This is a genomic window from Burkholderia sp. 4NA327C6, assembly GCF_005502655.1.
Classification (GTDB): domain Bacteria; phylum Pseudomonadota; class Gammaproteobacteria; order Burkholderiales; family Burkholderiaceae; genus Burkholderia; species Burkholderia contaminans.
Genome location: NZ_SCNZ01000006.1, coordinates 113,605 through 163,860, shown reverse-complemented (window position 1 = coordinate 163,860; position 50,256 = coordinate 113,605). Strand labels below are relative to the sequence as shown.

Sequence of the window (50,256 nt, the reverse complement as noted above, 5' to 3'; positions counted from 1 at the left end):
CGGAAAAGTACGTCGGCATTCCCGCCGGCCGCCGCACGTACGACGTCATGTCCGGCACCCTCAACGGCTACGACGACGAGATCCGGCGACGCGCCGACCTTTGCATGATGGTGCGGCGATGAAAGTCACGATCGACGACAACGTGACGCTGCTGCCGGTCAAGCAGCGGCCGAATCTCGGCGACGAGCGCGTCTTCACGACCGTGCCCATCACGCCCTGCTGGCACAAGCGCTACATCATCGACGACAAAGCCGCCGAAGTGACGTGCGCTGACTGCAAGGAAAAGCTCAACCCGATGTGGGTGCTCAAGCAGCTCAGCCAGGCCGAGCACCGCTACCACGAGCTGCACGCGCGGTACCACGACGAACTGAAGCGGCTGGGCGAGCGCTCGCGCACGAAGTGCCAGCACTGCGGCGAAATGACGAGGATTAGCAAATCATGAAAGAGCGCCCGATCCTGTTCAGCGGCGCGATGGTGCGCGCCATCCTCGAAGGCAGCAAGACGCAGACGCGGCGCATCGTGAAGCCTACCGGCGCGCATCACATCTTCCAGTTTCGCGGCAGGGAGGAAGCGCGCGGCACTGACGAACCGACCGGCGAATGGGCGTGGTGCCGCGCCGAACGCGTGATCAGCGAACATATCCGCTGCCCTTACGGCAAACCCGGCGATCGCCTGTGGGTGCGCGAGGCATTCCGCCTCACCAGTGATTTCGACGGAGATAGTCCGACACGCGTTGGCGAGCGTTGCCTGGACGCCGGATACCGGGCGCCATGGGCGCCGGTGCGCTATGAAGTCGACGGCGCGGAACGGGACTGGCGATGGGTTGGCACTCCGCCGGGACACGAGGTAACAGCCGGCCGCGCTCGGGCTTCAATGCACATGCCGCGCTGGGCGTCGCGCATCACGCTCGAGATCACCGATGTGCGCGCCGAGCGCCTGCAGGCCATCAGCTGGGACGACGCGATCGCGGAAGGCATCAAGGATCCGCGGCGCGCCGCCGTCCGCATCGATCCGATCGATGGCACCGTCGCGAAGTTCCGGCAGCTGTGGGACAGCCTCAACGCCGCGCGCGGCCATGACTGGGATGCAAACCCGTGGGTATGGGTTGTCGAGTTCAGGAAGATCGAATCATGAGCCTCTACCTCACTACGCTGGAACTCGCAGAGCTGGTCGGCTGCAAACCGCGTAGCCACGCCTGCATGAAGCGCTGGCTCGAGCGGAATCACTGGCCGTTCGCCGTCAACATTGCCGGCGTGCCGCTCGTCGCGCGCGAGTACTACGACGCACGCATGAACGGAACCGCGCCGCCGGCCACCGCGCGCCGGCCGCGCGCCGCCGCGTCTGATGAACCGAATTTTGCCGCACTCACAGCATGATCGGACGACGCAAGCGGCCGGACGGGTTGCCGTTCCGGCTCTACGCCCACTACGGGAAGCACAAGGTCAGCTTCGGCTACAAGCTGCCCAATGGCCGCTGGGCGTTCCGCCTGTCGGCGCCGGCGCACAACAAGGAAGCGCTCGCCGAGATCCGCAAGCAGGCGATCGAGCGCGCGGAGGCGCTCAACGGGAATGCGATCGAACCGGGCACGGTCGAGGCGCTCGTCGCGCGGTATTTCGAATGGCAGGATGGATTGCCGCACACCGACGAGCGCCGCAAGGCCCAGTCCACCCTGGACGAGAACCGCGTCGAGTCGAAGCGCCTGGTCAAGGTCTTCGGGAAGATGGCGCCGGCCGCGATCAAGCCGAAGCACGTGTACGGATACCTCGACAAACGTGCGCAGCTCGGCGCGCCGGCGAAGGCGAACAAGGAAATCGCCCTCCTGTCCGCGATCCTCGAATACGGCCGGCGCCGCGGCGAGCTCGAAACGAACCCGTGTCGCGGCATCGAGTACAACCCGACGCGGCCGCGCCAGCGGTACGTGCGTCAGGACGAGATCGATCTGGCCGTGGAAGTCGCGCGGTCGCGCAGGAGCGTCGGTGACCAGCACCCGAGTTCTGCGTACCTCATCCTCGCGCTATGCGTGAAGGCCGCCTACCTGACCGTCAGCCGACCAACCGAGATGCGCGAGCTGCACCGCCAGAGTATCCGGCCCGAAGGCGTCGAGGTGCCGATCGGCAAACGCAAGGCCGGCGAGCAGCAGCGCGTGAAGCTCGTGCTGTGGTCGCCCGAGCTGAAGGCGGTGATCGACGAAGCGCTCGCGCTGCAGCGCACGTCGAGTGTCCATGTCTTCGGCAACACGGCCGGCCAGGTGTACACCCGCAGCGGCTGGAACACGAACTGGTCGCGGCTGATGGGCTATTGCGAGAAGGAAGCGCAGGCGCGCGGCGTGGAGTTCGAACGATTCGCGCTGCGCGACATGCGTCCGGCGGCCGTCACGGACCGGCAGGAGGAAGGTGACGACCGGATCATCGACGCGACCGGCCATGCGGATGAACGCATGGTGAGAAAGACATACGACCGCCGGCGACAAAGAAAAGTGCGCGCGACGCGCTGACGCCGGAAATAAAAAAACCCGCTCAATGGCGGGTTTTCTTTTCGGAAGATCTTCCAAAATTTGGAATCTCATCTTCCAAAACTTGTAACTCGATCGATTAATCGCGCTGCAAGTCTTTGAATTTGTTGGGGTGGCTGATGGGACTCGAACCCACGACAACAGGAATCACAATCCTGGACTCTACCAACTGAGCTACAGCCACCACTGTTACTGCTTTTTGTTCTTCGCTGCGTTTGTGTTTCAGCAGCGAAGAACAAGATTATACGAACACTTTTGAATCTTGCAAAGCTTTTTTTTCAAAAACTTCTTCGGCCTCGTTCAGATGCGCGCGCGCCTCGTCGAACACGGCCAGATCAGCACGCGCGAGCTTCTTGTTGTCGGACAGCACACGACGCCAGCCGCGTGCACCGGGCATGCCGCGATACAGTCCGAGCGCGTGTCGCACGATCGCGCCGAGGTAGGTCCCGCGCTTCAGTTCGGCCGCGCAGTATTCGATCAGCTTCGCCTCGGCCTCTTCGCGCGTCGGCACCGCTGCGGTCGATCCGTAGAAGCGCGTATCCACCTCCGCGAGCACGTACGGGTTGTGATACGCCTCACGGCCGAGCATCACGCCATCGACATGCTCGAGATGCTGCGCCACCTCGTCGAGCGTCGTAATGCCGCCGTTGATGACGATCTCGAGCGACGGAAAATCGCGCTTCAGCTGATACGCATAGTCGTACTTGAGCGGCGGGATCTCGCGATTCTCCTTCGGCGACAGCCCCTTCAGGATCGCATTGCGCGCATGCACGACGAACGTCTCGCAGCCCGCCTCGGCCACCGTGCCGACGAAGTCGCGCACGAACGCGTAGTCCTCGACCGCGTCGACACCGATCCGGTGCTTGACCGTGACCGGCACCGACACCGCATCGCGCATCGCCTTCACGCAGTCGGCGACGAGCTGCGGCTCGTTCATCAGGCACGCGCCGAACGCGCCGCGCTGAACGCGCTCGGACGGGCATCCGCAATTCAGGTTGATCTCGTCGTAGCCCCACTGCTCACCGAGCTTCGCTGCGCGCGCGAGATCGTCCCGCTCGCTGCCGCCCAACTGCAGCGCGACCGGCGATTCGTTCGGCGTGAACGCGAGATGCCGCTGGGCATCGCCGAACAGCAGCGCGCCCGTCGTGATCATCTCCGTATACAGCCACGTGTCGCGCGTCAGCGTACGGTGGAACGACCGGCAATGGCGGTCGGTCCAGTCGAGCATCGGCGCAACGCATACCGTTCTAGTATTTGATTTCATTGAGAAATTCCGAAAACTCTTTCAAAACAAGCCTCGTTAATCAAGCAACGTGAAGCCCGTTTCGGTAGCGTTTCTACCGTTCCGGTATCATTTCTCCGGCGTCGGTGCTACGATACGTGCTACACAAAACTCCTGTAGCACCGACATGGCAACCATTACCGCACGCACCCGCCGCGACGGCACCATCGGCTATACGGCACAAATCCGCATCAAAAAAGCCGGGAAGATCGTTCACACCGAATCGGAGACGTTCGACCGCAAACAAGCGGCGGTCACATGGGCGAAGATGCGCGAAGCCGAGCTTGCGAAGCCCGGAGCGCTCGACGCCCTGAAGCAGCCCGACCCGACCCTCGGCGAAGCAATCGATCAGTACATTCGCGAATCCCGGCGAGCGCTCGGGCGCACGAAAGAACAGGTGCTACGGGCGATCAAAGCAGCGCCGCTCGGCGCTTTGCGGTGCTCGGAGGTCGACAGCCCAACTATTGTATCGTTTTGCCAAGACCTGAAGGTCAAACCGCAGACGGTCGGGAACTACCTAGCGCACCTTGCCGCCGTCTTCACAGTCGCGCGCCCTGCATGGAATTACCCGCTGAATCAGCTTGCGATCGACGATGCGCGGGTCGTCGCAAAAAAACTCGGTTTGACGAGTCGGTCGGTCCGACGCGAGCGGCGTCCGTCGCTCGACGAACTGAACCGGATACTCACCCATTTTTCGAGGTCGCGCGCGAAGCACATTTACAGCGTCGACATGGTCAAGGTGACCGGCTTCGCGCTGTTTTCGACCCGACGACTCGAAGAAATCACCCGGATTACATGGAAGGACCTCGACGAGGCCGGAAGCCGGGTTATGGTCCGCGACATGAAGCACCCCGGCGAGAAAATCGGCAATGACCAATGGTGCGACCTCCCGCCCGAGGCACTGCGCATCATTCAGTCGATGCCGCGGACCGACGAGCGCATCTTCCCTTGGAGCGGCGACGCGATCGGCGCGCAGTTCACTCGCGCGATGAAATTTCTCGAAATCGACGACTTGCACTTTCACGATTTGCGGCACGAAGGCGTAAGCCGATTGTTTGAAATGGGATGGAATATCCCGCACGTCGCGGCAGTTTCAGGGCATCGCTCGTGGAACAGCCTGAAGCGGTATACGCATCTTCGGCAAACCGGAGACAAGTACGAGGGCTGGCACTGGCTCGCCATACTCGCGCCCGAAAATGCGGCGTCCGCCGCTCCCGAGCGTCATTTGCGGATCGTCGGCTAATCCGACGTTACTGGCACGAATCGACCGCCGCTTCGAGCTTGACTTCGTACCCTTGACGCTGCTTCCGGTCGGCGAGCAGCGTCGCAACCTGCGCATAGATGTCAGCGCCGAACGGCAGCGAGTCGAAGGCGAACGCGGGACGCTCGGGCTTCGTGACCTTGCACGGCACCGGGACGGGCTTGTCGACCGTCGTTACGACCGGAACAGGCTCCGGCGATTGCGGAGCCGTCACACAGCCCGCCAGCGCGGCGCACAGCGCCGCAACGAGAATCAGCTTCTTCACTTGGACCGCTCCTGTTTGATCTGCTCGTCGACGAGGCCCCGCGCCGCGACGCAGAGGTCCGCACCCGAGGGCGGCTTCGAGGCAAGCAGCGCCACCGCCTTCGCCTGATATTGCGAGGCAACGTCGTTTGCCTTGGCGAGTGCCGCCGCCGCAGCTTGCGCGCGCTGATCGGCGGCTTTCTGCAATCCGACAATCGCAGCGTTTTGCGCTTCGGCTTGCTGCGCGAGGACGCCATACGCGGCCTTCTGATCCGCGAGCGCTTGCGCGTCTTGCCCGATGGTTCGATTCAGGCTTGCGACGATCGGCGCGTAATGGTGCGACGCCAGATAGACGCCGACGCCGACGAGCGCGGCCACAACGGCGACGAGCACGAGCGCGCGCGCCACAACCGGCGCGATACGCGCGAAAGACAGTCCAAACATGGAAGCTCCTAGATGGTGAGATACGGGTTGATCGTCATCGCGAACTGACATAGCCCCGGAGCGCTCCAGAGCTTCCAACCGAAATTGACGCGGGAGGCGGAGCCGCCCCATACCTTGACGGCGTAGAACTGCCATGCGCGCGAGCCGTCGGGGTTCGTCGCTGTCGCGAAATACCAGCCGGTTTGCGGCGCTCCGGCGATCGGGAGCGGCCCAACCTTCGAGACGGTCGACGAGGGAGCCGCCGTGAAGCCGAGGACCGCGAGGTCGAAACCGTACGACGGGTTACGCCACAGCCAGAAAACGCGATTGACGTACCGCCGCCAGCCCGTTTGCTCGCCTCGGAATGGCGCATGAAGCGCCTTGAACCCGGCGTCGCCGTCGAGCGGGTTATCCGGCGTCTGAAACCACGACAGCCACCGCGGGAGCGTCGTACGCCCGATCGCGAAAGCCGGAAGAATCGGCGCGAGCAGATACGCCAACGCGACGACAAATAGATTGACGATCGCGAGTGCGATCCAGCGTACGAACATGGTTAGCTCCCGAAGTGTTTTCCGATTCCGAGGCCCGTCAACAGCGCGCCGCAGCCGAGACCGTATTGCGTGAGGTCGAAAGGCTTGCCGGTGACGGTGCAGTAGATTTGCAGCCCGAGACCGACGACGAACGCCGCTGCGGCCCACGCGTATGCGGGTTCGAGCGTGACGTTGTCTTCGCCGGTCACAAGCTGGAGAAGCTTCTTCAGCATGGCGGTCCTTAATGGATGGTCGCGCGCAGTTCGTCAGCGGAATAGACGAAGCCGGGAACACGCGGGAAGGCTTGAAAAATCCAGACGGGAAACGTCTCGGCGTGGATGCCGTGGCCTTTCTTGCGATGGAACTTGGAATGCAGGACGAGCATGTTCGCCATGCCGTCGATGAAGGTCTCGGGACGGCCCGGGTCGAATGCCTTCCAGTCGAAGCCGCGCGCCTCGGCGAGCCGCACAATCACCCACAAAAGCGACTGTTCCGCGGGAAACGTATCGCCGGTCGGCTGATCGGTTTCGAGGTCGAGGACCGGCAAGCGCGTAATCTCACCGGTCGCTACGCCCTTGACGGTCTGCCAGTCGACCGCGGACGTGAAGGCCCACTCACAAAAGACGTGATGGTATTCAACGCCTTCCGCCTGACCGCTGATCGCGCAAGGCAGTCGCGCTGCATGTCCTGCGGCTTTCGTCGCGCGGAAAACGGCGGACTCCGTACGCGGAGGATGCGCCGGGTAGAACACGTCTTCGCTGATCGTGTCCCGGTGTTCGTGTTCTTGTCCGATTTGCATAGCAGAAAATGAAAGAGCCGCCCGTAGGCGGCTCGTGACTGTTGGACGGCTCAAATGCCGAGAGCGCCCTTGGCAACGGCATAGCGCTTGTCTCGGTCCGGTTTCCCGGCCATTGCCGGGTTAATCCGCCGCGTGACTGCGTCGAAGTTGCCGCTATCCGAAAGCGCGTTGAGGCCGTGATACAGCCAGAAATAGCCCGCGGCGAGCGCAGCAGTCGTCGGGTCAGCCCGAAGCAAGTCCGGCTTCGAGACGAGGTCGACGCCGATGTCGTCGCCCGCAGCCTTGAAATTGTCCTTGAACGTCGTTTGCACGAGGCCCGAGCCGCGATACCTCCAGCCATCGCCGCTCGCGCTGTCGCCGTTTCCGTAACGGTTCGCGTACACAATCGACGCGATCTGCTTTTGCCTGTCGAGCGGAACGGCCTTCTCGCTTGCCTGTCGCCCGTACTTCTGCGCAAGTGCGAACGGCATCGCTCGCGGGAAAGTCGCCATAAGCGCCGGAATCGAGTAGTTGAACGACTCTTCGGTCTGCGACAACGACATCGACTCATGCCCGATCTGCGCGAGGAATGCCGCCATCCGTTGCGGCGTATTTATGCTGTAGCGGTCGCAAGCGGTTCGCAGCGGGACAGCGAACTTCGCGGCATTCGCCTGCGACGCACCGCATGCCGCCACCAAAAGCGAAGCGGTAACGATCATTTGTCGGCCTTGTTGTCGAGTTTGTCGCGAATGCTGTCGAGCTTTTCGAAGATCGACGAGATAGCCGCGTTGATGGCGTCGAGAGACTTCGCGAGCACTGCGGACGTTGGATACGTCTCCGCGACATGGAGCTTGTATGCAGCCAGTTCGTCGCCGTGACGCTTATCCGATGTGGAAAGCGCTTTTTCGAGGTCGTCGATTGCTTTCCCGTGCGCCTTGATCGTGTCGTCTCGCTGCGACTCAGAACGCCGCCACAGGTACGCGAAGACGCTCCCGAGCAGCGCCAACACGGCACATCCGATTTCCGCGATTGCGGTCGAATCCATCCGACTCCCCATAAGAAAAAAGCCGCCTCGCGGGCGGCTTGATTGGTCTATTGCTTGTGTCACTTCGGCGAAATGGTCGCGTTCGCGAGGCAATGCCCCTTGCCGAACAGAAGGTCGATGCAAGGCGCGACAAAATGTGCCCATTGCTCGCCCTCGATCAACGCATTGCCCGTGCGCTCTGAAATCGTCTGCGTCGGCGCACCGCCGAACAGGCTATTACCGGCCTCATCCTGCGCAATGGCGATGTTCTTCGCGCGCGCAGTCGAGCCGACAAGCGCTTCAGCGAGCATCGCGGCGAGGAGAACCGGGGCGGCGAGCACACATAGGAGCCAGATAAGCACAAGTTGAAGTCGGCTCATGACTACTCCCATACAATTGCCTGAACTGCAGCGATCGTCGTTGCAGCGTTCACTTGCGCCGCAAGCTGAGCCTTCTTTGCGATCGCCGCGAGGATGGCGGCCTTACCATCCTGACCGACCTGCTGAATCTGCGCTGCCGAATGCGGAACATAAGACCACACCCCCGAGGAGTCACAACACCAAAATGGCGTCGTCCATCCAGTTGGTAGATTTGGCATAAGCGAGGCGAGAACCGACACGGACAAGTTCTGCTGATCGGTATCCTGCGCAGGATACGTATGCACGTCGCCGAGCGCCGACGAGGAGAAACCGGCATAGATAGCGGTTTTACATGCGGCATCGAGCGCGGCAATCTGCGCCGCACGGGTATCCGCGAGCGACATCGCGGGTTCTGGAACATTGCCGCTTGCTAGCCACGCCTCGTATGCCAGATAGTCCGAGTTGTTGCTATCGAATGGGATTACAGCGCCATCAGCAACACGCAAAACCAAACTAGTTGAAACTTTACCCGTCGATCGATCGATTACTTGCTTATATTGGGCCATGGTTTTAAAGCTCAGCGCTTGCGGTGTAGTAGAAAGAAACGGCGGAACTGGCGGTCGTTGTCGTGTTTGTAATGTAGAACGACATGCCTGTAGCGCCGATCTGCTCAAGTGTCAGCCCAGTGCATCCGGCATACGTTACGCCAATAGTCGCGATAGTCGGCGATACGCGCTTCCACGCCATGAAATTGATTGCTTGCCCAAGAGTTACGCCATTGATGCCGGAAAACCCCCAAAACTTGGTCTGTACTTGACTTGCTTCGAAATACCGGAGACAAAGGGAAAGCTCCGTCGCGAACGGGCGACGCTCAAATGCAGTTTTGTTAGGACCAGATTCCATCTGCACGAAGTCGACGGTCCCTGCATTGAACTCGACGATCACGTTTTGCGTTCCATCAAGCGCGACGGTAATCGGAGAAGCCGAATACGAAGGCGCAGAAGCGCCGGAATTGTAAACTCGCGCTTGCGCCGTACCGGTCCACGAAAGCGTATAGGTTCCCGCCTCGACGTTTCCTTGCTCGATGACCTGCTGAAACGAACCAACGATCGTCACCGGCTGACCAGCCGGAGAGTACGTAAAGGTCATCGAAGAATTGGCCGTTGATGCCTTCCACCGATCGAGACCATATGCTCCGGATGCGAGAGCGGAACCACTAACGTAATTGCGCTGATTGACTTGAAACCGCGGGTTGATGATGCGGTTTTTCCCCGAGATAGCACCAATTACATAGGACGTAGTCGCCAGCTTAGCGCTATTGTCGAACTGAGGCGGCGTCGCTGCCTCCAGCACGCCCCCGGTCGACTCCAGCAGCACCCACGCGCCGTTTCCGCTATTGAGTGAGCTATTCCAAACGACCTCTACGTCGGAGTTAGCGACGATTTCACCGCCAAGCAATGCCGAATGTGCGCCGCTATAGATCGGCGAGGCAGCGAGACCGTTCGGGGAGAACGTCGACGCGCCAGTGTTAGCCGTCTTCGCCTTGAAACGCAGTTTCATACCGTCGACGACAGCCGAAATTCCCGGAGAGTAGGAAACTTGATACGTGTTTGCGGAACCCGTGTCGACGGCATATGTTGCACCGCCGCCCTGCGAGAGCGCCCTGATAGCCGTGTAAAGCTGATTGAACGACGACTTATTGAGCGTAAGCCCTGCGCCCGTAATCGCATTCATTACTTCCAGCATGAGCGAATTTAGGAACTCAGCAGGAACGACCGTCGCCGCCTGCCCGAGCGCTGCATTTCCGTCCGTGAAGTATCCGGGCGTGCCGAGCGCAGTCGAGGTCGGCTGAGTGCTGACCGCGGTTGATACGTCAATTTGATACATTCGAGACCTTTAGGAGTATTGGAAAAGCAGATAGGTATGCGCCGGGGAGACCGCCTTTAGCTCGCATTCGAGAACGGCGTTGTTCCACGTAGCGAGCGCTTCGCCTGCCGTCGATTGCCCCGTACGAAATCGAGTGACCGTGTTCAAGGGCGCATTAATGGCCCATGTGTAGAACCACTCGACGCCGCCGAGCGAATCGCCTGCTCGGCTTTGCCCGCAGCGAAACGGGGCGAAATTCCTCACGGCCACCGTGTAACCAAGGTTCAGCGCAAAGCTCTTGAAGTACGCAGCGGACTGTCCGCCGCTGTTCGCAAAGCGAGCGACGACCTGATTACGCCGCTGTTGGATCGTCGGAGACTCGCCCGCGCAAGGGTCCGGGAGACCTAGCGTCGACTCCCACTCCGGGAGCAATTCGAGCGTCGACGCGGGGAAAGAATCGACGAGCAACGCTGCGGATCGGGACGCGTTACGCGCATAGATCGCGGCAAGTCCCGCGATTGCTTGAGACTGCGTCGCGTCAGAATCGCGGGGCCAAACACGACCGCGAGGGAACAGCGCATGAAGCGCACGCGTGAAGTCGTCGGAGCTATATATAGGTGCTGCCATCGCGCCTCCGTTACGAGAAGGACACGGAACCAAGCACCGGCAGATAGCCAACCTGCGACGTAATGTTCCCCGGATACGTCGTCTGAGAGCCACCCTGCGTGCCGACTATGCTCGTAATCACGAAGCCCGCTGTATTCGGCACGGCGGCTATCGCCGACTCGATATACGAGAGGTCGATCGTGCCGCCGCGCGGGTCTCCGTAGGAGGTCAAGACCTCGGAGATAGCCGCCTGAACTGCGGCGCGCGTCGTAGTCGACGCGTTGGTTAGGCCACTGATCGTGAATGCGAGCGAGTTCGGCAACGGCGCGCACACGTACACCAAAGCAGTGACCGGCTGAAGCGGATAAATGGCATTCGCGATTGTCAGTTGATCGCCCGTCGCAACCGTGCCGCGAGGATTTCCATTCGGAAGCACGTCGCTGGATGAAATGCCGTTCGATCCTTGCGGGAACCCTTGATTCGAGACGTTCGCCTGATCCAGCATGACGTAGACGACGATCGTTCCTGCGCCGAATCCGTACGGCATGCACCACGCGCGCGTAACGCCTGAAACGGCCTTCGCCCACGTCGGGTAGTCGCCTTTCGCACCGCCTTGCGGCGACGCTTGGTATGCGGCCATGACGCGGGCATAAAAACTGTCTTCAGTCTCTTGGTCTGCCCCTCCGGTGAACGCCGTCGCGGCAGAGCCGGTCGACTGAATGCCGGGAATCGCAGTGCCAAGCGTCATTTGGACGCCCGCAGCGCAATTGCCGTTAGCCCCCGCGCTGACCGCTTGCGCCGCAACCGTCACGCTTCCGTTAGATCCGACCGTCGCCGACGCCGTCGTCGTGTATGCGACGCCGTCGCCTCGGACGATCGAGACGCCCGAATTGATGACCGTGCCCGCCGTGCCGGGGAACGCGATCGTTCCGATAGCGGACGTTGCATCCTTCTGATAGACGCCTTTCAGTGCGCCCCAAGCCGCAAGGTATTCTCCGCTCGATGTCCACGGAACCGATTGCTTCGAAATCCAGTCGAGGTAGCCGTAGTGAAGATGCGCAAGACCGGCTTGCGCATCTCCAGTGATCTTGAGATTCGAGTAGCGCAACAGCGGGTCCGATCCCTTCACCGCGGATGCGATGTCGGATGCGACCTGACTGCGCAACTCGGTTAGAGTCGGGCGAGCAAATGGCATATCAGTTGATTGCGCTCCAGGCAGAGGTATAGGCGACAGCGGTCTTCGTGCCGTCCGTCTTGTGGGCGACGACCTTGGCTCCTAACTGCGAAAGCGCGGTCCATTCGACGGCGATGTCGAACTTCGCGACGACGCCGTCGTCGATGAGCCACTGAAGCGCCTCGACGATGTAATCGTTCGCGCGCTGAAGCGTTTCGGTCGTTTGCTTCGCTCGGCTCAGCAGCCATAGCCGCGAGCCGATTTGCGTGTCCGAGTCGAGGTCGCCCCACCAACCGCGAGGGTCACTCGTACCGTCGGGAATCTCGTCGTCTGGCGCGGCCTGACGATCGGTAAAGAGACTGATTAGGATCGCCGTCTCTAGGTCGCTGCCGGACGTGAGGAGCGCGCCCGACATAGACCAATCGCCGCGGCCCGCCGTGGACTGCCAAGTCGTACTTATGTCGGCCATGTGTTGAGACGAAAAAAACCCGCGCGAGGCGGGCTGTTGATGACGAGACGAACGCGGTTATTCGGTCTGCGTTGGCGTGTTTGAGGTGACCTGACTTGAACCGGACTGAACGCCGGTAACGACGTGCTTGTGTCCGTTGTAGATGGTCCGCATTGCAGCCATCGTGTTTGCGTTCGTCGCGCTGTTGTCGATGATGTCGCCGCTCGACTTCACCATCGGCGTATCGAATTCAACTCCCCCCGGCGCGACGACCTTAAATTTCCCGGAGCAATTCCACGTCACATCAGACGCGTTATTGACCGTGACAGGCAGTCCCTTCGCCTCAACGACAATCCCGCTCGTCGAGAGATAGACTTGTTGCCCGATGAGGCTATACAGCATGCTTTCGCCAATCGCGAGTCCCTTCGGTCTGGACGCTTGGTGATTCGTGCCTGCGACGACGCCGCTTGAGCGATCGCCGCCGATGAAAAGCGCGAGTACATCAGTCCCACTCGGGGGCCGTGACGTGAGTCCAAATTCAGCAATGCGCGGCATGCCGTCGATCGTCTCAAGATCGTTGAAACGGACCTGTATAAGCTGCACGACGCCGCTATCATTTGACGCCGTCACACGCCCGCGGCCAATCGCATGCAGAACTCGACGCGCTAACCGGCTTGTAATGCTTGCAAGTTGATCGATCATTGAGTCGTTAGAGTGCTCCCGTCGACGAAGCCATATTGCAGCGCTGTCGGCTGAACGACGAATGCGTCAGGGTTCATAATCACAAGCTCGGCGCGTGTACCTTCCTCGTCGATCTTGTACGTTACCTCACTGATTAGCCAAACCTTGCGGTCGAGCTTCAGTTTCGGCAGATAGACTGAGACGAGCCTATTCGGCGTCCACAACTCGCCGCTACCGTCGCGCCAGCTATCGACCTCTACGCGCACCACGACAGAGCGACCATTTCGTCGGTTCATTTCCCATGCCGCGCGCTGCGCTGCGACATCCATGTACCCCGCGACCGCTTCGGCAATGATGTAGCGCTTGCGGTTTCGCTTGACGCCGCTATCAGTCTGCGTTGCGATCAGATTTCCACCGTCTCCGCCTTCCTGAAACGTGTTGATCGCTTGTAGGTAGGCGCGGTATGTTTGGTAGCGCTGATCGGCTGAATACTCGACACTCGCGGACTGGACGTTGACGCCTTGCTCGATCCCTGTCGCGTGCTGATCGGTCCCGGCCCGCGCGAGAATGAGGTTCCCGTCGGGGCCGTCATACGCGAGCAGGGAGCTATAGCGAGACACGCGATCGATGACCTCAAAAGCAGTCTCGCCAAGCATCAGATTGAATTGCGGGATGACACGAAGCCCCGTCTCAGCACACGACACCGCAATGCCATACGCACTCGCGAGCTTCGAGGCAACAGCGATAGCGGATGCGCCGCTGATCTGGCCGTTATCCCACTCGGCGGAGCAATCGACGAGGTCTTGGCACTTCCCGCGGCCTGTCGCCGAGATTCGGTGCGCGTCTGCGTCGAAGCTCGGGACATACTTATCGATATAGCCCGTGACGACGAGGTCTCCACCAATCGAAATCGAGCAAGGGTCCTGCGGCTGCACGACGACCTCGTCAAGCTCGCCGGGATATAGCTCGGTAAGTCCGAGTGAGAAGTCGGCGGGAAGCCGTTCGATGCCACGCGTAATGCGAACATCAGTCCAACCCGATATAGCGGCTCCGCCGACGGTAAGCAATACGTCGTCGCTCATGTCATTCCCGGTTACGAAGAAAGCGCCGAGAAAGATGTCGGCATGAATGCGGGGTGAATGGGACCTGCCTGCGAGACAAGCTCGTCGGCTCGTGAAGGATCGCGGTAAAGGCGGTTCGCCAACACAAGCGACGGCAAACCCGATCCAAATGTGTAGGCTTGCGTCGAAGATAGCTTCGCGCCACGCGCAGCAAAGTCACTCACGACCGATTGACGAAGCGTTCGCAGCGCGTCATAGCTTGCGTCGTCTCCGGCGTCGCCCGCAGTCGTCGTCTCAGCATCAATTAGCGACGCGATCTGATCGCGAACGGCCACAGCATCATCGGCGGAAGACGGTTGATACGTCGTCGACACCGTGGCAAGCTCAGCAATCGCAGTGCGGCGCAGAAGCGCGCCGCATGCCGTCTGCATAGTCGCCATTGCATCGCCGATGACCGACGATGTAGTCGGGTCGTTCGGCGCGAATGCTGCCATTGCCGTGAGCATGCGCATCGCGTCTGCCGGATCGTTCGCGCTTGCCGCGACGGTGCTCGCAACCGATGACGCAGCGCCCGAAAACGATGCTGTATCGCTCACGCTGGACGCAGCAGCAATGAGCGCAAGACCCGCCGTTGACACCGCCTGACGTGCCGTGACGCTCTGAGACAGCAGCGACGCCACGGTCGAAGCGCTCGACGCTACGGCATTCGACCTAACATAGCCACGGTTCCCGCCGCCAGCATAGCGCCCATAGTTCCCTGACAGCGACGAGACAGCGCCGGTCAACCGCTTCACGTCAGCGATTACCGAGTTGACGATTGCAACCCACTTCGTTACGGTCGCGATCGCTTGATTGACAATCGACGTTCCGAGCGTGATTGCATCAGCGACTGTCGAGGCGAAGTCTGCGAGCGCGGCCAGCGCCAACCCGAGCGCGGACGATGTCACGGCGTCGACCGTCGACATGCTCGCGCTAGGGTAGATGCGTGCGCCGCCCTTGACGAGCGTCATACTGAATTCGAAGACGCGCCCGAGGTCGGCTCGCTCGACAAACTCGATCGGCGAGATACAAACGACGTTCGTTACCGTGCCGAGCGTCGGATGCACGAGCGTTTGCCCGCCCGCCGTCTCCGCCACCGCTAATAGGCGCTTTCTCTGTCCTGCGACGCCGCCACCGCCGTAAATCAGGCTGTTTTCGACGAGGAATCCTCGAACATCGAACTTCCGCGCAAGCTTGCCGATGTCCTCGACCCATACCTCATCGCGGAACGGGTAGCTATGCACCGAGACGCGCCGTCCGCCCGACGTGCGCAATGCCTCGACGGCAAACGGTACGCCGCCGAAGCTCGCGGTTCGCAATGCCTCTTGCCAGCTACCGCCCGAGAGCGTTGTTGCTAGGCTCGACAATGCGCTCGACGCACTGAGGATCGATCCTGTTACGGAATTGATACGCGTTGAAATACTCATACGGGGTCCTGTCCGATCGAAGCTGTTCCGATACGCACCGACGACGTGACGCCGGGAGCCGACTTCACGCGGGCGGTTGTCCCCGCCGGGGCGTTTCGCATATCAATTTCGACATGAACGCGCATCGGCCCGGCCATCGATTGCGCCGCGCTGGCCACACTCTCGGCGCTATCCTGCGACGCCGTAGCTGCTGACTGCGGAGCAGACTCGGCGGCTCCCGAGTCGGAGCCCGATTGCGGCGACGGCGAGGTCTTCGCGTAGATCGGAGCCATCGGGGCCGAAGGCGACTGCGAAGACGGCGAATTGAAGATCGCCGAGGCGATTTGCGACCGCTTCGACGCTTCGCCATTCACGTCCCCCGGACGCTCATAGAACCGCGAGACGATGTTTCCGGCTTGCTCTGCGGATTTAGCCTGCGACAGCAACGTGCCTGCACGGGATTCCTTTCCCTGACGAAGTTCGTAGTTCACGAACTGCAATTGCTGATCGAGCGAAGACTTGCGAATATCGATGCCGAATAGCTTTTTGAACTCGGCTTGCCGGTCTTCGTGCCATTGGCCTATGCCGTACGCGCGGCCACTGTCACCGACAGCGCGAGGGTCGAAAAGGCTCTCGCGCCATAGGTTTGCCGCTAGGCCCGCCGCCTGCGCGCGAGTCCAACCCATCGACTGAAACTTCGCAACGGCGTCCGCAACGCCCTTATCCTTCTGCGCCCCGGCCTTGATCTTCTGGCCGATCGGATCGCCGTCCCATTGAGCATCCGGCGCGGCGCGATGTTGCGCGAGAAAGGCATCTTCCCCGGTGTTCAAGCCCTCCGAGTGCGTCATCAGCGTAAAGGCCAAGCCGCCTTTTAGAAGCCACGGCGCAAGGCGGGCGAGCAGCCCGCGACCGGCTGCGGATTTTGCGGCGTTTCCTGCGGACTCGGCAGCGCTCGTCGCCGCCTTCGCCGCTTCCGAGACAGCCCTTTCTTTGCCGAGCGCGCGCAGCGCCTTCACCGCGAGCGGCACGACAGCTATGAGCCGAAGCAGCCCCGCGGTCATCGTGAGAATTCCTCCTATCGGCCCCGCGAAGGTAATCGCCGCGATCGCAATCGCGATCGTCTTCAACCCACCGATCTTGTCGACGAACGCAGAAACGCGGTCGGCGGTCCCGGACCAATCCGTCTTATCGAGCCAATTCGCCAAGCGTTCGGCGTACTCGGCGACCTTCGTCGACACGACTGCGCCGTACTTGTCGACGAGCCGCTCGACGGCGGCGATGACGCGCTCCAGAGCGGGCGCAAGCGCACTGCCGAGCGATGTTTTCAGCTTGTCAGCGGACATTTCGAGCTGAATCATTTGCTCGTTGTACTTCTCGCCCGCCGCGACCTGTTCGGGCGACATGACGACGCCGAGCGACTTCGCCTTGTCCGCAAGCTTGTCGATTCCGTCTCCGCCTTTTTGGAGCAACGGCAAGAGTTGTTCGACGCCGAAGATGTTCGCGAAGCGCTGTTGCGCCTGCGCATTCGGCATCTTCTGAATCACGTTGGAAACGTCTCGGAGCGCGCGCGCTGTGTCGACCGATCCGTTCTTCAAGCGATGTACCGTGATTCCGAATTGGTTCATCGCGCCTGCGGCTTCGAGGTTGCGCCCGGTTACCGAGTCCTCGAACGTCGCGCCGAGCGACTTCAAGCCTCCCGTCATGTCCTCGGAAGCCAACCCCGCAAGGCGCGCGGCCCCTTGAAACGCCTGCAACTGTGCGGTAGGCATGCCGAGCACGCCCGCCGTGTTCTTGACCGACATCGCGGTCTTGCCGAAGCTCGCCGCAAGCGCGGCGACGCCCGCAATCGTTCCGAAGCTCGTGATCGCGGCGAGAGGGGTCGCGATACTTGCGACGCTGCTTGCTGCCGACTTCGCCGCACTCGTGAGCTTTCCGAAGCCTTTCCCGATCGTCGACAAGCCGCTCAGCTTGCCGAACGCCTTCACCTCATTTCCGAGGTCCGCGACAGGCTTCGTGATCTTCGATATAGACGCGTTGACATTGCGAGCGACGCTCGTCGCCTTGTCAATCGCGCTGATCGTGATCGTGAAATTGTTCGCCATTTACGTAGCTCCCGCGTCACGCATCCGAAGCGCTTGCTCGTGCCACCATTTCAGGCGACGCAACGGGAGCCGCCATGCATCCTCCGGCCCCCACCCGTAGAACTTCGTGACCTCGGCTACTGTGTCGCGCCAGTTGTCGGGCCATCCTCGGTAAAACCCTCCAGGAACGACGCCGCCTCCCGCAAGTCGCGCCCGGTAATTCGCTCGACGACCTGACGCGGCACACCGGCAACCATCGAAATGAGGTTGATAGTCACGGTAAGGCCGCGCTCGGCCACCGTCGCGCGCTCCAGTTCGCCCGCTGTCGGCTCGCGAAGCGTGAGCGTCGTAAAGGTCTCGTCGCCGATCTTCACCGGCTTACGCAGCGTCAGAATCTTTTGGTCTTCCATGCCTATTAGCTCCCCGGAGTTTCGATGACGCTCGGTCCTTCGAACTTCACTTCGAATTTCGCGTCGCCTGCGTCGACTTCCTGCGTCTCGACCGTGTACATGCCTTTGCCGGTGACGAGCTTGCCGTTCGCCAGCGAGACGACAACGGTCTGATTCGTCATCCTGTTGAAATCGCCCACCGTGAGACCGCCAGAGTCGCGCAGCGACATCGAAATCGCACCCGGAACGGGCGTCTCTTTGAAGCCGTGAAGCCCGTCCATTCCGACGAGAGATTCGCGCTTGACGGTCGAGGGCATGTATTTCATGTCGCCTTCAAGCATGTAGGTCGTGCCGTCGATCGTGACGGACGCGGTTCCTGCCAGCAAACTAGCCATTCGGCCTCCAAAAATGACAAAAGCCACCCGAAGGCGGCTTTACTTGCACGTCTGAGAAGACGAGCGGCTATTACTGAAGCGTGAATTGCATCAGCAGCGCGAAGATGCGCAATTGATCGATCAGGATCGCCGGATACACCACGTCGACGCGATTCGGGTTCGCCGTGTTCTTCTGGACGATGAGGTTCGCGGCGAATACGTCGCTGTTCTGGACGTATCCGTTCTCCTCCATTTCCCGGTATTGCGCGACGAGTGCGCCTTTGATGATCTTTGGCGTAACGACGTTGGTTCCCGGCGTGACGCGCGTCCCGTCCGACGCCAGCTTCATGCGCGGGAACTGGCTCGTCACGACCGCTTTAAGCTGACGCAGCACGTACGTTAGGTTCGTCATGGTCTCCAGTTCGAGATAGCTGTTATCGGCGACGCCGGAGCTATTGAACTGATAGGTCGTGATGACGTTTTCGAGCAGTACCGTTCCGTCGTTCGCGACTTCGAACGTCGAAATCCCGTCCCACAACAGGACGTTTCGGTCGGTCAGCGCGAATCGCGACTGAATCGGCGGAGCGAGGACCGTCGACATCGCGAGCGTTTGAACAGGCCGCGCCGGGTCCGCCCGGATCGAGACGGCGACAGTGCCTGCCAAGTCTGCGGCCCACACCCATACAGGCGACGGCGAGTCGTTGAAGCCCATGATCGAGACGTGTTCGTCGTTGCGCGTCGCCCCGAACGTCGTGCATGCGGCGAGCGTGCCGCGATACGCCGCGAAGGCGTGTCCGAAGATTTGCTTCGACCACGACCAGCGGCCCGTCTTCGTGCTCAAAAGCGACTGAATCGCGCTGAGCGACGTTGCGTCCGTGTACGGGAGCGCAATGAAGTCGAACTCTTTGTCGAGCAGGTTCGCGAGTGCGGTCGTCAGCGACGGATTGACTGCGCCGCCCGACATCGCTGTAACAGTGACGCCGAGTCCCGTCGGCGTGCTTTCACCGTTGAGCGCGCCGAGATAGTTCAGGCGAAGGTCGATGTCGCCTGCGGCGAGGCCCTTGTTCTTCGCCGTGATGTTGACCTTTCCAGCAGTCACGCCGTCGACAGCGGCGGTGACCGGCAAGTCGGCAACAGCGTTGATCGCCGCCGCGAGGTTCGTCGCAAGGTTCGATACAGTCAGCGCCGACGTGACGGTGAGCGTGACCCGCTGACCCGCGATATACAGATACAGCACGCCGGTTGCCGTAGCGGGCGCGGTGAACGTGACTGCGCCGGTCGCCGCGACGGCAGTCGGATCGTCGGCGAGCGGCAGATACCAAAGCTCCCCGAAATTGTCCGACGCACGATACGCCGCAGTCATGAGCGCCAGCATCGAGCCGGGACCACCGACGGCCTTCGCGTCGGCAACGCCTTGCGAGAGGACCGGGACATTCGGAACGCCAGTCCCCGTCGCCGAAATCTGCCCGATAATCAGCGCACGTTGCGTCGACTGCCCCGTATTTGCCTTGCTGTTGTCCAAGTCCGCATAGAACAGCGGGACCCGGAGATTCGACGGAATGTTCGGAAACGAGACATTACCCATTAGTCGGCATCCTTCGTGTAGTTGATCGATGCCGACCCGTCGACGCGTACTACGTCTCCGTCATTCAGGCGTCGAATGTAATAGAAGTCGTTGTCGTCGACCTCCATCCCCTCATCTGGTAAGTACTGCTTAGTTACCGGGTCTCGCACCTTGAGACCCGGAGCGGGCTTAACCTTCATGTCGTGTGTCCCTACTGAGGAAGCGTGAGTGTCAGTCCCGGCGCGGTCGTCCCGACTGGCTCAGTGATCGAAATGTCCGCTTCGATGAATGCGTCGGCCGCGGGCTGATTGAAGTCGTCAGGGCCTTGGAAGAATTCGAGGCCGATGTCGACGACGACTTGCCCTTGATGCTCCGCGCCGTTTTCGCGCCCTCCGACCTGTAGCCTCGACCGGAAAAACGGAAATTGCTGAAGCTCGACCATCAGGGGCGTGTAATTGATGAGCGCGACCTTGATTTGGTCGCGAAGCGTTTCGAGCGACGCATATACAAGCGCCGCGCCTTGGTCGTTGTCTTCTGCGAAGTGCTCGACGCGCCCCGTCACGCGAAGCGTCGCCGTTACGTTGAATTGCGGCGGTCCGTTGCGCCCCAAAGAATCTCCGTCTTCCTCGTCGAGCGTGAGGAGAAGCATTGGATACGTGCCTTCCCACGTCGGCATGTCACGCGGCGCAAAGACGTTCGTCCCCGCGTCCGTTTTCCCGAGCAGACCGGCGAGCGCGATCGACCGCAGCGTTGCTGCCGTCGTCATGCAGATACCTTCAGGGTGAGATTGATCCAACCGATACCGTTCGGCTGCGGCTCGACGAGGCGGTAAACGATGCCCGTCTTCTGGCGGACGATTTTGTCGTTCGCCGCGGGCGTCGCCGCGAGGTCAGACAGGCGGAATCCAACGGACGGCGCGGTCGTCACCCAATGGGAACTACCGTCGTCGTCGAATTCCTGTCGCCGATATGGATCGGCGAACACACCTTGCACGACGTACGGAGCACCGCTTGCGGGCTGATATGTCATCGGCTCGCCGAATGTGCTGGCGACCGCGACATTGACGAGTGCGTCGAAGTCGATCATTGACCGACTCGCTTCACCGTCGGACGGCGGTCGCCGCTATAGTTCGGGCCGTTACCGCGCTTTACCGCTTCGGCCTTGGGATCGACGAGGAAACCGGCTGCGCGAAGTTCCTTCACTTCAGCGACGGCAAGCTCGACTTCTGCACCGGGTCCGTAGGTTTCCCCGTCGGGTCCCGACAGGGTGCGACCGGGCGCGACCGTCGCCTTTTCAGTCTTGACGGTCGCTGTCATTACGCCACCTTAGCGAACAGGCACGCGTTCACCCGGCTCGGGATGACGAGCGGAGCAGACTGCATCAGGATCAGGCGTTGCGCCGGGTCCTTCTCGACCCACGTCTTCGGCGCATAGGGCATCGACTCGTACGCGAATTCCGGGTCGAGAATTTGCCCGAAGGCGCGCGTCCCCATCATGTCCGGGCCGCACATAATCAGTCCGCCGTCAGCAATCATCGGCTGTTCGACATCGTTGTCGTCGACATACCAGTCGCTGTACACCCACAAGTCGTAGGAACCCCAGCGACCCATGTAAATTGCACCCTTGACGGGGCTTACAGCCGGGTTCACTTGGTTTCCGAACGGCGCTTGCGCGGGCCATACGATCGCGCCCTTCAGGCGAGGATCGAGCTTGAACGCGCGGTAAGCCTTGGCCGTGAAGATGATGTCGGTCACCTGCGCGCCCGACTTCTTCAGGATGAGTTGCGCCCAATCCGTGATGTTGTCGGTCGGCGCAACGGCTCCGGGATTCTGTTCCGTGCCGATGTTCGCTGCGGTCCACTGCGCCGCAGCGGTAAGCGCGATCGTCAGCGACGGGTCGCGACCGAAGTCGACGACGACCGTGTCGAACCCTTCGCCCTTGACCGTCACGGTGCCGGTTTGCAGCGCTTGAGCGGCCATCCATTCGAGGCGGCGGTTCAGAATGTCGATTTGGTCGGTAAGCTCCGCTTCGAGATTCGCCATCTCGCGCTGAGCGCCGGTCAGTTCGCCGCCGATGCGCTCGCCGATCATACGGCGCACCGGCTTGCGGAGGTCCGGCGCACGCTTGTCCTTGATGTAGGCGGGCTTGAAGGTGTTCGTTTGGTAGCGACGCTGCTCGACGAGTTTCCCTTCGACCAGCGGCGACACGAACGGGGCCATACGGCGCTTCCCGACATCCACGTCGATCGACACTTCCTCCGAGTCGGCGAGGACGATGTTCGGGAAGCAGCGATCGAGCAGGAAGTTTTGCGACAGCTTCAGGTTCGGAACGACCTGAATGAGCGTATTGGTATCGTAAACAAGCGAGGTCATCCCTCAAACTCCTAGGTAGTTGGTTTGTCGCGGGCGAAAAAAACCCCGCCGAAGCGGGGTCTTTAGGAGCCGGAGGCGATTAGCTCGGGTCAGCAGCGGACAGCGAGGTCTTGACGAAGATGCCGTACGGCCGCAGTGCAGTCGTCAGCGTCGCGATCGTCCACGACGGATCGAAGATCAGCGCGCGCGCATTGAATTCGCCCATGACGTACGCGGCGGTCGCGACCGGGCCAGCCGACGCGTCGACGTTGTCGACGAGGATCGCGACCGGCGTTTGACTGCCGTCGCTGGCCATCTTCACGCTCTCGATGAAGGTGCCGATTGCGTTCACCACGGTAAGCGAAAAGGTGTCGCCAGCCGAGAACGCAGTCGCGCCAGCGGTGATCGTGAAGTTGATGTCGTTGCTTGCGTAGGCGGTGCCAACGGTCGCCGCGGCAAGCGCGTTGCCTTCCGGGTCCGTCACGTTGAAATTCGTCGCCGACGTAGCCGTCAGCGTGTACGCGCCGATCTTTGCGGACGGCCCGGTCGAGATCGAACCGACCGTACCGTTACCAGCATTGGTCGCGCCCTTGGCGACCTCGACGCTGTACGACGAGACCTGTCCGAGCACGGTCCCGCGCGAGAGCACGCCGGACGAAATGATGACCGGCTGAGTCACGAGCTTGAGGTTGCCCGCGATGAGTTGATCCGGGACGTACGTCTCGGCGCGGGCGAACGGTGCCGACGTGTTGTCGCCGATGGTGCTAACACTGAGAGACATTTAAATCTGCTCCTGAGAAATGTTCGGGCTTACTGCTCGCCGCGGCGAATCTTGCCCGCCGCGATAATCTGATCGGCGAGGCTCATTTGCGTGGCCGCGCCGGACGATGCGCCCGGATTACGACGCGGCTCCGCCGCCATGCGATCGCGCAAGCTCGACGCCTTCGGCGTGCGCTCGACCACCGATGCAGCGGCATTCAGCGCGGCGATTGCAGCCGCGGACGACATGCCCGTGTCGAAGGCGAACACGCCAGCCTGTTGGACGTTTCCGCACTTGATGCCGTGCGAAATGATGCGGGCGCAGCGGCGGCGCTCGGCGCGTGCCGCTTTCTTCGCTTTGTCGTCTTTCTTGTCGTCGCCGTCGTCTTCGGCAGTGTCTTCCGCCGCGTCGTCGTCTTCTTCGTCGTCCGCGCGCGCGCCTTTCGCGCCGTCGTCTTCGTCGTCTTCGGCGCGCTTGCCGTTCGTGCCGGCATCGTCTTCGCTTTGGTCGTCGTCGCCTTCGGCCCGTCCGCCCTTGGCGTCCTTGTCCTTGTTCTCGTCGTCTTCTTCTGCGCGTCGGCCCTGCTTGTCCTTGTTCTCGTCTTCGTCTTCGGCGCGCTTCGACTTCGGGCGGAGACCGAGCATTTGGGCGAACGTCGCCGCAATGGGCTTACTCATGTGTGATTGATCCTGTTGAGAGGGAGGGTTAGCCAAGCTTTTCCAGCAAGGCGCGGAACGCGGCGTCGGGAGCCATGACAGCATCAGCCAAGCCGAGCTTTACGCCTCTGTCGCCGAGGAACGTCGCCGCCTGCGTGTCGCGCACCTTCGAGGCAGCAACACCGCGATTGCGAGCAACGGTTTCGACGAATAGCTCGCCCATCGCGTCGATGTCCGACTGAAAGTTCGCAAGGGCTTCGTCGGAAAGCGGAATCTCGGGATGCCCGTCGGCCTTGCGGTCGCCGTACTTGATGAACGTCACTTTGACGCCCGAGTCAGTGAGCGCCTTCGACCAATCGACGTGCATCGAAATCACGCCGACAGAGCCGACGCCACCGGTCCGGGGTACGGTGATGTAGTCCGCCGCGCTCGCGAGGGCATATGCGGCGGAATATGCGCTTTCGTTGAGGATCGCCCAAATGGGCTTTTCTCCGCGCGCGCTGTAGATCGTGTCGGCGAGGTCGAAGCATCCCGCGACTTCTCCGCCCGGAGAGTCGATGTCGAGAACGATCGCCTCGACATCATCGTCATACAGAGCGGTGAGAAAGTTTTGACGGATGCCGTCATACCCCGTCATGCCCGAGAATGGCCGGAGCGTCCCGAGCTTTTGCACGAGTGTTCCGTCGATCTGAATCAATGCAACGCTTCCGACGGTCTCATACCCGACGACTTGGTCGCGCCCGCGGCGTACGAGCGTATGGTCGTCATCCGAAAACGCCATCGGTTCGAGGGCGACTTCAGCGCCGTCCAAGCGCATCATGCGCGACACGCCCAAACGCTCGGCGAGCGACGCCATGATGACCTCCGCCTTCTCGGGGCGGATTGCGATCGGCGTATTGAAAAGCCGTTGCGATAGGTGACCAAATCGCATTTACTGTGCCTCTTGTGGTTTGTCGGCTTCGTTTGCCGGGTCCGCGTACCACGTCGGCATCTGAAGGCCGCGCCGCGCGTAGTACTCTTTCTCGACGGCCCGACGGTCCGCCATTTCGCGCCAGTCCGTACCCTGTTCGGCGCACTCGTCTTCAAGCGAAGACATGCCTGCGTTGAGTCCGAGAATTGCGCCTTGCTTTTCCTTGACCGGATCGACGTAACCCTTGCCGGGACCCATCCAACGCGCGCGCGAGAACGCGGACCGCGCCTCAATGAAGCTCGGGACATAGCCCGATGGCATCGGGTAATCGTCCATTTCGAGCGATTCTTCGAGGAACGCGCAGTAGATCGGCTGAGCGAAACCCGCCGCGAAGTCAAAGCGGCGACGATGGAAGGTCTTCCACGCTTCGAGCATCGCCGCCCGAAACGCGCTGTAGTTAATTTCCGCCCAGTTCTGGCTAATCTGCTGAGCCGCGAGGCCGGTTCCCGCCGAGATATGTCGCAACATGGCGCTTTGGAAGCCGTCATAGTTGCTGCTCGGACGGTTCGCCTGTACGGAGCCGAGCTTTTCGCCGGGATACAGCATCGTCATCCCGACATCGCCGAGGGCGGTCTTACGCTCGCGGTGATAGTCGGCCCGCCCCGTCTGATAGGCATTGAGCTTGTCGGACTCGCCGAGTGCGCCTTCGACAAGCTCCTGATCGAACGGGCTTTCGATGTACGCGGCGAAAAACGCGTTGATGATCGCGGCGTCGAGTTCGGTCCCGTCGTACTTGATGAGCATCTTTAGCCGGTTGAGAACCGGCGTCAGGAAGCCGACTCCGCGATGCTGCGCTGCTCGGTCACGGTCGAAACAGTGAATCACGACGGGCCGTCCCCAATCGGTCTCGCGTGGGAAGCGCTCCCAAGTGACACTTTTCGCGGCGCTGAAGTAGTCCCCTTGGTGCGCCTTGCGAATCCAGTACGCTTGCGCGACGCCGTAGTCGTCGACCTCAACGCCACCGCGCATCGCGTTCTGATCGAACTGCATTTGCGGGTTTGACAGCCGGTCCGGGTCGACAATCTGCACGGCGGTTGCATACCGTGCGCGCCCGAGCGCGATACGCTCCGGCAACCAATGCAGCATTGCCAACGCCTCACCGTCGGCGAGCAAATGCCGAAAGGCAAGCCGGAACATTTGCGGCACGGTCAAGAAGCGCTCCGAGTCGCAAAATCGTCCGATGTCGTCAGCCCACGAACGCCAGTTAGCCTCGACCGCTTGCCCCCATTCCTCGGCCCAAACGTGATCGAATCTAGGGTTGCCCGAAATCGCGGCCAGCGCCGCGTAGTCTGGCTTTGCCGTCGGTCGAAAGTTTGGCCCGATGACGTTGTCGATAGTCCGCGTGACTGCTGCGGTCGCCCATCCGTCGTTTCGAATGAGGTCGCGCCCGCGAGACACCATGCGGTCGCGAAACATATTGATTTCGCCGTCGGGGGACCAGAGGTACGGGTTCCAGTCCTGCATGTGTCCGCCGACGATGTCGGCGGCATCGTACGGCACGTTCTGACCGCCCGCGAGCATCTTCGCCCGAGTCGGGCGACTCGGCATCGGCAATCCGTTCGCGCCGAGAATCTGCACGTTGTTTGAGATCATCGCATCGAGAAACGGATCGGACGACGCCCGCATGCCGCAATGCCTAGCTTGCGCTGTATGAGCGCAATGTCGGCTTGCAAGCGAACGAGGTCAGTCTGTCGGTAGGTGACTGACTTTGCGCCGTCACCCTGCGAATAACTCACGCTGGCGACTTGCTGCCCGGTCGACAGCGCAAAGTAGGCGTTTTGAAGCGCTGTCAGGCGCGTTTGTAGATCGGTTGTGCTTAATCCGTCATAGACACCCATCCAGTGATTTCCTTGTGGTTACGCGAGCATGCTCGCGATCGACTTGCGGGGCTTCTGCTCGCCGACGACCGTCACCGACGGGCCGCGTTGCGGGAGCGTGAATTCGGGCTTTTCCTCCTCTGCGGGAGCGCGTCCCGATAGCACTTCGGAGACATCCTCGACGTGCCGGTTAAGGCGCAAGCCGAAATGAAGCAAGCTGCACAGCGCCGCGTATGCGTACACCCGGCAGTCGAGCGCTTCGTTGCGCTTGCCCGCGGGCAACTCCCATACGCGGTACTTCTGACCCGCGACCTCTTTCACGACGACCCGCTCGGCGGTGAGCTGCGCGTAATAGTTGATGTCGCGGTCGTGCGGGAAGTGCATGTAGCCCGGTCCGGGCGCTTCCTTGTGAAGCCGGTTCCGAATGGAGTCCTTGGCCGAGTTGACGCCGATGATGAACGGCGTATAGCGCGAGCGGTGCCGCGCCGTCGGCTTCTTTGTCGGCCAAATCGGCCCGCGCTTGCCGTTCCGAGCCGACTCACCCTTGATGCCGTAGACTCGCCGTCCGAGACGCGCTTTCGCGAACTGATAGACAGCCTCGGAATGGTGACCGCCAGAGTCGATACAGGCGGCTTCGACATGGAACTCACGCCCGTCGTACCGATACCACTTACGCAGCAAGTACGCGTCGACGCGCTGCCAAACTTCAGAGGTTCCGGGGTCTCCCTCGAATACCTCGTAATCGATGCTCCAGCTTTCCTCGTCGCGCCCCCATCCGACGACCTCGACCTCGATACGATCGTCCTGCACGTCTAGGCCCGCGGTAAGGACGCCGACACCGAACGGCACGCGGGCGGGCCAGCGCTCACCCCGCGCGACGAGCGCTTCAAGGTCAAGCTCTTTCCCGGCGTGCGGGCGGTACGGCATCCCCATTTGGGTATTCCACCAAGCCTGCTTTTTGTCCTCGTCGTCCTTCGCCTTGATCCATTTCTCGGCGATGTCGGACGGCTTATCTTTTTGCCACGGGCTGAACAGCTTCGACGCCTGGAATCCGGCATGGGTGTTATCCACGCCCCACGTTCCGCAGAAGGGGCATTTAGCCCGGTAGACGGCGTGCCGGTCGCTTGTCCACCAATCCCAAACGGCGTCGACCGCGGCGTCCCCGTCACGATCGCGCCAAGCGCGTTCGTATGCGTCGAGCGGCACATGACGCGCCCCGCAGCACTCGAAGGGGCGCGTTTGATGCCATCGGGCCGTCTGAAGCGCACGTAGTCGGTCGCCTTCCGACCATTCCGCACCGCACGACTCGCAATAGATGCGGGCCGTCTTCGGATGGTGTATGCCGCGTTCCTTATCCTTCTTCCAGTCAACATGCTTGAAGAAGTCCGGGAACATGCGATGCCCGCAATGCGGGCATTCGACCGACGCGCGCCGCTGATCTGAATCCTTGTAGCTTGCCTCGATCCGGCTTTCGTCCTCGACCGTCGGCGAGCATGCGCGCACCGATAGCCAGTTCACGCCGAATGTCGCCGTCCGCTCCTCGGCGAGCGCGATCGGGTCGCCTTCACGCGTGATCGGGTATTTGTCGATTTCGTCGGCGAGGATGACCCGCACCGGACGGCGTGCCAAGTTATCGGGACTGCCTGCGCCCGCGAGAGCGAGGAAGCCACCCGGAAACGACTTGTACAAAAGCGTCTCGTCGGCGTTCCGGCTCTTACTCGTGCCGATCAACTCCCGGAGGATCGGCGTTACCCGAATCATCGGGGTAATCCGTTCCTTGCTGAACTGCTCGGCGGCGTCTTCCTTCGGCTGCAACAGCAACATCGGACAAGGGTCCAAGTGCGCGAAATAGCCGAAGACATTTTCGAGGAGCGCCGTCTTCAGAAGCTGAGTGCTCACCATCGCAGTAACGACGTGAACTCCCGGCTCTGTAATGGCGAGCATCGGCCCGCGAGCTACCTCGACGGTCGATGTTTGCCAGTTACCCGACGTGCTTCCGGCCTCCTTTGCGAGCTTGCGGTAACGGTCCGCCCATTCTGGAACGCTGATCCGCGGAGGCGGCGTCCATCCGTGCCGGACAGACCGCCTCAGAAAGTCGGCTTTAGCCTGAGTTGAAATCCCCCTCCGGCTCGCCGAGCGCTGAGATTTGCTTGTGAACATGCTCGGTCAATGCCTCGGTCACTTTGTCGGCCTCCAAGCCGAAGTCAGCGGCCAGCAATGGCCCGACGCGCGTCGGCCAGTTGAGCCACGCGTCACGCTGCGCCCGGAACTCCTCGAACAGGATCGAGCGAGCGAGGTCGATGTCGACCAAAGACCCGGACTTCTGCTCGTACTCAAGCCGGTTGAGGAGCGCTAGGTAGTTCTCTTTGACCCGACGCGCCTCGTCGAACGGCATGTCGGCGTTACCCGAGGCGACGAACTCGTCATAGGACGGAACGTCCGAATCGTCGTCTTCGCGGGCCGGAGGCGGCTCCGGCTCGCGCCGCTTTGGGCGCTCCGCGCTGTTACCTTTCGTGTTACCCGACTTGTTACCCTGCTTGTTACCTTTCCTGTTACCTTTTGCCGCTTGGGTAACAGGTTTCGCGCTGGCGTCGATACCGTCTCGACGGTACTTCGCGAGCAGTTCGTTTGACGCATCAACATCGACTTGATCGCCCGCAAACACAAGCCAGCCGCGGGCCTTCCATGTCGTGACCGTCTTGCGGCTCACGTCATGGAGCTTCGCAAACTCCGCTTGGTTCATCGTGCGCATTCGTTACCTTGTTACCTGTTACCCAAATTCCAAAAGTTGTAGCTAGTCGAAGATCGCGGCGCGCAATTGCCCTCGATGTGGGGACCCCCTAGGAAGGACCCGCCCGCCTTCGGAGGGCAGGGGCGAGGCCGTCGCTCGCGTCATTGATTACCATCCGTCGCGATCGACTCCGACTTCCGGGCCGTACAGTTCTTCCCGCACGACTCCGACCAAGAGCGCTCAGTCGTTACCGTCGAGCCGCAGCGCGTGAAGAAGTGCCAGTTCTCGCCGGACTTGAACGCGTACACCTTACAACCGTCAGCCTCACGGATGACATGCGGCGTTTCTTCTGCATGGCGTCGAGCAGCTTCGGCACGCTCACTTTCCCGATACCAGTCCGAATTCGCGCAGCTATATACGCCGAACACGCACGCGCCAGCAATCAACACCCACAATGCAGCAGTCTTCAACCCGTCCATCATTGATGCGCCCCCTTGTCGACGTACCCGAGCAGCACATCGACACTTGCGTCCGCGTGCTCGTCGAGCGGCATTTCCCGGCACTCAGCGTCGGACGCGAACGCCTGACGATCTGCGCGAACGTCTTTCTCCCATCGGACGAACGCTTCACGCAGTTGCGCACGCGTGTACGTCTTCTCTCCCGTCATTGCGTAACCTCGTTGATTGCCTGACAGATTGCAGCCTTCACGGCGGGAATGATTTCGGGCGTCAGCCGCACGCCCCGGAACTGCGTGAGCGCGCGACGAATACACCTGTCGGAACGCCTGATTTCCCGCCGCACCTTCCGCCGACCGTGAGACGTGAGACCGCGCGAGCGGGCGTAGCGCTCGTATGCACGCCTGTATTCCGGCCTCATGCTGCCACCTCAACGCCCGAGCCTGCGGCGATGTCTCGCGCGAGGTCTTGCGCGTTCGCACGCAGCACCGCGGCGATTTCCGCGTCCGTCAATCCCTCGTCCGCTCCGATTTCATCCTTCACGGCTTCGAGCGCATCGAGCGCCGACGGGTCGTCCGTTTGTGCCGCGAGGGCAACGCAGTACATGAATCGGATACGCTGTTCGTTTGTCATGCGCTCCTCTTGTCGTACTGCATGAACGCAGCAATCTTGACGATCGCATGCCGCACCGGGCAGACGCGCGACGTAGGATCGACGACCGCACGCCATGCAAGCCCCGGACGAATCGGCGCGCGCACCACCACCGAATGACCATCCAGCGAATACTCGACAGATAGCTTGCACGCCTTCACTAGATAGAACGCGTCGCCGTCGTCACGCTTCGGGTCAAACCATCGGAACGAGCCGTCAGGCATGATCCGATAGGCGCATCCGGCGTCGCTGTCGACGACGTAAAGACCTTCGCCCCGGAGCACTGAGCTTCCGGCCTCAACGACCGTCGCGCCTGCGGCCAAAGCGGCAAGCCGCACCGTCTCGCCGCACCGGCTGACCGGCACGCGGTAGATTTCACCGCTATAGACCGCTGTCGACATACCGCCTCCCGTCAGAGGAGCCACAAATAGAAGCCATGCAACGCCCCGAGCGGCGCGAACAGGATGCCGACGAACGAGACGACAACCTCGAAGCTCGGCGACCCGGCGAAGTGATGGAACGCATAGACCGCGTTCGTGACCCAAGCCGAGACCCACGTCAGCACCATCCCGACGACGAACAGATAAACCAGAGTCAGGCGCATTCGCCCTCCCGAAAAAAGGAACCGCCCGGAGGCGGCAAGGCAGTTACCACGAGGACGAATCCGACGAACTCGACGATCCGTAGTCGAAGCTGCTCGACGAGCAGTCGTACGAACTCGACGGCGACGGGTCATAGCTACTACTGAAGCGCGACGAATGGTCCGAGCACGAGTGCGACGAGTGCGTTTCGACCGTCGGCGTGCTGTCGTAGCTCGTCGTCGACGCCGAGTACAGCGGGCTAATCGGACTGAGCGGGTTCGTCAGCAGAGACAGCGTCATCGCATCGTGCGAATCGTCCGACCGGGCGATCGTCGGCGCGGCCACGCTCGCAGCGCGAGGCGGACGCGATACCGGCTCCCGGCTGACTGCACGCGGCGGAGCAGACGTTACCGACCTCGAAGGCACATAGCCGACCGGCGCACTCGGGTTCCGCTTCGGTGGAACATTCCCGGCGCGCTGCTGCACGATCGGCTCTTTCTTTTTGACGCCGAAAAGGCGCTTGATGAATCCGAGCATTGCTCCTCCTATGCTGTCGCCTCGTCGGTCACGAGAACGCCGAAGACGCGAGCGACGTATGCGCGGAGGGCCGCGAGACGCCAACTCGTCGATATGAAGCGATGCCCCTCGGGCGTAAGAGCCGCCCATGCAGGCCCGATCGGCGACTGAATGCGCATGAGCATTACCGCGGAGCCGGTGAGAACAGCGTCGCAGTCGCCCGGATCAACTGTCGGAGAGAACGTCGCGAACGCCGTCCCGTCTACCTCGACCAAGCATTCAGCCGCGCCGCAGCTCTCGATAGCGACAACCGGCGTCCGCAGCCCCGCAGCGCGCGCGACCCAATAGTCGAGTTGCACGCCGAGAAGCGACGCCACACTAAGCCGCTGCACGGTCACCCCCTTGGTGCAGATGCACCTTCCACGCGAGACCACTCACCGCGCGCCCGTCGTCGACCCGAGGCCGGACGGCATAAAAAGCAAAAATCGACGGGAACGGAACGACACGAGCCGCGTATCGATCGGCGAGCAGCAATAGAGGATCGCCTTCGGGCGACTGCATGCTCTCTACGTCGTCGAGGATGATCGCCTGATAGCGGTCGAGCCTTCCTTCGGTCACGAGCCGCGGCGACCATCCGTACGCGTTCGCTCGCGCGAAGCCGTAGCGCTCCGCAGTGCTCGACGCGCAGTAATCGTTCGGCGCGATATACGTCGCATGGACGCCGATGTCGGCATAGCCGCGCATCAGCGCAGCAGCCGCGGTCGTCTTTCCCGACTGCGGTGGAACGCGGATCGCTTGCACGAGCTTAGCCATAGGTCGGCACCCCATAGAGGATCGGAGTCAGCAGCGCGGCGAACCAACGCCGAATACGCGCTCGCAGCAGCGCGAGCGGGCGGACGAGACGCGCCATCATTGCCGCACCCCCGACAGAATGAGGCGAGCCGCCTTACGCGCACGCTTGGCGTCGGCGGCTTCGAACCGTGCGGCGTCTTCCGGCGTCGCGGGCGTCGAACGCGGGGCGGTCTTCGCGCCTTCCTGCGCTTTCGCGAGGATCGCGTTCGCTGCCACCGCCGCGGCAAGGGCGTTGACCGCCCGGAATCGATTTACGTACATGGATGCTCCCTATTTGCGCGCCGTCTGTAGCGCCTTTTGCATCGCAAGCTCAAACTCGCGCTTGAACGTTGCGTCGACGGTGCGCTTCGCGACGGCCCGGTAGTCGAGCCGTTGCTTCGCTTCGTGCGCATCCTCGAACTTGATGAGCAACTTCAGGCCCGCGCGCTTACCGCGCGTCGCCTTCGTTCGCTGCCAGAAGCCATTTACGACGCCGCCTTTCGTCTTCACCTTGCCGACAAAGACCTTCGGACTCGCCTTCAGGCGACCGAGCGTGCGCGCCGGGAGGTTCCCGTATTGGTTGACCTTCTGCTCGACGGGCTTCAACAGCGCCTTGCTATTGAGCTTGTTCAACCCGCCGACCTCGTACGGCTCCAGATATTCAGCCGTCTTGTCCTTCACGTAGACGACAGCTTCGAGCGTTCGCTTGTTCGCGAGCTTTACGCCGACAGCGTTCATCGTGAACGGCGTCGGCCCGTCAAACACCTTTTGCATGTTGAGGCGTTCGGCTTCGCGGACCTTCTTCGCGACGCCGTTGATTGCCTGCGCGGTCGCGAAGGGAATTTGCTCGCGGATGAAACGGTCGAGGCTCCGCGTCACGTCGCGGACGTTGGATCGAACGTCGATTCGGAACATAGAGCGACGAAAAACGCCCGCTCCGGCAAACCGGGCGGGCGCGATGGATGGAGCGGGCTACCGGACTCGAACCGGTGACACGTAGCTTGGAAGGCTACTGTTCTACCTTGCTGAACTAAGCCCGCGCGACTAAATTGGAATCGGCACGCCGATATTGGAGATCGCCTCGATGGAACTTCCGCAAGCTGACGGGGCCGACCCCGCAACCGTATTCACGGCGGCGCTTGCCGTCCTTTTCAAGACGCACCCTGATAGAGCGGCACTGCTGGATGCATGGGAACCGATCGCATCCTCTATGCCTCTGCTCATGCTGAAGAACGGAGCAGTCGACGTATCACACAATGCAAACGTCGTGATCGCACAAGCACTACTTCACCTTGCTCGCCCCGATCAACCGGGAAACGGCAAACACGACTAGACTCTCACGACTGGCGACCGACCGTTGCGCCGACCAAGCGCCGCTATATTCCCGTCGGTTAGGCGCTGTCGACCGAGGAGCCGCCCTCGGATGGTCGCGACAGCCATTTAGCACCGCCATGCGTGAGAGGCCCCGTACGGGGCTTAAGGGGATCGTGGAGGATTCCTCCTCCCGTTCTTCGCCCTCACGGCTGGCGACTGCGGTTCGGGTAGCGATCAGCCATTCCGAAACCGACGCAGTCGCCATGCGTGAAGGCGAAACGCCCGCGCGCTCAGTGGCCGCGGGCGTTTCATGGACTCATCTATGTTCGATCAGGACCGGCCACCTAACCGTACTCCGTTTGGATGGGCCTATCGGTCCGGTAGAAGCGGCGGATCGGCGCTGCGGTCGTCGCGCGCGGATCGCCCGTAACTGCCAGCGCTGGAGTCCACAGCAGCGGCAGCAATAGCAAAAGAAGCGGCATCGGTTCCCCTATACCGCTTCTCGCGGTCGAATTCTGTATAAAGACCGGGCTCTCGCGCTTTCCGACCACTGGCGTACTTGATCCGCCGAGCCCTGCCGTCTCACTTATCACTAGATCGAGTCCGAATCCGCGCCTCGCTTGTAGGCCATTGGCGGAGGCGAACTGTCGGCTCGATAGCCCGACACACAGACGGGCCGTCATGAAATCTCATTCACGCGCCGTGCGCATTTACGCGGTCAATCTCTCGGTCACTTCATATCGACACCTCCTGAAGCCGTGCGCATTTGATCTTTGCGCCCGCACTGGCGCTCACTTGATTGCACCGCCGAAGAACCCTCGGGCATGGATGCCGCGACGCTTGGCGAACACGAACGGTCCCCGAACGGCGTCGAAGCGCCAGCTACGCAGACCGGCAACCATGCCGGAAGGCTCGCAAACCTGACGCGCCACTTACACCCGACGCGCTTGCTCAGGACGCTGTAGGATTGCGCCCCTCGATTTCTCCGACACAAACGAAAAGGGCCGCTCCTAGCGGGGAGCGGCCCTCGTCGGCACCGGAGACACCGTTTCGGCCAGACTATCGTTACGGTAGCTGAATCATAGTGGAACCTAGTCACGTCGTCAATACTTCGGCTACCGATTCAGACACCGACGATTTAGATACAAGCGCCGTATCGCCCGGTGTTACGGACATTTCGCGCCAGCGAGGAGAAATCGCTTGCGTTACGACTACCGTATTGGTATCTTTTGATCCGCGCAGTAAAGCTACCAAATTGGGAGCCTTTATGAAAGCGGACACCCGGAAGCTAAGAACCAAGCTCGCGGGCATCGCGGGAGCGAAGCCGAGCTATGTCGAGCGCAGCGACGGCGGGTTCGTCGCCTTCTTCGAGAGCGAGCTTTCAGCACTGCGCGTCGCATACGCGTATCGCGAACAGAGCGTCGTGTGCGACTACAGGCCAACCCTCGGAGTTTGGTCAGTAACGGTCCGACCGCACTCCATCTGATGAGCACACCGGAGATACCATGAAGCAACTTGAACAAGCATTCAGCGCCGCATTCTCGAACATCATTTCCTCGGGCCTTATCGAGAAAGCACTCGAAGAAAACATCGCGAAGACGGTAGAGAGCACGATCCGCGAGCAGCTTCGCAGCTATTCGGACTTCGGCAAAGCGATAGAGGAACGCGTCAAGACGGCGCTACAAGTCAATTTCGACAACTTGGCGCTTCCCGGCTATAACGATCTAATTTTGAAGATAGTCCGCGCGCAGGTTGACGCGAACGTTCAATCGACGCTTGCCGCGCAGGTTGAAAAGCAAATGGCCGAACTGCTCACGCCCGCGCCAGCCGAACTCGCTCTGTCAGCGCTCGTCGCCGAATTCATCGAAGACAGCAAGCGCTACGACAATTCCGGCCCCGATCGCATCACGCTTATCGTCGAAGAAGACTCGTCCTACTCGTCGACCAAGTTCCATCACATCTACCTCGACAAGGAAGAAGGACAGGGAAAGTACGAGTGCCATCACCGGATCGACGTACACAACGGCAAGATGTACAACGTCCTCATCGGGAAACAAGACCCGGACAAGAAGCTCTTTGTTGGCTCGCTCTACGGCTTCGAACGTCGCATCTTCCAACTTTATGCAGCCGGAACGAAGCTGATCGTCGACGGCGACGAGGACAGTATCAACACCTACTATCCGGGCCGCGACTATTGATACTGGAGCCAGAGACATGCAAAACGTCATTTATAGCGGCATCATCGTTCCGGCGTCTGAATCGATCGACGGCGAGACCCCGACCGAAGTCGTCGTCACGCATGAAGCGAACGGACACGCAATTTGGCTTAGCGGCCACGACGAGGGAACCATCCTCGTCAGCTTCGAACGATTCAAGCGCCGCGACACGGTTCTCGAAGAAGCGGTAGCGATGGTGCTTCGTGAGCGCAAAGCGATCGCTGACGCCGCCGCACGTAAGGTCGACGGCTAACCCGCCGACAAGCGTCGAATCATGGGCGTCCGCGTGACGCCTTTTTTCATTCCACCGCGTCGGGAGTATATCTCCCGCATGGCGGGCAGTACCCCGACAGACCGATCGTACGCTCGCAGCGATGACAGCGCGCCGGACGTGCCGAATATGACGCCTCGCGCGCGATCGGCGGCTTTACTGGCGGCTGAGCCTCATCGACGACCGCGCTCATACCTTGAATTGCTCCGCCAGTTCGCCCGGAAGCTCGCGCACGTATTGCACAAGCCGCCAGCACGCAACGGCTTGCGCCGCACTCACGTCGACGCCGTCAGGCCATGCGCCAGCATGGTTGAGCGTCTTCAGTGCGTCGCCGAGGTCTGGCGTATGGACATGAAGCCTCGGGACGTGCCGATCGATGTCCTTTTGCAGCAGCGCCGCTGTTTGTCTTGCTGCGTTCATTGGCGCTCCGAGAAATATTGCGTGACGATGTCGTTCGCCTTGTGCCAGAGAACCGGGCTTCCTTCGTAGAGCACGCCGAGCAACAGCCGCTTTTCGGGCATGTACACCCGCGCGAAATCCGGGTCGTGAGCAACGATGTTGCGCGAGTTGTCGATGAGGTCGGCGAGCTTGATCGTCTTCGCGGTCGCCGACGCCTTCGCTGTGTGCGCCCTGTCGATCGCCTTTCGCGCCTCGCGATTGCCGTCCTCGGGCTTCGATACGTCGGTCAGTTCTTCGACAAAACGCGCGACCGCGTCGCCGAACTCCTCGCGAACGACAGCGAGAGAAACCTTCGTATCCTCGACGACATCATGCAAATACGCCGCGGCAATCGCGGCCTCATTGCTCGTCACGCTCGCAACGAGAGACGCGACACGCTCGGGATGCGCGATGTATGGCTCCCCGGTGTACTTGCGCGTTTGGCCGATCGCCGCATGCGCCGCCAACGCAAACAGCCTTGCGCTATGAGCCAGCATCATTGCGACGCCTCCTCGGGATCACCTTGCAGCATTGCCCCGCGCATGACGGCGAGGAACAGCGCATCGCGCGTCCGCATCGTCAGCGGCAGCGACGCGTAGTCGACCAAATGCGGATGCGTCTTCTTCGCCGGATCGTAGCGAAGGCCATGCGCCCACCCGTTCAATGCGAGTTCCTTCCGCCAAGCTTCGTGCAACTGCGCCGGCGTCTGGAATCCGCGCATCATCGCCGTAACGCTCATTTGCGCGGCGTCGCGCTCTGCCGGAGACGCCTTGTCCCAAGGCAGGTGCGAATCGTCGCCGATGGACTTGCAATATGCCCGGTTGACCTCGTGCGCGATCCGCGCAATCTGCGTCACATTCATGGAATACCTTCGATCGAATGACCGCAGGAAACGCCCGGAAGGTCGCCGTTTTGGCTACCTATTTAAGCGCCCCTTACATACCAAAACGGTAGTCGTTATGACTACCGTTAGGCCCCAAAAATATTTTCAATTGCTCAGATAGCCGCCTTTCCTCATATGAAAATGCCCCTTGAACTCTAAGGGGCATTTCACGTTCCGGGATTGAAATGGCCGACGCAAAGCAAAAGGCCCCGGTCGCTGTCGACTCGGGGCCTCGTTGAAACTTGCTTTCCGTTACAAACGCTGCGTCTCGGATCGCAGCTAATCTACCGTTACGGTATCGGAACTGTAGTGGAACCTAGTCACGCCGTCAAGCACATGACCGGAGGGTCGGTATTTCGTACCTCATTGAGTCGACCTTGCAACATCGCGATCAACTCTGCGCATGCGTTGTCGTCGAGACTCTTTACCAGACCGACCAATTCGTTGATTTGAGCCGGTTTCTCCGGCCTATTCGGAGGACTGCCAGTCGTAGGAAGGTGCCTGACGTTGCTTCTATCAGCGTGGCCGCGCTGCTCGGTTCTTTTTGTGTCGAAGCTACTCACTATCACTCCATGTCGAGGGTTACCGGTACGGCTAACCGGAGAAAGAATACCGACATGGTAGCATTATCTGAAACAAAATGTGACTCAGCGCACGTTGCTTTTTTGTAACCGCCGCTACGCTCAGTGTTTTGTCTTCTTGCCCGATGCGACTTTCTCGCGAACCATCGCGATCAGTTCCGCCGCGCTGTCTTCCGTCCCGCTTTGCAGTAACTCGATGAACAGCGCGACTAGCTGCTGCTGCATCGGCGTCAGACCTTGGGCCGCAGTCGGCTCGTCGTCGTGAAGAACGTCCATCCATCCACGCGGAAGACTGAGCGCATCTTCAATCTTCATTGCCGCCCGGTCTCCGATCGGCTTGACGCCCGTCTTGATATGGGAGAGGAACGCTTTCGACATACCAAGGTGTTCCGAAAAGCGCTTCAGCATGCCGCGCTCCGGCTCGTTCGGCCACTGCTCGCGGATCGACGCCTTGAACTTCTCGAACAGACGATCGAAGTTCTCGCGGCGGATTTCCTTGATTCGCGCTTCTTCTTTGTTATCCATCGTCATGGCTCTGCCTTTGAAAAGGAAAATTATCAAATCGGGACAGAGAATACCATGTCGGTATCCTAGGCGGCTACCCCATCGATAGCCTTTCTCCGCCAAAAGCTTCCCTTTGTCGGACATATCGAATACCATTTCGGTAGTTTTTCGACGAGGAGGAATCGACGCATGACAGCACTGGAGTTCTGGAGACAGTTCGGCGCGGAGAAGGTCCGCGAAGTCTGCGGCATCGCCGGGACAACGTTCGCGTACTTCGAGCATATCGCGCACAAACGGAAGCGCCCTAGCGAGGAGCTGGCCGACGAACTCGCAACCGCGAGTGAGGCAGTTACGGGCGTTCGGCTCGATCCCGCAGAGCTTCGCCGCATTGAGAACGCCGACGCCGCAGCGAGCGCGCGCGCCCGCCGTCGACAAGAGCGCAAGCAAGCCTTCGCGCTCTCACAAGCGGGGGCCGCTCAATGAGCTTTGACGCCCTTGCATGGGCTTGGAATCAGAAGACCGGGAGCGCGGGCCGCAAGGCTACGCTCATGGGCGTCGCGCAGTTCGCCGACGAGGACGGCTATTGCTGGCCCGGACAAAAGATGCTCGCCGAGTACACCGAACAGAGCGAGCGGACGGTTCGCGAGCACTTGGTTTGGCTCGAATCGAACGGCTACCTGTCGCGCTGCTCTCGTAAGCGCCCGGACGGCACGAACGCGAGCGATGCCTACTACCTGAACCTACAACTCCCCCCGGCTGAGTTCAAGACCAAACGGAAGAAGCAACCGGCAGATTTCGCCGCAAGCGAAAAGCCGAAAACCACCCGGCAAATTTCGCCAGCGGCAAATTTCGCCAGCGGCGAAAAACCGCAAAACCAACCGGCGAAATCTGCCGGACATGAACCAGTCATAGATAAACCTAAAGGTTTATCAGAACCAATTAGGGCGACCGCGAACGGCGCACCGCTCCCCGAATGGCTCGACGCTGCGGCGTGGACCGATTGGGAAGGTCATCGTCGCGAAATCAAACACCCGATGACGCCGCGGTCCGAAAAAGCGTGCCTCGAAGAACTCGCGGAGTTCCGCTCGACGGGCGGTGATCCCGCTGCGCTGATCCGTCGTTGCATTGCGCTGAAGTATCGCGGGCTGTTCGCCTCTGCCATGCAAAGCAGCGCGCCGAAGGCGACGCAAGCGCCTAGCCGCCATTCCGTGAGCGGGAAGGATTACGCGAAGGGCGTCGACGAATCGGGGATGCTGCTATGAGCGCGCCGACCTTGTTTTGCCCGACGCACGGCGAATACGCGGCCCGCTCGATCGCAATCGGGAAGCTCGTCATCCGCCCGAGCAAATGCCCGAAGTGCATCGCCGAAGACGATGAACGCGAGCGGCGCGAGCGCATCGCGAAGGAAACGCGCGCCCGTCAGGAGCGTATCGAGCGCCAGCTTAAACAAGCGGGTATCCCGAAAGGCTTCCTCGGGCGCACGTTCGACACGTATTACGCGGAGGGTCCGGGCCAACAGAAGGCGCTTGCGACGGCGAGGCGGTTCGCGGAAGGCTTCGACGAATACTCGCAAAAAGGGACGATGCTCGCCCTGTGCGGCGGACTCGGGACCGGGAAGACGCATCTTGCGATCGCAATCGCGCAGCACGTATCAGCGTCCGCCCATACCGTGATGTACGTCACCGCTATGGACATGGTGACGAAGCTGCGCGACGCCATGCGACCGGACGCGCCAATGGGTCCCGGCGCAACACTCGACATGCTCGGCGCAATCGATCTGCTTGTGATCGACGAGCTAGGCGTACAGGGCGCGACGGACGACGTGAAGACGCACCTTTTCAACGTCTTCGATCGCCGTTACCGGGACGCGCGCCCGACCGTGCTGCTCAGCAACCTTCCCGCCGCCGAACTCGGCGAATACCTTGGCGAGCGCATCGCCGACCGACTGCGCGAGCGCGCCGCATTCATCGCTTGTGATTGGGAATCGTACCGTCGCCAAGCGCGCGACATTGGGGGCCTGTTGTGATTGCAAACACCAGCATCGATTCGTACTGCGCCCACAAGGCGGAGGGCAAGGCATCGATACAACGGATTACCGTTCTCAACTACCTACGGGAACGCCCAGGCGTCGGCATGACGCGGAACGACCTCGCGCGCGTGTTGCGGCTGCCAATCCAGTCGATTTGCGGACGCATCGGCGAACTGAAAGACGAAGGGCTTGTCGTCGAGGGCGAAACCATCGAAGACCCGCGGACGCATCGGTCCTGCAAGACGATCCGCATTGCACCTGACCTACTTACGGAGAATCAATGAGCGAGTTTCAAAGCGCCGCAGTCATCGGGCGAGAGTATGGGAATCCGCTTCCAGCGCTGATTGCGCGCGAGGAGAAGACATGCGCGGGCTGCGTATGGAGCCTCGGGAAAATCACGCTCGGCGACGAATCGTTGTGCGCGAAAACGCGCCTCATGCGCAAGCGCTGCAAGCACTACGTCGACGTTCACCCCTACCTTGCAAACTGGAGAGAGCGCAATGCAAAAGCCGCTTAAATCGTTCCCGCTGTTCAAGAGCGTCGACCAAGCGCTCTCGAAGGTCTACGAGGTCATAGCAACGTCGGGAGTGAAGACGGCGACGTATGGCGTCCCGACTGCGGCGAGCAGTTCGACGGACAAGCTTAGCCGCATGGATCGATTGACCGAGGCGGTATGGGTAACGTCGGTCGTCGACGACACACTGAGCGCCGAGCAACGCGCATGGGTGACGTGTACGCATGAGGGAGCATGCGACCGACGGAATGCCGCAATCGAGACTCTGTCGAGCATGAATTCGGCCATCCACGCGAACCCGGACCTCGTGCGCGCGCTAGTCGTCCGTCACTTCGAGTTCGGCGAGACGTTTTGCAAGAGCACCGTCCAAATCGGAAAGGAAACGGACGTTCCGCAGAAAACCGTTTGGCGAGCCGATCAGAAGATGATGCGGGCGCTCGACGCGCTCGGACGCGAGGTCGACGACGCCCTTCGCGCGGCCTTTGAGCCTCGCGGCTGGCTTGCGCCGCGCGCGAAGCAAGCCGCATAACGACCGGATACGTCGAAGCGCATTTTTGCTTGCGCTTCGACTACCATTTCGGTATTCTTTGTGACGATTACCACAACCTGCACCGGACGATAGATATGAACCAACCGACCGAGAGCGAAGTTCAGGCATCAATCGACAGGCATTTTCGCGCCCGAGGAGAATCAGCCGCACTCGCGCTCAGCGCCAAAGTTGCGCCCACGTCGACTACCGAAACGGGAGTTGATCTTCTCGGCAATTTCGAAGAACTGCTCGGCGCAGCAAAGGCCGCGGCAGAGCACCACGTTCGAATCGCGATCAGCAAACGCTATTTCGGCGACGCGGACGCAAGTCAGTCGATAGCCGACGCCGAGCGGTATCGCAGCCTCGTCGAGCGTCAATCGAAATGCGCCGCGGCGCTCCCCGCAATTCTGGCGCTCCTGCTCGACATGTCGACCGAGCCGCAACGCCGAAGCACGAGCTTTCCTACGGAAAACCGGCCCGAATGGGCGGAACTGTATTGCGCCCGCGCCGCGAACCTCATCCGGGCGATGACGCTATGAAGCGAATCGCCGCAGCGCTTTTGTATTGGGTCGCATCGGCGCTCGCTTGCGTCGCAATCGGAGCGATCGCCGCGACCGAATCACTCGCGCCGACATCGGCGCACCACAACCCCGCGCTAAGCGCGCGAATTCCAACCTGACGGGACGATAACCATATGCAACACGTTCACGCCGCGATCAAGCAAATCACGAAGGCCATATCGGCAGATGGAATCGCGAAAACCGGCCAAAACGACGAAAACGGATACGCCTTCCGCACGATCGACGACATTAAAAACAGGCTCGCACCGCTACTCGACGAGCACAACCTAATCATTACGCCGAATGAGGAAGACAGGATATGCGTTGAGCGTCGCACCACGAACGGAGTCGCGCTTTTCTTCGTGACCGTTCGCGTCCGCTACGAGCTTACATCGACAGTAGACGACAGCGTTAAATCGATTACGGTAAGCGGCGAAGGGATGGACACAGGCGACCGCGCAACGTCGAAAGCGCTTACCGACGCATACAAATCTGCCGTAACGCAAGCATTCTGCATCGCGACGAAGAACAATCTCGACGCCGAATCGACGAGCCATACAGCAGCGTCGCGCATGAACGAGGACGAACGCACCAAGCACGAGCGCGCAATTCTCGCCGCCCCCGATGCAGCGGCACTGAAACGCGCATTCACGAACGCGACGGCAGCATCGAAGCGCGCGGGCGACGAGGAGTCCCGCAAGACGTTCGTAACCGCCAAAGAGACGCGCACGAAGCAACTCGCCGAAGCCGCGACGAAGAAGGCCGAACAGACGAAACCCACTGAAAAGGCGGCAGCGTAATGGCATCGGTCAACAAGGTAATTCTCGTCGGCAACTTGGGTGCTGATCCTGACGCCCGCTACATGCCAAGCGGCGACGCGGTAACGACGGTCAGCCTCGCGACGACCGATCGCTATCGCGACAAGTCATCCGGGCAGACGCGCGAAATCACCGAATGGCATCGGATCGTGTTTTTCGGTCGACTCGCTGAGATTGCAAGCGAGTACTTGCGCAAAGGCTCTCCGCTATATGTCGAGGGGAAGATTCGCACCCGCAAATGGAAGGACCAAAGCGGTCAGGACCGCTACTCAACCGAGATTGTCGGGCTGAGCTTGCAACTGCTCGGCAGAGCACCCGGCGACGGCACCCGGCAGCACGACGGACGCGGGCGCGGCGATACGTATAGCGCGGGCGGATCAATGCCCGAGGACGACGTGCCGTTCTGACGCCGCCCGAACCCGAAAATCAACAACGCGGGCGATCTGCGCATCGCCCGATTCAGCACCGGAGAAGAAGAAATGACCGCACTCGAAACGGCACACGTCGAACTCGTCGCCGCCAACCGCGACGTTATCCGCGGCGTATCGACCGGACGGCCGGACGCATACATGATCCCGCTGAGCATCGTTCGAATCCGCGAAGGCTTCAACGACGCACGAAAGGCGGATCCCGACTATCCCGCGCATGTCCGGGAGCTTGCGGACTCGATGAAGGCTAACGGATGGATGCGGCATAAGCCGCTCGTCGGCGTCATTACACCCGACGGCTTCGCCTATCCGTCCGACGGCCATACGCGCTACGAGGCCGCGCTTCTCGCGAACAGCGAGGGCGCGGGAATCGAGTCGATTCCATTCATGCCCGAGCAGAAAGGCACGAACGAAGAAGACCGGATTTTCGGCCTCATCCTCAACAACAACGGAAAGCGGCTTACGCCGATGGGCGAAGCGCTCGTCATCAAGCAACTTGTCGGACGCGGCATCGAAGAAAAGGAAATCGCGCGACGCCTCGGCTTTTCGACGACGAAGGTTGCGAACGCGCTCGCCCTCGTCGCGGCACCTGCCCCTATCCGGGCGATGGTCGCGGCGGGCGAAGTGTCCGCGACGACCGCCGTGAAGACGATCCGCGAGAAAGGCGCAGCCGCTATCGCCACGCTAGAAGAAGGCAAGGCAGTAGCGAAGGCCGCGGGCAAAACGAAGGTCACCGAGAAGCACCTGAAGCCCACGCCCCCGAAGCAACAGGCCAACTCTGATGCTGCGCGCCTCGACTGGATCGAAGCCCGCCGGGACGTTGCTATTCGGCAATGGTATCGCGAGGGGCAAATCAGCTTCTTCGCGATCACCGACTCGGACGACGTGAAGCTTGCCGGAGGCCCGACGCTGCGCGAAGCGATCGACGCAGCAATGCTCGCGACCAAAGACGAGGCATAACCTGATGTCACGCTTCCACGTCCGATGCCGCCATTGCGAGACGCGCCGCGTCTTGCCCCGTCACCCCGACCAGTATGAGCGAGTTCCGCAATGCCGCCTATGCGGCAAGCGCAACTTCCGCATTGACAAATGGATGATGAAACGCAATACGCACGCGATGGCGTGTACCTGCGCGGGCTATTGGTTCTGGCATCGGCGCGGAAGCCTGTATTGCTGGCATCGGGCCGACGGTTCGTCGCGATACCCCGGCGATCCTGATTTCCGAGACCGAGACATGCCGCACGGATACGTCCCGGAATACCAAGCCGCCGCATAGCAGGATCATTCACACAGGAGAAGTCAGTATGAGCAGCAACAGTGCAGAATTGTTCATCACGAATCGCGTGACGCTTCATTCGGTCGGCGAATCGATCGCCAACGGCCCGACGGCACAATCCGTCGAACTTGCCCGCGCCAATGTGCGGCACGCGAAACGTCTGCTCGCGAAGATCGAGGAGGAACACGCCGAAGCGCGCAAGACGGAGAAACGTCGCGAGCGAGACCGCACTAGAGCTTGGCTCCCCGAACTCGCGACAGCGTAACAACGAAGTAACGGCCCGCAACCGCGGGCCGCGTCATTTCCGATTGATCGTTTTGCTATCAACGATGCTCTCGTCAGCGATGATCCGGAGCAGGTTTTGATACAGGCCACCGGCCACGATGACGCCGACGAGCCAATAGACCCATGTGCTGAACGCATCGTCAGTGAAGTGCCACAGCGCAACGCCCGCAGCGATCCCGCCCACGACGCTACCGAGCGCAGTCTTCTCGCTTCTTTTCATTTAATTCCCCTGTATCGTTGTCGGATGGAACTTCTCGCATGCGCCCTCGACGTACTTCGCTGCGAAGTAGAGAGGGTATTTCCCATTGTCGACATCGAGAAACAAAACGTCGACCCATCCATGCGCCGTAGGAACGCGACCATTTCCGTTCTCGAAAGCCAGTAACTTGACGGACTTGTACCCATCACCCGCGCTCAAACATTGCGCTTGATGAAGAAGCGCTTGGATGTTTGATTTACCAGACGCCGCCGCGTTGAAGCCGAACTTCTCATACGCCAGTGCCGCCATGTCAGCAGACGCGCACCCGATCGCCGCCCGAGTTCTTAAGTGACACCCGGCATCGGCGGCAAGACTAGCTTTCGTGAATAGCGCTGCCAGCATCAGCGCGAGAAGCTGATTCATTGTCATTTCTGGCTCATGCGTGTTGTTCTAGGCCCGGAGTTTAGCGCAGTTCAAAACACGATCCGCTCCGCCTTGACCGGCATGATCGGACGACTCGCATCCGAAAGACTACCGTTTCGGGATTCAACGATGTAGAATGCTGACGCTTTATGCTGCGCGCACGGCGGTTTTGACCTTGCGCGCTTTTTCACGTTCTCACGGAATACCATTGCGGTATTCAATGGAGGCTTATGTCGCTGTCCCTGTACAACCTCACCGGGCAATGGCTCGCGATGCGCGACCAGCTCGCCGACGCTGGATTCGACGAACAGACGATCGCCGACACACTCGACGCCGAATCGACGCCATACGACGAGAAAGTCGCCCGAGTTGCGATGGTCATCGACGAATTCGAGGCGATGGCCGAACAGAAGAAGGCGCTCGCAAAGAAGTTTTCGGCTGAAGGCAGCCTTCTCGAAAGCCGCGCGGCATCGCTGCGCCGATACCTCTCGAACTCGCTCTCCGCGACCGGGCGCACTGACGTTCGCCACGAACTGATTCAAGTCAAGCTCTACATCGGTCGCGACGAGTCCGTCGAAATCAAGTCCGAGGACGATATTCCGCTCCAGTACATGAAGACGGAAACGAAGGTCTCGCCCGACAAGACGGCGATCAAGGCTGCACTGAAAGCGGGCGAAATCATTGTCGGCGCGGAACTGCTGAAGAAAGACCGCCTCACAATCAAGCACTGACCGGAGCGCTCGGCGACATGGATAAACAGATTTTCACGCTGACGCCGACCAATCGGCGCTTTGTCGCCGAGGTGTTGCACAACGCCCCGGACGGGTACGTCGCGACGATCAGCGAGCCGACGCGAACGCTTGAGCAAAACTCGCTGCTCTGGCCGCTGCTGACCGAGGTATCGAAACAAGTCGTCTGGTACGGGAAGAAGCTCACGCCCGCGGAATGGAAAGACGTATTCACGGCGGCGCTGCGCAAACAAACGGTCGTCCCCGGCATCGACGGCGGCTTCGTCGTCTGCGGACTGAGCACGAGCACGCTCGGCAAGAAAATGTTCTCGGACCTTATCGAACTGATCTTCGCGTTCGGGGCTGAGCATGGCGTCAAGTTCGCTGCGCCCAAGAGCCACTACCTACTCGCCGCGGGAGCGAAAAAAATTTGAACACAATGACTACCGTTTCGGTATTCGTTGTAGTAGTATGACTACCAAGTTGGCGGAGGAAGCTTGAGCAAGAAAGCGCCGACGAGAGCGGAGAAAGAGTACTTGGGGCGGGTTGCGGCGCTTGGTTGCGCCGTATGCCGACGCCTCGGCCTTGGCGAAACGCCCGCGATTGTTCACCACCAGCGGACGGGCCAAGGATGGGGGCGAGCGAGCCACTACCGGACGTGTCCGTTATGCCCGCCTCACCACCAGCACAGCGGCTTTGGAGTTCACGACATGGGCCGACCCCAGTTCGAAGCGATGTACGGCTTCAGCGAGGTCGATCTAGTCGAGGAGACCCGTCAAACGCTGAGCGCGTACTTACCCGCGTCCGAGTTGCTGCACTGACGGGCCACCAATGACGAACGCAGTCACCGAAGAAGAATTGCTCTCGACGATGGTTGAGGGCTACAGCTACCGCCGCAGCGATGTTGCGGCGCTCATTTGCGACAAGCCGTCGGGAGCAGTGCTCGACGTGCTCGATGCCCTCGTCAACAAGGGCGATGTTTGGCGGACGTACGCAGGCAGTCGATTTGAATACGTCCGCCTGTCCGCGCAAGACCTCGCCGACATGCGACAGCGTCGCGCCGACCGAATCGACGTGCCAACGTGGATGCGCGGCGTTCTCACCGGATATGCCGTGACACTCGCACGGCACCGCGCAATCTGCGAAGAATCCCGCTCGCTGTTCCGAGCCTAACTCACTTTGAATCGAGGATACCCATGTACCCGCGTTCACAACTCAAGAAATGGTACGTGTACGTCGCCGACAAGCTCGTCGCCGTCGTTCACGCCATTACGGACCGCGGCGCGATTGCGCAAGCGTCCGACTTGACCGGTCATAGCGCGTCGAATCTCACCGCGCAAACGACCATCCGCTAATCGCCACCGCACTGGAGACCAGCACATGACAGCAGCGAATCAAATCAAGGGGCAAATGCGCGTCCTCGTCGACGTACTCGCCGAGCGCAAGAATCAGGATGCGCAATGGGGCGGACCCGCGCACGACGATGCGCATTACCCGGTCCATTTCGCCGGATACGTCGGGCGTCAAATCAGCAAGGCAATCGCGTATCGCGAGACGAACGACGCCGCGGCAATGCGCGCGCGCTTCGTGAAGATTGCCGCACTGGCGTTCGCCGCCGCCGAATCGATCGACCGCAAGGCGGAAGCGGATCGAGGCGAGACCACCGTCGAGTACTGCTACAGCACCGATGGGGAGACCTATCACGGCAACCATACGACGATCGACGAGGCGTTGCGCGATGGCATCGCGGAACGGTACGACGTATCGGGAAGCGAAGACCCATCCGAAATCGGCGCGGTATGGGTCGGACAAGTCGAATCGCCGCGCCACGTCTTCGACTCGCAAGGCGATAACGTCATTGACCAAATCGAGTGCGAGCTTTACGACGTTGTCGGCGAACACGCGGACAGCTTCAATCCGTCGAAGGAAGAACGCGCCGGTCTGGACGCGCTCATTTCGGCATGGTGTGACGCGCATCTCGAACTGACGTGCTTCAGCGTCGAGAAGACCGTCGAGTACAGCGCCGGGAATTCGCTGTACGACGCGGCGCTCGCCGATGTGATCGCTGACGCGGCGAAAACGCCTTCGGAGGAGGCAGCTTGAATGAGTTGGCTCTTTTCGCGGGCGCTGGCGGAGGAATACTCGGCGGACACCTGCTCGGATGGCGGACCGTATGCGCAGTTGAACGTGATGCCTACGCCGCACAAGTTCTGGCGCAACGACAAAATGATCGAGCACTCAGACCTTTCCCAATTTGGTCTGACGTGCGCACCTTTGACGGAAGACCGTGGCAAGGAATTGTTGATGTCGTTTCGGGCGGCTTTCCGTGCCAAGACATCAGCACTGCCGGAGCCGGGGCAGGCATCGACGGGGAACGAAGCGGACTATGGGCAGAAATGGCAAGGATCATTCGCGAGGTTCGACCGCGATTCGTCCTCGTGGAAAACAGCCCAATGCTCACTTCTCGGGGACTCGGACGGGTTCTCGGAGACTTGGCCTCGATGGGGCTTGATGCTCGATGGGGCGTCATATCTGCTGCCGACACCGGCGCTCACCATTTGCGAGAGCGCATCTGGATCGTGGCCCACGCCGACGGCGTCTCTTGGAACGAATGGCGGACGAGTGACGCCGAACAAGGCCCGCAAGGGAGGGACGCTGATCGAGGCCGTATCGGCGCGGCGTTGGCCGACTCCGATTGCGAACGACGCAGTCAAGCGAGGAGATTTACGGGCCTATCCGCAATACCTGATCGGCGCGGCACAGTGCGCAGATTCAACCCCTGGCCAGTTGAACCCGGAATGGGTCGAGTGGTTGATGGGGTGGCCCATCGGGTGGACAGACTTACAGCCATTGGGAATGGACAAGTTCCGCGAGTGGCGGCAACAGCATTCAGCATACTTTCCGCATCGGCTTAGGATTGCGGCGTGAATGGTGAGATTCTTCGGGAAGGCGAGAAAAAATGAATACGGCTTTTTTGCTTATGGCCCAATACAACGCGCGAGCCGTGATCCCGGTCGACGAGGTATGCCGGGACTATTTCCCGCACCTGTCGACCGATAAGTTGATTCGCAAGGCGTCGGCGGGCGAAATCAGGATTCCCCTGATACGCATGGAGGGGTCGCAGAAGTGCGCCAAGGGCGTACACCTTCAGGACCTAGCCGACTACTTGGACAAGCGCCGAGAAGCGGCGCGGAAGGAGTTGGAGCAGTTGACCGGAGCATGACGAAAGCCGCCTAGCGCGGCTTTTTTATTGCCCGTCTCCCGCAGGCGGTCGGTGCTACGAGAGTGCTACGCGACCGATGCTACAAGCGGCGATAGCCAATACTGGAAAGGGTTCGCGGGGTTTTGTTCGTCCCATCGAGCATGGGCGCGACGGATACGCGGCGGGGAGGAAGCGAGGACGGTACGGACATGGATTTCGGGCAACATGCCAAGCGGCGCGGAAACAACCCGGTATTTTACCGCAACACGAGCCGTGCCTGCCCGGCACGCGTGCTACACCTCACCCAGCTCCGCATCGACCGCCCGCCGCGCCTCGTCGAGCACGCGCTCGATCACGCGTCGTTCGGTCAGCAGTATCCCGTCGACCTTGACGAGCCGCCAGTCGATCCGCACCGCATCGCCCTGCAGCACTCGGTAATGCGCATGCTCGCCGTCCCAGACCTGCTCGGTCTTCACCTCGATCTCGAAGCCGCGGTACGGCTCGCTGAAATCGCCGAGGTCGCTGCCTCTCGGTTCCATCGCACGCTCCGTGGCGACGCGGCGCCTGGCCGCCCGCGCGGCCGGCGCCGTGCGCTCAATCGTATTCGTCGGACAAAAAGGATTTGCCATCGGCCGTCAG

79 protein-coding genes and 2 tRNA genes (2 of these 81 cut by a window edge) are annotated in these 50,256 nt (G+C 61.0%); 28 read left to right on the top strand and 53 right to left on the bottom strand.

What is annotated here, in order from left to right:
- The 5 genes in view from FFS49_RS08765 to FFS49_RS08745 are tightly spaced (each overlapping or abutting the next) and all read left to right on the top strand, a layout consistent with a single transcriptional unit that may run on beyond the window.
- A protein-coding gene (locus FFS49_RS08765) for a hypothetical protein (RefSeq protein ID WP_124492312.1) crosses the window boundary here: on the top strand, positions 1-122 show its 3' portion. It extends 229 nt beyond the left edge of the window; 122 of the gene's 351 nt are visible here — the last part of the coding sequence; the start codon falls outside the window, past its left edge; the stop codon is at positions 120-122.
- A complete protein-coding gene (locus tag FFS49_RS08760; protein WP_124492311.1) occupies positions 119-442 on the top strand; it encodes a hypothetical protein in 324 nt (107 codons plus the stop codon). The genes FFS49_RS08765 and FFS49_RS08760 overlap by 4 nt, the downstream gene beginning before the upstream one ends.
- Entirely contained in the window at positions 439-1,134 is a 696-nt protein-coding gene (locus FFS49_RS08755; protein WP_137910374.1) for a hypothetical protein, read from the top strand. Before FFS49_RS08760 ends, FFS49_RS08755 begins: the two co-directional genes overlap by 4 nt.
- A complete protein-coding gene (locus FFS49_RS08750) occupies positions 1,131-1,376 on the top strand; it encodes a DUF4224 domain-containing protein (RefSeq protein WP_060122554.1) in 246 nt (81 codons plus the stop codon). Before FFS49_RS08755 ends, FFS49_RS08750 begins: the two co-directional genes overlap by 4 nt.
- Positions 1,373-2,494 (top strand): hypothetical protein, encoded by a 1,122-nt coding sequence (locus FFS49_RS08745; protein WP_034193049.1) that lies wholly within the window; start codon positions 1,373-1,375, stop codon positions 2,492-2,494. Before FFS49_RS08750 ends, FFS49_RS08745 begins: the two co-directional genes overlap by 4 nt.
- Before the next feature lie 126 nt (positions 2,495-2,620).
- On the opposite strand, the gene FFS49_RS08740 is transcribed toward FFS49_RS08745, so the two are convergent.
- Positions 2,621-2,696: transfer RNA gene (locus FFS49_RS08740), tRNA-His, on the bottom strand.
- 57 nt (positions 2,697-2,753) lie between these two features.
- Positions 2,754-3,776: a tRNA dihydrouridine(20/20a) synthase DusA gene (gene dusA / locus FFS49_RS08735; RefSeq protein WP_137910106.1), complete on the bottom strand. Its 1,023-nt coding sequence runs from the start codon at positions 3,774-3,776 to the stop codon at positions 2,754-2,756.
- Positions 3,777-3,921: 145 nt separating this feature from the next.
- Between dusA and FFS49_RS08730 the strand changes: the two genes are divergently transcribed.
- Positions 3,922-5,037: a tyrosine-type recombinase/integrase gene (locus tag FFS49_RS08730; RefSeq protein WP_137910105.1), complete on the top strand. Its 1,116-nt coding sequence runs from the start codon at positions 3,922-3,924 to the stop codon at positions 5,035-5,037.
- 7 nt (positions 5,038-5,044) lie between these two features.
- On the opposite strand, the gene FFS49_RS08725 is transcribed toward FFS49_RS08730, so the two are convergent.
- The 42 genes from FFS49_RS08725 to FFS49_RS08520 all read right to left on the bottom strand — a co-directional run bounded on the left by FFS49_RS08725 (position 5,045) and on the right by FFS49_RS08520 (position 33,459).
- Positions 5,045-5,320 (bottom strand): hypothetical protein, encoded by a 276-nt coding sequence (locus FFS49_RS08725; RefSeq protein ID WP_137910104.1) that lies wholly within the window; start codon positions 5,318-5,320, stop codon positions 5,045-5,047.
- The gene (locus FFS49_RS08720; protein WP_137910103.1) at positions 5,317-5,742 is read right to left on the bottom strand and encodes a hypothetical protein; all 426 of its coding nucleotides are present in this window, start codon (positions 5,740-5,742) and stop codon (positions 5,317-5,319) included. The genes FFS49_RS08725 and FFS49_RS08720 overlap by 4 nt, the downstream gene beginning before the upstream one ends.
- Before the next feature lie 8 nt (positions 5,743-5,750).
- Entirely contained in the window at positions 5,751-6,272 is a 522-nt protein-coding gene (locus FFS49_RS08715) for a hypothetical protein (protein WP_137910102.1), read from the bottom strand.
- A gap of 2 nt (positions 6,273-6,274) precedes the next feature.
- On the bottom strand, positions 6,275-6,484 hold the full coding sequence (locus FFS49_RS08710; protein WP_137910101.1) for a hypothetical protein: 210 nt from the start codon (positions 6,482-6,484) through the stop codon (positions 6,275-6,277).
- 8 nt (positions 6,485-6,492) lie between these two features.
- Positions 6,493-7,050, bottom strand: coding sequence for a hypothetical protein (locus FFS49_RS08705; RefSeq protein WP_137910100.1), 558 nt, complete (start codon positions 7,048-7,050; stop codon positions 6,493-6,495).
- 50 nt (positions 7,051-7,100) lie between these two features.
- Complete coding sequence (locus FFS49_RS08700) at positions 7,101-7,748, bottom strand: glycoside hydrolase family 19 protein (RefSeq protein WP_137910099.1); 648 nt, start codon at positions 7,746-7,748, stop codon at positions 7,101-7,103.
- A complete protein-coding gene (locus tag FFS49_RS08695; RefSeq protein WP_137910098.1) occupies positions 7,745-8,074 on the bottom strand; it encodes a hypothetical protein in 330 nt (109 codons plus the stop codon). The genes FFS49_RS08700 and FFS49_RS08695 overlap by 4 nt, the downstream gene beginning before the upstream one ends.
- Before the next feature lie 59 nt (positions 8,075-8,133).
- A complete protein-coding gene (locus tag FFS49_RS08690) occupies positions 8,134-8,433 on the bottom strand; it encodes a hypothetical protein (protein WP_137910097.1) in 300 nt (99 codons plus the stop codon).
- A gap of 2 nt (positions 8,434-8,435) precedes the next feature.
- The gene (locus FFS49_RS08685) at positions 8,436-8,978 is read right to left on the bottom strand and encodes a hypothetical protein (protein ID WP_224755842.1); all 543 of its coding nucleotides are present in this window, start codon (positions 8,976-8,978) and stop codon (positions 8,436-8,438) included.
- Between the two features lie 4 nt (positions 8,979-8,982).
- The gene (locus FFS49_RS08680) at positions 8,983-10,299 is read right to left on the bottom strand and encodes a hypothetical protein (RefSeq protein WP_137910096.1); all 1,317 of its coding nucleotides are present in this window, start codon (positions 10,297-10,299) and stop codon (positions 8,983-8,985) included.
- Positions 10,300-10,308: 9 nt separating this feature from the next.
- Positions 10,309-10,905, bottom strand: coding sequence for a putative phage tail protein (locus FFS49_RS08675; RefSeq protein ID WP_137910095.1), 597 nt, complete (start codon positions 10,903-10,905; stop codon positions 10,309-10,311).
- Positions 10,906-10,915: 10 nt separating this feature from the next.
- Positions 10,916-12,079, bottom strand: a complete 1,164-nt coding sequence (locus FFS49_RS08670; protein ID WP_137910094.1) for a baseplate J/gp47 family protein — start codon at positions 12,077-12,079, stop codon at positions 10,916-10,918.
- A gap of 1 nt (position 12,080) precedes the next feature.
- On the bottom strand, positions 12,081-12,473 hold the full coding sequence (locus FFS49_RS08665; protein ID WP_224755843.1) for a phage GP46 family protein: 393 nt from the start codon (positions 12,471-12,473) through the stop codon (positions 12,081-12,083).
- A gap of 111 nt (positions 12,474-12,584) precedes the next feature.
- Complete coding sequence (locus FFS49_RS08660) at positions 12,585-13,208, bottom strand: phage baseplate assembly protein V (RefSeq protein ID WP_137910092.1); 624 nt, start codon at positions 13,206-13,208, stop codon at positions 12,585-12,587.
- Positions 13,205-14,269, bottom strand: coding sequence for a phage baseplate assembly protein (locus FFS49_RS08655; RefSeq protein WP_137910091.1), 1,065 nt, complete (start codon positions 14,267-14,269; stop codon positions 13,205-13,207). The genes FFS49_RS08660 and FFS49_RS08655 overlap by 4 nt, the downstream gene beginning before the upstream one ends.
- 11 nt (positions 14,270-14,280) lie before the next feature.
- The gene (locus tag FFS49_RS08650; RefSeq protein WP_137910090.1) at positions 14,281-15,714 is read right to left on the bottom strand and encodes a DNA circularization N-terminal domain-containing protein; all 1,434 of its coding nucleotides are present in this window, start codon (positions 15,712-15,714) and stop codon (positions 14,281-14,283) included.
- Positions 15,711-17,795, bottom strand: a complete 2,085-nt coding sequence (locus tag FFS49_RS08645) for a phage tail tip lysozyme (RefSeq protein WP_137910089.1) — start codon at positions 17,793-17,795, stop codon at positions 15,711-15,713. The genes FFS49_RS08650 and FFS49_RS08645 overlap by 4 nt, the downstream gene beginning before the upstream one ends.
- A gap of 116 nt (positions 17,796-17,911) precedes the next feature.
- The gene (locus tag FFS49_RS08640) at positions 17,912-18,184 is read right to left on the bottom strand and encodes a phage tail assembly protein (protein WP_060147869.1); all 273 of its coding nucleotides are present in this window, start codon (positions 18,182-18,184) and stop codon (positions 17,912-17,914) included.
- A gap of 5 nt (positions 18,185-18,189) precedes the next feature.
- Complete coding sequence (locus FFS49_RS08635) at positions 18,190-18,558, bottom strand: phage tail tube protein (RefSeq protein ID WP_137910087.1); 369 nt, start codon at positions 18,556-18,558, stop codon at positions 18,190-18,192.
- Between the two features lie 70 nt (positions 18,559-18,628).
- Complete coding sequence (locus tag FFS49_RS08630; protein WP_224755844.1) at positions 18,629-19,900, bottom strand: phage tail sheath subtilisin-like domain-containing protein; 1,272 nt, start codon at positions 19,898-19,900, stop codon at positions 18,629-18,631.
- 221 nt (positions 19,901-20,121) lie between these two features.
- The gene (locus FFS49_RS08625; protein WP_081072894.1) at positions 20,122-20,301 is read right to left on the bottom strand and encodes a DUF2635 domain-containing protein; all 180 of its coding nucleotides are present in this window, start codon (positions 20,299-20,301) and stop codon (positions 20,122-20,124) included.
- An 11-nt stretch (positions 20,302-20,312) separates the two neighbouring features.
- Positions 20,313-20,867: an ATP-binding protein gene (locus tag FFS49_RS08620; RefSeq protein ID WP_137910085.1), complete on the bottom strand. Its 555-nt coding sequence runs from the start codon at positions 20,865-20,867 to the stop codon at positions 20,313-20,315.
- Positions 20,864-21,187 carry a hypothetical protein gene (locus FFS49_RS08615; protein ID WP_137910084.1) on the bottom strand — a complete coding sequence of 108 codons (324 nt, stop codon included), beginning with the start codon at positions 21,185-21,187 and terminating at the stop codon, positions 20,864-20,866. The genes FFS49_RS08620 and FFS49_RS08615 overlap by 4 nt, the downstream gene beginning before the upstream one ends.
- Positions 21,184-21,417 carry a hypothetical protein gene (locus FFS49_RS08610; protein ID WP_137910083.1) on the bottom strand — a complete coding sequence of 78 codons (234 nt, stop codon included), beginning with the start codon at positions 21,415-21,417 and terminating at the stop codon, positions 21,184-21,186. The genes FFS49_RS08615 and FFS49_RS08610 overlap by 4 nt, the downstream gene beginning before the upstream one ends.
- On the bottom strand, positions 21,417-22,472 hold the full coding sequence (locus FFS49_RS08605; protein WP_137910082.1) for a major capsid protein: 1,056 nt from the start codon (positions 22,470-22,472) through the stop codon (positions 21,417-21,419). The genes FFS49_RS08610 and FFS49_RS08605 overlap by 1 nt, the downstream gene beginning before the upstream one ends.
- Positions 22,473-22,551: 79 nt before the next feature.
- The gene (locus FFS49_RS08600) at positions 22,552-23,232 is read right to left on the bottom strand and encodes a head decoration protein (RefSeq protein WP_137910081.1); all 681 of its coding nucleotides are present in this window, start codon (positions 23,230-23,232) and stop codon (positions 22,552-22,554) included.
- A 29-nt stretch (positions 23,233-23,261) separates the two neighbouring features.
- Positions 23,262-23,972, bottom strand: coding sequence for a hypothetical protein (locus FFS49_RS08595; protein ID WP_137910080.1), 711 nt, complete (start codon positions 23,970-23,972; stop codon positions 23,262-23,264).
- Positions 23,917-24,798, bottom strand: a complete 882-nt coding sequence (locus tag FFS49_RS08590; protein ID WP_137910079.1) for a S49 family peptidase — start codon at positions 24,796-24,798, stop codon at positions 23,917-23,919. The genes FFS49_RS08595 and FFS49_RS08590 overlap by 56 nt, the downstream gene beginning before the upstream one ends.
- Positions 24,799-26,463 carry a phage portal protein gene (locus tag FFS49_RS08585; protein WP_212746058.1) on the bottom strand — a complete coding sequence of 555 codons (1,665 nt, stop codon included), beginning with the start codon at positions 26,461-26,463 and terminating at the stop codon, positions 24,799-24,801.
- Complete coding sequence (gene gpW / locus FFS49_RS08580; RefSeq protein WP_081072891.1) at positions 26,427-26,675, bottom strand: gpW family head-tail joining protein; 249 nt, start codon at positions 26,673-26,675, stop codon at positions 26,427-26,429. The genes FFS49_RS08585 and gpW overlap by 37 nt, the downstream gene beginning before the upstream one ends.
- 18 nt (positions 26,676-26,693) lie before the next feature.
- Positions 26,694-28,814, bottom strand: a complete 2,121-nt coding sequence (locus FFS49_RS08575; protein WP_137910078.1) for a terminase gpA endonuclease subunit — start codon at positions 28,812-28,814, stop codon at positions 26,694-26,696.
- Complete coding sequence (locus tag FFS49_RS08570; protein ID WP_224755845.1) at positions 28,756-29,397, bottom strand: hypothetical protein; 642 nt, start codon at positions 29,395-29,397, stop codon at positions 28,756-28,758. The genes FFS49_RS08575 and FFS49_RS08570 overlap by 59 nt, the downstream gene beginning before the upstream one ends.
- Before the next feature lie 149 nt (positions 29,398-29,546).
- Positions 29,547-29,855, bottom strand: coding sequence for a hypothetical protein (locus tag FFS49_RS08565; RefSeq protein ID WP_137910076.1), 309 nt, complete (start codon positions 29,853-29,855; stop codon positions 29,547-29,549).
- Positions 29,856-29,863: 8 nt separating this feature from the next.
- Entirely contained in the window at positions 29,864-30,052 is a 189-nt protein-coding gene (locus FFS49_RS08560) for a hypothetical protein (protein WP_137910075.1), read from the bottom strand.
- Positions 30,053-30,257: 205 nt separating this feature from the next.
- Positions 30,258-30,473 (bottom strand): hypothetical protein, encoded by a 216-nt coding sequence (locus FFS49_RS08555; RefSeq protein ID WP_137910074.1) that lies wholly within the window; start codon positions 30,471-30,473, stop codon positions 30,258-30,260.
- Entirely contained in the window at positions 30,470-30,892 is a 423-nt protein-coding gene (locus FFS49_RS08550; RefSeq protein ID WP_137910073.1) for a hypothetical protein, read from the bottom strand. Before FFS49_RS08550 ends, FFS49_RS08555 begins: the two co-directional genes overlap by 4 nt.
- A gap of 11 nt (positions 30,893-30,903) precedes the next feature.
- Positions 30,904-31,095, bottom strand: coding sequence for a hypothetical protein (locus FFS49_RS08545; RefSeq protein WP_060147843.1), 192 nt, complete (start codon positions 31,093-31,095; stop codon positions 30,904-30,906).
- 43 nt (positions 31,096-31,138) lie between these two features.
- Entirely contained in the window at positions 31,139-31,372 is a 234-nt protein-coding gene (locus FFS49_RS08540; RefSeq protein ID WP_137910072.1) for a hypothetical protein, read from the bottom strand.
- Between the two features lie 594 nt (positions 31,373-31,966).
- On the bottom strand, positions 31,967-32,389 hold the full coding sequence (locus FFS49_RS08535; RefSeq protein ID WP_137910071.1) for an ATP-binding protein: 423 nt from the start codon (positions 32,387-32,389) through the stop codon (positions 31,967-31,969).
- Positions 32,390-32,497: 108 nt separating this feature from the next.
- Positions 32,498-32,701 (bottom strand): hypothetical protein, encoded by a 204-nt coding sequence (locus FFS49_RS08530; RefSeq protein ID WP_137910070.1) that lies wholly within the window; start codon positions 32,699-32,701, stop codon positions 32,498-32,500.
- 9 nt (positions 32,702-32,710) lie between these two features.
- A complete protein-coding gene (locus tag FFS49_RS08525) occupies positions 32,711-33,298 on the bottom strand; it encodes a hypothetical protein (RefSeq protein ID WP_249362209.1) in 588 nt (195 codons plus the stop codon).
- 84 nt (positions 33,299-33,382) lie between these two features.
- A tRNA-Gly gene (locus tag FFS49_RS08520) sits at positions 33,383-33,459 on the bottom strand.
- A gap of 44 nt (positions 33,460-33,503) precedes the next feature.
- Between FFS49_RS08520 and FFS49_RS08515 the strand changes: the two genes are divergently transcribed.
- From FFS49_RS08515 to FFS49_RS08500, 4 genes are all read left to right on the top strand, one after another.
- Positions 33,504-33,752, top strand: coding sequence for a hypothetical protein (locus FFS49_RS08515; protein WP_137910068.1), 249 nt, complete (start codon positions 33,504-33,506; stop codon positions 33,750-33,752).
- Between the two features lie 1,248 nt (positions 33,753-35,000).
- Positions 35,001-35,219, top strand: coding sequence for a hypothetical protein (locus FFS49_RS08510; protein WP_137910067.1), 219 nt, complete (start codon positions 35,001-35,003; stop codon positions 35,217-35,219).
- Between the two features lie 19 nt (positions 35,220-35,238).
- Positions 35,239-35,931, top strand: coding sequence for a hypothetical protein (locus FFS49_RS08505; RefSeq protein WP_137910066.1), 693 nt, complete (start codon positions 35,239-35,241; stop codon positions 35,929-35,931).
- Between the two features lie 16 nt (positions 35,932-35,947).
- Positions 35,948-36,202 (top strand): hypothetical protein, encoded by a 255-nt coding sequence (locus FFS49_RS08500; RefSeq protein ID WP_137910065.1) that lies wholly within the window; start codon positions 35,948-35,950, stop codon positions 36,200-36,202.
- 207 nt (positions 36,203-36,409) lie between these two features.
- Here the strand turns inward: FFS49_RS08500 and FFS49_RS08495 are convergent, their stop codons facing one another.
- From FFS49_RS08495 to FFS49_RS08480, 4 genes are all read right to left on the bottom strand, one after another.
- On the bottom strand, positions 36,410-36,640 hold the full coding sequence (locus tag FFS49_RS08495; protein ID WP_137910064.1) for a hypothetical protein: 231 nt from the start codon (positions 36,638-36,640) through the stop codon (positions 36,410-36,412).
- The gene (locus FFS49_RS08490; RefSeq protein WP_249362356.1) at positions 36,637-37,125 is read right to left on the bottom strand and encodes an HD domain-containing protein; all 489 of its coding nucleotides are present in this window, start codon (positions 37,123-37,125) and stop codon (positions 36,637-36,639) included. Before FFS49_RS08490 ends, FFS49_RS08495 begins: the two co-directional genes overlap by 4 nt.
- A 29-nt stretch (positions 37,126-37,154) precedes the next feature.
- Entirely contained in the window at positions 37,155-37,520 is a 366-nt protein-coding gene (locus tag FFS49_RS08485) for a RyR domain-containing protein (protein ID WP_137910062.1), read from the bottom strand.
- A 704-nt stretch (positions 37,521-38,224) separates the two neighbouring features.
- Complete coding sequence (locus FFS49_RS08480) at positions 38,225-38,647, bottom strand: hypothetical protein (RefSeq protein WP_137910061.1); 423 nt, start codon at positions 38,645-38,647, stop codon at positions 38,225-38,227.
- Positions 38,648-38,815: 168 nt separating this feature from the next.
- On the opposite strand from FFS49_RS08480, the gene FFS49_RS08475 reads away from it, so the two are divergent.
- The 11 genes from FFS49_RS08475 (at position 38,816) to FFS49_RS08420 (ending at position 45,045) form a co-directional block, all read left to right on the top strand.
- Entirely contained in the window at positions 38,816-39,109 is a 294-nt protein-coding gene (locus FFS49_RS08475) for a hypothetical protein (protein ID WP_137910060.1), read from the top strand.
- 65 nt (positions 39,110-39,174) lie between these two features.
- On the top strand, positions 39,175-39,888 hold the full coding sequence (locus tag FFS49_RS08470; RefSeq protein WP_171026742.1) for a helix-turn-helix domain-containing protein: 714 nt from the start codon (positions 39,175-39,177) through the stop codon (positions 39,886-39,888).
- A complete protein-coding gene (locus FFS49_RS08465; RefSeq protein WP_137910058.1) occupies positions 39,885-40,652 on the top strand; it encodes an ATP-binding protein in 768 nt (255 codons plus the stop codon). The genes FFS49_RS08470 and FFS49_RS08465 overlap by 4 nt, the downstream gene beginning before the upstream one ends.
- Positions 40,649-40,939 carry a helix-turn-helix domain-containing protein gene (locus FFS49_RS08460; RefSeq protein WP_137910057.1) on the top strand — a complete coding sequence of 97 codons (291 nt, stop codon included), beginning with the start codon at positions 40,649-40,651 and terminating at the stop codon, positions 40,937-40,939. Before FFS49_RS08465 ends, FFS49_RS08460 begins: the two co-directional genes overlap by 4 nt.
- The gene (locus tag FFS49_RS08455; protein ID WP_137910056.1) at positions 40,936-41,172 is read left to right on the top strand and encodes a hypothetical protein; all 237 of its coding nucleotides are present in this window, start codon (positions 40,936-40,938) and stop codon (positions 41,170-41,172) included. The genes FFS49_RS08460 and FFS49_RS08455 overlap by 4 nt, the downstream gene beginning before the upstream one ends.
- Entirely contained in the window at positions 41,156-41,698 is a 543-nt protein-coding gene (locus FFS49_RS08450) for a hypothetical protein (protein WP_137910055.1), read from the top strand. Before FFS49_RS08455 ends, FFS49_RS08450 begins: the two co-directional genes overlap by 17 nt.
- A 95-nt stretch (positions 41,699-41,793) precedes the next feature.
- Complete coding sequence (locus FFS49_RS08445; RefSeq protein WP_137910054.1) at positions 41,794-42,237, top strand: hypothetical protein; 444 nt, start codon at positions 41,794-41,796, stop codon at positions 42,235-42,237.
- A gap of 155 nt (positions 42,238-42,392) precedes the next feature.
- Positions 42,393-43,058, top strand: a complete 666-nt coding sequence (locus tag FFS49_RS08440; RefSeq protein ID WP_137910053.1) for an ERF family protein — start codon at positions 42,393-42,395, stop codon at positions 43,056-43,058.
- Complete coding sequence (gene ssb / locus FFS49_RS08435) at positions 43,058-43,483, top strand: single-stranded DNA-binding protein (RefSeq protein ID WP_137910052.1); 426 nt, start codon at positions 43,058-43,060, stop codon at positions 43,481-43,483. Before FFS49_RS08440 ends, ssb begins: the two co-directional genes overlap by 1 nt.
- Before the next feature lie 72 nt (positions 43,484-43,555).
- Positions 43,556-44,464, top strand: a complete 909-nt coding sequence (locus FFS49_RS08430) for a ParB/RepB/Spo0J family partition protein (RefSeq protein WP_137910051.1) — start codon at positions 43,556-43,558, stop codon at positions 44,462-44,464.
- A gap of 344 nt (positions 44,465-44,808) precedes the next feature.
- Complete coding sequence (locus FFS49_RS08420) at positions 44,809-45,045, top strand: hypothetical protein (RefSeq protein WP_137910049.1); 237 nt, start codon at positions 44,809-44,811, stop codon at positions 45,043-45,045.
- Between the two features lie 33 nt (positions 45,046-45,078).
- Here FFS49_RS08420 and FFS49_RS08415 read toward each other — a convergent pair whose 3' ends face one another.
- Together FFS49_RS08415 and FFS49_RS08410 are read right to left on the bottom strand one after the other, a co-directional pair.
- Positions 45,079-45,285: a hypothetical protein gene (locus tag FFS49_RS08415; RefSeq protein WP_137910048.1), complete on the bottom strand. Its 207-nt coding sequence runs from the start codon at positions 45,283-45,285 to the stop codon at positions 45,079-45,081.
- On the bottom strand, positions 45,286-45,687 hold the full coding sequence (locus FFS49_RS08410; protein WP_137910047.1) for a hypothetical protein: 402 nt from the start codon (positions 45,685-45,687) through the stop codon (positions 45,286-45,288).
- 230 nt (positions 45,688-45,917) lie between these two features.
- Between FFS49_RS08410 and FFS49_RS08405 the strand changes: the two genes are divergently transcribed.
- The 4 genes from FFS49_RS08405 to FFS49_RS08390 all read left to right on the top strand — a co-directional run bounded on the left by FFS49_RS08405 (position 45,918) and on the right by FFS49_RS08390 (position 47,588).
- Positions 45,918-46,418 (top strand): siphovirus Gp157 family protein, encoded by a 501-nt coding sequence (locus FFS49_RS08405; RefSeq protein ID WP_137910046.1) that lies wholly within the window; start codon positions 45,918-45,920, stop codon positions 46,416-46,418.
- Between the two features lie 17 nt (positions 46,419-46,435).
- Positions 46,436-46,849: a recombination protein NinB gene (locus tag FFS49_RS08400; protein ID WP_137910045.1), complete on the top strand. Its 414-nt coding sequence runs from the start codon at positions 46,436-46,438 to the stop codon at positions 46,847-46,849.
- Between the two features lie 63 nt (positions 46,850-46,912).
- Complete coding sequence (locus FFS49_RS42915) at positions 46,913-47,236, top strand: Ref family recombination enhancement nuclease (protein ID WP_081072885.1); 324 nt, start codon at positions 46,913-46,915, stop codon at positions 47,234-47,236.
- Positions 47,237-47,246: 10 nt separating this feature from the next.
- Positions 47,247-47,588: a hypothetical protein gene (locus tag FFS49_RS08390; RefSeq protein ID WP_137910044.1), complete on the top strand. Its 342-nt coding sequence runs from the start codon at positions 47,247-47,249 to the stop codon at positions 47,586-47,588.
- 156 nt (positions 47,589-47,744) lie between these two features.
- Here FFS49_RS08390 and FFS49_RS41915 read toward each other — a convergent pair whose 3' ends face one another.
- Positions 47,745-47,906 carry a hypothetical protein gene (locus FFS49_RS41915; RefSeq protein WP_171026740.1) on the bottom strand — a complete coding sequence of 54 codons (162 nt, stop codon included), beginning with the start codon at positions 47,904-47,906 and terminating at the stop codon, positions 47,745-47,747.
- A gap of 81 nt (positions 47,907-47,987) precedes the next feature.
- Between FFS49_RS41915 and FFS49_RS08385 the strand changes: the two genes are divergently transcribed.
- From FFS49_RS08385 to FFS49_RS08375, 3 genes are read left to right on the top strand one after another with little or no spacing between them, the layout of a single operon-like run.
- On the top strand, positions 47,988-48,518 hold the full coding sequence (locus tag FFS49_RS08385) for a hypothetical protein (protein ID WP_137910043.1): 531 nt from the start codon (positions 47,988-47,990) through the stop codon (positions 48,516-48,518).
- Complete coding sequence (locus tag FFS49_RS08380; RefSeq protein WP_249362208.1) at positions 48,519-49,343, top strand: hypothetical protein; 825 nt, start codon at positions 48,519-48,521, stop codon at positions 49,341-49,343.
- Positions 49,344-49,374: 31 nt separating this feature from the next.
- Positions 49,375-49,638, top strand: a complete 264-nt coding sequence (locus FFS49_RS08375) for a pyocin activator PrtN family protein (protein ID WP_137910041.1) — start codon at positions 49,375-49,377, stop codon at positions 49,636-49,638.
- A gap of 272 nt (positions 49,639-49,910) precedes the next feature.
- On the opposite strand, the gene FFS49_RS08370 is transcribed toward FFS49_RS08375, so the two are convergent.
- Complete coding sequence (locus tag FFS49_RS08370) at positions 49,911-50,156, bottom strand: hypothetical protein (protein WP_105816348.1); 246 nt, start codon at positions 50,154-50,156, stop codon at positions 49,911-49,913.
- 55 nt (positions 50,157-50,211) lie between these two features.
- Positions 50,212-50,256, bottom strand: partial view of a hypothetical protein gene (locus tag FFS49_RS08365; protein ID WP_027787628.1) — the 3' end only. It continues 153 nt past the right edge of the window; 45 of the gene's 198 nt are visible here — the last part of the coding sequence; the start codon falls outside the window, past its right edge; the stop codon is at positions 50,212-50,214.

What these genes read in the sequence shown, in the direction of transcription:
- FFS49_RS08750 (WP_060122554.1), top strand. Translation starts at nt 1,131, where the DNA reads ATGAGCCTCTACCTCACTACGCTGGAACTCGCAGAGCTGGTCGGCTGC.
- FFS49_RS08605 (WP_137910082.1), bottom strand. Translation starts at nt 22,472, where the DNA reads ATGACCTCGCTTGTTTACGATACCAATACGCTCATTCAGGTCGTTCCG.
- FFS49_RS08760 (WP_124492311.1), top strand. Translation starts at nt 119, where the DNA reads ATGAAAGTCACGATCGACGACAACGTGACGCTGCTGCCGGTCAAGCAG.
- FFS49_RS08370 (WP_105816348.1), bottom strand. Translation starts at nt 50,156, where the DNA reads ATGGAACCGAGAGGCAGCGACCTCGGCGATTTCAGCGAGCCGTACCGC.
- FFS49_RS08545 (WP_060147843.1), bottom strand. Translation starts at nt 31,095, where the DNA reads ATGCGCCTGACTCTGGTTTATCTGTTCGTCGTCGGGATGGTGCTGACG.
- FFS49_RS08715 (WP_137910102.1), bottom strand. Translation starts at nt 6,272, where the DNA reads ATGTTCGTACGCTGGATCGCACTCGCGATCGTCAATCTATTTGTCGTC.
- FFS49_RS08495 (WP_137910064.1), bottom strand. Translation starts at nt 36,640, where the DNA reads ATGAACGCAGCAAGACAAACAGCGGCGCTGCTGCAAAAGGACATCGAT.
- FFS49_RS08645 (WP_137910089.1), bottom strand. Translation starts at nt 17,795, where the DNA reads ATGGCGAACAATTTCACGATCACGATCAGCGCGATTGACAAGGCGACG.
- FFS49_RS08410 (WP_137910047.1), bottom strand. Translation starts at nt 45,687, where the DNA reads ATGAATCAGCTTCTCGCGCTGATGCTGGCAGCGCTATTCACGAAAGCT.
- FFS49_RS08475 (WP_137910060.1), top strand. Translation starts at nt 38,816, where the DNA reads ATGACAGCACTGGAGTTCTGGAGACAGTTCGGCGCGGAGAAGGTCCGC.
- FFS49_RS08500 (WP_137910065.1), top strand. Translation starts at nt 35,948, where the DNA reads ATGCAAAACGTCATTTATAGCGGCATCATCGTTCCGGCGTCTGAATCG.
- FFS49_RS08640 (WP_060147869.1), bottom strand. Translation starts at nt 18,184, where the DNA reads ATGGAAGACCAAAAGATTCTGACGCTGCGTAAGCCGGTGAAGATCGGC.
- FFS49_RS08635 (WP_137910087.1), bottom strand. Translation starts at nt 18,558, where the DNA reads ATGGCTAGTTTGCTGGCAGGAACCGCGTCCGTCACGATCGACGGCACG.
- FFS49_RS08480 (WP_137910061.1), bottom strand. Translation starts at nt 38,647, where the DNA reads ATGGATAACAAAGAAGAAGCGCGAATCAAGGAAATCCGCCGCGAGAAC.
- gpW (WP_081072891.1), bottom strand. Translation starts at nt 26,675, where the DNA reads ATGGGTGTCTATGACGGATTAAGCACAACCGATCTACAAACGCGCCTG.
- FFS49_RS08710 (WP_137910101.1), bottom strand. Translation starts at nt 6,484, where the DNA reads ATGCTGAAGAAGCTTCTCCAGCTTGTGACCGGCGAAGACAACGTCACG.
- FFS49_RS08615 (WP_137910084.1), bottom strand. Translation starts at nt 21,187, where the DNA reads ATGATCGACTTCGACGCACTCGTCAATGTCGCGGTCGCCAGCACATTC.
- FFS49_RS08585 (WP_212746058.1), bottom strand. Translation starts at nt 26,463, where the DNA reads ATGCGGGCGTCGTCCGATCCGTTTCTCGATGCGATGATCTCAAACAAC.
- FFS49_RS08650 (WP_137910090.1), bottom strand. Translation starts at nt 15,714, where the DNA reads ATGAGTATTTCAACGCGTATCAATTCCGTAACAGGATCGATCCTCAGT.
- FFS49_RS08465 (WP_137910058.1), top strand. Translation starts at nt 39,885, where the DNA reads ATGAGCGCGCCGACCTTGTTTTGCCCGACGCACGGCGAATACGCGGCC.
- FFS49_RS08655 (WP_137910091.1), bottom strand. Translation starts at nt 14,269, where the DNA reads ATGAGCGACGACGTATTGCTTACCGTCGGCGGAGCCGCTATATCGGGT.
- FFS49_RS41915 (WP_171026740.1), bottom strand. Translation starts at nt 47,906, where the DNA reads ATGCGCATCGTCGTGCGCGGGTCCGCCCCATTGCGCATCCTGATTCTT.
- FFS49_RS08455 (WP_137910056.1), top strand. Translation starts at nt 40,936, where the DNA reads ATGAGCGAGTTTCAAAGCGCCGCAGTCATCGGGCGAGAGTATGGGAAT.
- FFS49_RS08675 (WP_137910095.1), bottom strand. Translation starts at nt 10,905, where the DNA reads ATGGCAGCACCTATATATAGCTCCGACGACTTCACGCGTGCGCTTCAT.
- FFS49_RS08700 (WP_137910099.1), bottom strand. Translation starts at nt 7,748, where the DNA reads ATGATCGTTACCGCTTCGCTTTTGGTGGCGGCATGCGGTGCGTCGCAG.
- FFS49_RS08515 (WP_137910068.1), top strand. Translation starts at nt 33,504, where the DNA reads ATGGAACTTCCGCAAGCTGACGGGGCCGACCCCGCAACCGTATTCACG.
- ssb (WP_137910052.1), top strand. Translation starts at nt 43,058, where the DNA reads ATGGCATCGGTCAACAAGGTAATTCTCGTCGGCAACTTGGGTGCTGAT.
- FFS49_RS08540 (WP_137910072.1), bottom strand. Translation starts at nt 31,372, where the DNA reads ATGACGCTGTCTCTGCTGACGAACCCGCTCAGTCCGATTAGCCCGCTG.
- FFS49_RS08685 (WP_224755842.1), bottom strand. Translation starts at nt 8,978, where the DNA reads ATGGCCCAATATAAGCAAGTAATCGATCGATCGACGGGTAAAGTTTCA.
- FFS49_RS08450 (WP_137910055.1), top strand. Translation starts at nt 41,156, where the DNA reads ATGCAAAAGCCGCTTAAATCGTTCCCGCTGTTCAAGAGCGTCGACCAA.
- FFS49_RS08730 (WP_137910105.1), top strand. Translation starts at nt 3,922, where the DNA reads ATGGCAACCATTACCGCACGCACCCGCCGCGACGGCACCATCGGCTAT.
- FFS49_RS08665 (WP_224755843.1), bottom strand. Translation starts at nt 12,473, where the DNA reads ATGTCGGGCGCGCTCCTCACGTCCGGCAGCGACCTAGAGACGGCGATC.
- FFS49_RS08555 (WP_137910074.1), bottom strand. Translation starts at nt 30,473, where the DNA reads ATGACAAACGAACAGCGTATCCGATTCATGTACTGCGTTGCCCTCGCG.
- FFS49_RS08670 (WP_137910094.1), bottom strand. Translation starts at nt 12,079, where the DNA reads ATGCCATTTGCTCGCCCGACTCTAACCGAGTTGCGCAGTCAGGTCGCA.
- dusA (WP_137910106.1), bottom strand. Translation starts at nt 3,776, where the DNA reads ATGAAATCAAATACTAGAACGGTATGCGTTGCGCCGATGCTCGACTGG.
- FFS49_RS08380 (WP_249362208.1), top strand. Translation starts at nt 48,519, where the DNA reads ATGAGTTGGCTCTTTTCGCGGGCGCTGGCGGAGGAATACTCGGCGGAC.
- FFS49_RS08375 (WP_137910041.1), top strand. Translation starts at nt 49,375, where the DNA reads ATGAATACGGCTTTTTTGCTTATGGCCCAATACAACGCGCGAGCCGTG.
- FFS49_RS08405 (WP_137910046.1), top strand. Translation starts at nt 45,918, where the DNA reads ATGTCGCTGTCCCTGTACAACCTCACCGGGCAATGGCTCGCGATGCGC.
- FFS49_RS08430 (WP_137910051.1), top strand. Translation starts at nt 43,556, where the DNA reads ATGACCGCACTCGAAACGGCACACGTCGAACTCGTCGCCGCCAACCGC.
- FFS49_RS08385 (WP_137910043.1), top strand. Translation starts at nt 47,988, where the DNA reads ATGCGCGCGCGCTTCGTGAAGATTGCCGCACTGGCGTTCGCCGCCGCC.
- FFS49_RS08590 (WP_137910079.1), bottom strand. Translation starts at nt 24,798, where the DNA reads ATGCGATTTGGTCACCTATCGCAACGGCTTTTCAATACGCCGATCGCA.
- FFS49_RS08600 (WP_137910081.1), bottom strand. Translation starts at nt 23,232, where the DNA reads ATGTCTCTCAGTGTTAGCACCATCGGCGACAACACGTCGGCACCGTTC.
- FFS49_RS08415 (WP_137910048.1), bottom strand. Translation starts at nt 45,285, where the DNA reads ATGAAAAGAAGCGAGAAGACTGCGCTCGGTAGCGTCGTGGGCGGGATC.
- FFS49_RS08625 (WP_081072894.1), bottom strand. Translation starts at nt 20,301, where the DNA reads ATGAAGGTTAAGCCCGCTCCGGGTCTCAAGGTGCGAGACCCGGTAACT.
- FFS49_RS08530 (WP_137910070.1), bottom strand. Translation starts at nt 32,701, where the DNA reads ATGTACGTAAATCGATTCCGGGCGGTCAACGCCCTTGCCGCGGCGGTG.
- FFS49_RS08420 (WP_137910049.1), top strand. Translation starts at nt 44,809, where the DNA reads ATGAGCAGCAACAGTGCAGAATTGTTCATCACGAATCGCGTGACGCTT.
- FFS49_RS08570 (WP_224755845.1), bottom strand. Translation starts at nt 29,397, where the DNA reads ATGAACCAAGCGGAGTTTGCGAAGCTCCATGACGTGAGCCGCAAGACG.
- FFS49_RS08550 (WP_137910073.1), bottom strand. Translation starts at nt 30,892, where the DNA reads ATGTCGACAGCGGTCTATAGCGGTGAAATCTACCGCGTGCCGGTCAGC.
- FFS49_RS08690 (WP_137910097.1), bottom strand. Translation starts at nt 8,433, where the DNA reads ATGAGCCGACTTCAACTTGTGCTTATCTGGCTCCTATGTGTGCTCGCC.
- FFS49_RS08445 (WP_137910054.1), top strand. Translation starts at nt 41,794, where the DNA reads ATGAACCAACCGACCGAGAGCGAAGTTCAGGCATCAATCGACAGGCAT.
- FFS49_RS08505 (WP_137910066.1), top strand. Translation starts at nt 35,239, where the DNA reads ATGAAGCAACTTGAACAAGCATTCAGCGCCGCATTCTCGAACATCATT.
- FFS49_RS08720 (WP_137910103.1), bottom strand. Translation starts at nt 5,742, where the DNA reads ATGTTTGGACTGTCTTTCGCGCGTATCGCGCCGGTTGTGGCGCGCGCG.
- FFS49_RS08745 (WP_034193049.1), top strand. Translation starts at nt 1,373, where the DNA reads ATGATCGGACGACGCAAGCGGCCGGACGGGTTGCCGTTCCGGCTCTAC.
- FFS49_RS08630 (WP_224755844.1), bottom strand. Translation starts at nt 19,900, where the DNA reads ATGACTGCGGCGTATCGTGCGTCGGACAATTTCGGGGAGCTTTGGTAT.
- FFS49_RS08390 (WP_137910044.1), top strand. Translation starts at nt 47,247, where the DNA reads ATGACGAACGCAGTCACCGAAGAAGAATTGCTCTCGACGATGGTTGAG.
- FFS49_RS08485 (WP_137910062.1), bottom strand. Translation starts at nt 37,520, where the DNA reads ATGAATGTGACGCAGATTGCGCGGATCGCGCACGAGGTCAACCGGGCA.
- FFS49_RS08705 (WP_137910100.1), bottom strand. Translation starts at nt 7,050, where the DNA reads ATGCAAATCGGACAAGAACACGAACACCGGGACACGATCAGCGAAGAC.
- FFS49_RS08470 (WP_171026742.1), top strand. Translation starts at nt 39,175, where the DNA reads ATGGGCGTCGCGCAGTTCGCCGACGAGGACGGCTATTGCTGGCCCGGA.
- FFS49_RS08440 (WP_137910053.1), top strand. Translation starts at nt 42,393, where the DNA reads ATGCAACACGTTCACGCCGCGATCAAGCAAATCACGAAGGCCATATCG.
- FFS49_RS08755 (WP_137910374.1), top strand. Translation starts at nt 439, where the DNA reads ATGAAAGAGCGCCCGATCCTGTTCAGCGGCGCGATGGTGCGCGCCATC.
- FFS49_RS08400 (WP_137910045.1), top strand. Translation starts at nt 46,436, where the DNA reads ATGGATAAACAGATTTTCACGCTGACGCCGACCAATCGGCGCTTTGTC.
- FFS49_RS08610 (WP_137910083.1), bottom strand. Translation starts at nt 21,417, where the DNA reads ATGACAGCGACCGTCAAGACTGAAAAGGCGACGGTCGCGCCCGGTCGC.
- FFS49_RS08560 (WP_137910075.1), bottom strand. Translation starts at nt 30,052, where the DNA reads ATGACGGGAGAGAAGACGTACACGCGTGCGCAACTGCGTGAAGCGTTC.
- FFS49_RS08660 (WP_137910092.1), bottom strand. Translation starts at nt 13,208, where the DNA reads ATGATCGATCAACTTGCAAGCATTACAAGCCGGTTAGCGCGTCGAGTT.
- FFS49_RS08595 (WP_137910080.1), bottom strand. Translation starts at nt 23,972, where the DNA reads ATGCTGTCATGGCTCCCGACGCCGCGTTCCGCGCCTTGCTGGAAAAGC.
- FFS49_RS08620 (WP_137910085.1), bottom strand. Translation starts at nt 20,867, where the DNA reads ATGACGACGGCAGCAACGCTGCGGTCGATCGCGCTCGCCGGTCTGCTC.
- FFS49_RS08575 (WP_137910078.1), bottom strand. Translation starts at nt 28,814, where the DNA reads ATGTTCACAAGCAAATCTCAGCGCTCGGCGAGCCGGAGGGGGATTTCA.
- FFS49_RS08680 (WP_137910096.1), bottom strand. Translation starts at nt 10,299, where the DNA reads ATGTATCAAATTGACGTATCAACCGCGGTCAGCACTCAGCCGACCTCG.
- FFS49_RS08695 (WP_137910098.1), bottom strand. Translation starts at nt 8,074, where the DNA reads ATGGATTCGACCGCAATCGCGGAAATCGGATGTGCCGTGTTGGCGCTG.
- FFS49_RS08510 (WP_137910067.1), top strand. Translation starts at nt 35,001, where the DNA reads ATGAAAGCGGACACCCGGAAGCTAAGAACCAAGCTCGCGGGCATCGCG.